At 72.1% G+C, this 54,586-nt stretch carries 60 protein-coding genes and 2 pseudogenes (1 of these 62 cut by a window edge); 38 read left to right on the top strand and 24 right to left on the bottom strand.

Annotation, left to right across the window (positions count from 1 at the left end):
• From otnI to H5397_RS09700, 4 genes are all read right to left on the bottom strand, one after another.
• Positions 1-234, bottom strand: the 5' end (the start) of a protein-coding gene (otnI, locus tag H5397_RS09715) for a 2-oxo-tetronate isomerase (protein ID WP_182817001.1). The gene continues 546 nt to the left of window position 1, outside the view; only the first 234 of its 780 coding nucleotides appear in the window; the start codon lies at positions 232-234; the stop codon falls past the left edge of the window.
• A 27-nt stretch (positions 235-261) separates the two neighbouring features.
• Positions 262-1,506 (bottom strand): 3-oxo-tetronate kinase, encoded by a 1,245-nt coding sequence (otnK, locus tag H5397_RS09710; protein WP_182816999.1) that lies wholly within the window; start codon positions 1,504-1,506, stop codon positions 262-264.
• Between the two features lie 113 nt (positions 1,507-1,619).
• On the bottom strand, positions 1,620-2,027 hold the full coding sequence (locus H5397_RS09705; protein ID WP_131167864.1) for a VOC family protein: 408 nt from the start codon (positions 2,025-2,027) through the stop codon (positions 1,620-1,622).
• A 1-nt stretch (position 2,028) separates the two neighbouring features.
• Positions 2,029-2,355 (bottom strand): DUF2218 domain-containing protein, encoded by a 327-nt coding sequence (locus tag H5397_RS09700; protein ID WP_182817046.1) that lies wholly within the window; start codon positions 2,353-2,355, stop codon positions 2,029-2,031.
• A 113-nt stretch (positions 2,356-2,468) separates the two neighbouring features.
• Here H5397_RS09700 and H5397_RS09695 point away from each other — a divergent pair, with 113 nt between their 5' ends.
• The 4 genes from H5397_RS09695 to H5397_RS09680 all read left to right on the top strand — a co-directional run bounded on the left by H5397_RS09695 (position 2,469) and on the right by H5397_RS09680 (position 7,413).
• Positions 2,469-2,879 (top strand): CBS domain-containing protein, encoded by a 411-nt coding sequence (locus tag H5397_RS09695; protein ID WP_182816997.1) that lies wholly within the window; start codon positions 2,469-2,471, stop codon positions 2,877-2,879.
• A gap of 45 nt (positions 2,880-2,924) precedes the next feature.
• Entirely contained in the window at positions 2,925-3,851 is a 927-nt protein-coding gene (locus tag H5397_RS09690) for a DMT family transporter (RefSeq protein WP_182816995.1), read from the top strand.
• 10 nt (positions 3,852-3,861) lie between these two features.
• Positions 3,862-5,625, top strand: coding sequence for a sugar-binding domain-containing protein (locus H5397_RS09685; RefSeq protein WP_182816993.1), 1,764 nt, complete (start codon positions 3,862-3,864; stop codon positions 5,623-5,625).
• 78 nt (positions 5,626-5,703) lie between these two features.
• The gene (locus tag H5397_RS09680; RefSeq protein WP_182816991.1) at positions 5,704-7,413 is read left to right on the top strand and encodes a glycoside hydrolase family 13 protein; all 1,710 of its coding nucleotides are present in this window, start codon (positions 5,704-5,706) and stop codon (positions 7,411-7,413) included.
• Here the strand turns inward: H5397_RS09680 and H5397_RS09675 are convergent.
• Positions 7,349-8,563: a hypothetical protein gene (locus H5397_RS09675; RefSeq protein ID WP_182816989.1), complete on the bottom strand. Its 1,215-nt coding sequence runs from the start codon at positions 8,561-8,563 to the stop codon at positions 7,349-7,351. The two genes, H5397_RS09680 and H5397_RS09675, sit on opposite strands and share 65 nt — an antisense overlap.
• Positions 8,560-9,981, bottom strand: coding sequence for an AAA family ATPase (locus H5397_RS09670; protein ID WP_182816987.1), 1,422 nt, complete (start codon positions 9,979-9,981; stop codon positions 8,560-8,562). Before H5397_RS09670 ends, H5397_RS09675 begins: the two co-directional genes overlap by 4 nt.
• Positions 9,982-10,148: 167 nt before the next feature.
• Between H5397_RS09670 and H5397_RS09665 the strand changes: the two genes are divergently transcribed.
• Both H5397_RS09665 and H5397_RS09660 read left to right on the top strand, forming a co-directional pair.
• On the top strand, positions 10,149-11,624 hold the full coding sequence (locus tag H5397_RS09665; RefSeq protein WP_182816985.1) for an MDR family MFS transporter: 1,476 nt from the start codon (positions 10,149-10,151) through the stop codon (positions 11,622-11,624).
• 128 nt (positions 11,625-11,752) lie between these two features.
• Positions 11,753-12,142 (top strand): VOC family protein, encoded by a 390-nt coding sequence (locus H5397_RS09660; RefSeq protein ID WP_182816984.1) that lies wholly within the window; start codon positions 11,753-11,755, stop codon positions 12,140-12,142.
• A gap of 40 nt (positions 12,143-12,182) precedes the next feature.
• On the opposite strand, the gene H5397_RS09655 is transcribed toward H5397_RS09660, so the two are convergent.
• The gene (locus H5397_RS09655; protein WP_182816982.1) at positions 12,183-13,526 is read right to left on the bottom strand and encodes an HNH endonuclease signature motif containing protein; all 1,344 of its coding nucleotides are present in this window, start codon (positions 13,524-13,526) and stop codon (positions 12,183-12,185) included.
• A 111-nt stretch (positions 13,527-13,637) separates the two neighbouring features.
• On the opposite strand from H5397_RS09655, the gene H5397_RS09650 reads away from it, so the two are divergent.
• The gene (locus H5397_RS09650) at positions 13,638-14,642 is read left to right on the top strand and encodes an acyl-CoA thioester hydrolase/BAAT C-terminal domain-containing protein (protein WP_182816980.1); all 1,005 of its coding nucleotides are present in this window, start codon (positions 13,638-13,640) and stop codon (positions 14,640-14,642) included.
• A 31-nt stretch (positions 14,643-14,673) separates the two neighbouring features.
• Here the strand turns inward: H5397_RS09650 and H5397_RS09645 are convergent, their stop codons facing one another.
• On the bottom strand, positions 14,674-15,303 hold the full coding sequence (locus H5397_RS09645; RefSeq protein WP_182816979.1) for a YigZ family protein: 630 nt from the start codon (positions 15,301-15,303) through the stop codon (positions 14,674-14,676).
• Positions 15,304-15,345: 42 nt separating this feature from the next.
• Between H5397_RS09645 and cobT the strand changes: the two genes are divergently transcribed.
• On the top strand, positions 15,346-16,362 hold the full coding sequence (gene cobT, locus H5397_RS09640; protein WP_182816977.1) for a nicotinate-nucleotide--dimethylbenzimidazole phosphoribosyltransferase: 1,017 nt from the start codon (positions 15,346-15,348) through the stop codon (positions 16,360-16,362).
• Positions 16,359-17,147 carry an adenosylcobinamide-GDP ribazoletransferase gene (locus H5397_RS09635; RefSeq protein WP_182816975.1) on the top strand — a complete coding sequence of 263 codons (789 nt, stop codon included), beginning with the start codon at positions 16,359-16,361 and terminating at the stop codon, positions 17,145-17,147. The genes cobT and H5397_RS09635 overlap by 4 nt, the downstream gene beginning before the upstream one ends.
• Positions 17,148-17,161: 14 nt before the next feature.
• Here H5397_RS09635 and H5397_RS09630 read toward each other — a convergent pair whose 3' ends face one another.
• Entirely contained in the window at positions 17,162-17,695 is a 534-nt protein-coding gene (locus H5397_RS09630; protein ID WP_309224328.1) for a bifunctional adenosylcobinamide kinase/adenosylcobinamide-phosphate guanylyltransferase, read from the bottom strand.
• A 44-nt stretch (positions 17,696-17,739) separates the two neighbouring features.
• Between H5397_RS09630 and H5397_RS09625 the strand changes: the two genes are divergently transcribed.
• Entirely contained in the window at positions 17,740-18,303 is a 564-nt protein-coding gene (locus tag H5397_RS09625; RefSeq protein WP_182816973.1) for a histidine phosphatase family protein, read from the top strand.
• A gap of 24 nt (positions 18,304-18,327) precedes the next feature.
• Here H5397_RS09625 and yaaA read toward each other — a convergent pair whose 3' ends face one another.
• On the bottom strand, positions 18,328-19,131 hold the full coding sequence (gene yaaA / locus H5397_RS09620) for a peroxide stress protein YaaA (protein WP_182816971.1): 804 nt from the start codon (positions 19,129-19,131) through the stop codon (positions 18,328-18,330).
• A gap of 38 nt (positions 19,132-19,169) precedes the next feature.
• Here yaaA and H5397_RS09615 point away from each other — a divergent pair, with 38 nt between their 5' ends.
• Positions 19,170-19,601, top strand: coding sequence for an NUDIX domain-containing protein (locus H5397_RS09615; RefSeq protein WP_208091077.1), 432 nt, complete (start codon positions 19,170-19,172; stop codon positions 19,599-19,601).
• A 15-nt stretch (positions 19,602-19,616) separates the two neighbouring features.
• Here the strand turns inward: H5397_RS09615 and H5397_RS09610 are convergent, their stop codons facing one another.
• The 3 genes and pseudogenes from H5397_RS09610 to H5397_RS09600 all read right to left on the bottom strand — a co-directional run bounded on the left by H5397_RS09610 (position 19,617) and on the right by H5397_RS09600 (position 22,332).
• The gene (locus tag H5397_RS09610) at positions 19,617-20,351 is read right to left on the bottom strand and encodes a DUF3152 domain-containing protein (protein WP_182816969.1); all 735 of its coding nucleotides are present in this window, start codon (positions 20,349-20,351) and stop codon (positions 19,617-19,619) included.
• Between the two features lie 32 nt (positions 20,352-20,383).
• Positions 20,384-21,013 (bottom strand): annotated as a pseudogene (locus H5397_RS09605) (carbohydrate ABC transporter permease); the annotation flags it as partial.
• A gap of 185 nt (positions 21,014-21,198) precedes the next feature.
• Positions 21,199-22,332, bottom strand: a complete 1,134-nt coding sequence (locus tag H5397_RS09600) for an ROK family transcriptional regulator (protein ID WP_182816966.1) — start codon at positions 22,330-22,332, stop codon at positions 21,199-21,201.
• Between the two features lie 119 nt (positions 22,333-22,451).
• On the opposite strand from H5397_RS09600, the pseudogene H5397_RS09595 reads away from it, so the two are divergent.
• The 4 genes and pseudogenes from H5397_RS09595 to H5397_RS09580 all read left to right on the top strand — a co-directional run bounded on the left by H5397_RS09595 (position 22,452) and on the right by H5397_RS09580 (position 26,847).
• A pseudogene (locus H5397_RS09595) lies at positions 22,452-23,747 on the top strand (phosphoglucomutase/phosphomannomutase family protein).
• Positions 23,748-23,750: 3 nt separating this feature from the next.
• Entirely contained in the window at positions 23,751-24,560 is an 810-nt protein-coding gene (locus tag H5397_RS09590; RefSeq protein WP_182816964.1) for a nucleotidyltransferase family protein, read from the top strand.
• Entirely contained in the window at positions 24,557-25,825 is a 1,269-nt protein-coding gene (locus tag H5397_RS09585) for a galactokinase family protein (protein WP_182816962.1), read from the top strand. The genes H5397_RS09590 and H5397_RS09585 overlap by 4 nt, the downstream gene beginning before the upstream one ends.
• Positions 25,822-26,847, top strand: a complete 1,026-nt coding sequence (locus H5397_RS09580; protein WP_182816960.1) for a ketopantoate reductase family protein — start codon at positions 25,822-25,824, stop codon at positions 26,845-26,847. Before H5397_RS09585 ends, H5397_RS09580 begins: the two co-directional genes overlap by 4 nt.
• On the opposite strand, the gene H5397_RS09575 is transcribed toward H5397_RS09580, so the two are convergent.
• Positions 26,848-27,873: a Gfo/Idh/MocA family protein gene (locus tag H5397_RS09575; RefSeq protein WP_182816958.1), complete on the bottom strand. Its 1,026-nt coding sequence runs from the start codon at positions 27,871-27,873 to the stop codon at positions 26,848-26,850.
• A gap of 110 nt (positions 27,874-27,983) precedes the next feature.
• Here H5397_RS09575 and H5397_RS09570 point away from each other — a divergent pair, with 110 nt between their 5' ends.
• Positions 27,984-28,433 (top strand): hypothetical protein, encoded by a 450-nt coding sequence (locus H5397_RS09570; RefSeq protein ID WP_182816955.1) that lies wholly within the window; start codon positions 27,984-27,986, stop codon positions 28,431-28,433.
• Between the two features lie 34 nt (positions 28,434-28,467).
• Complete coding sequence (locus H5397_RS09565; RefSeq protein ID WP_182816954.1) at positions 28,468-28,848, top strand: ankyrin repeat domain-containing protein; 381 nt, start codon at positions 28,468-28,470, stop codon at positions 28,846-28,848.
• A 129-nt stretch (positions 28,849-28,977) separates the two neighbouring features.
• Here the strand turns inward: H5397_RS09565 and H5397_RS09560 are convergent, their stop codons facing one another.
• The 3 genes from H5397_RS09560 to H5397_RS09550 all read right to left on the bottom strand — a co-directional run bounded on the left by H5397_RS09560 (position 28,978) and on the right by H5397_RS09550 (position 30,582).
• Positions 28,978-29,385 carry a hypothetical protein gene (locus H5397_RS09560; RefSeq protein ID WP_182816952.1) on the bottom strand — a complete coding sequence of 136 codons (408 nt, stop codon included), beginning with the start codon at positions 29,383-29,385 and terminating at the stop codon, positions 28,978-28,980.
• 130 nt (positions 29,386-29,515) lie between these two features.
• Positions 29,516-30,223, bottom strand: a complete 708-nt coding sequence (locus H5397_RS09555) for an LrgB family protein (protein ID WP_182816950.1) — start codon at positions 30,221-30,223, stop codon at positions 29,516-29,518.
• On the bottom strand, positions 30,223-30,582 hold the full coding sequence (locus H5397_RS09550) for a CidA/LrgA family protein (RefSeq protein ID WP_182816948.1): 360 nt from the start codon (positions 30,580-30,582) through the stop codon (positions 30,223-30,225). Before H5397_RS09550 ends, H5397_RS09555 begins: the two co-directional genes overlap by 1 nt.
• Before the next feature lie 119 nt (positions 30,583-30,701).
• Between H5397_RS09550 and H5397_RS09545 the strand changes: the two genes are divergently transcribed.
• The 4 genes from H5397_RS09545 to H5397_RS09530 are packed head-to-tail and all read left to right on the top strand — an operon-like array spanning position 30,702 to position 35,209.
• Entirely contained in the window at positions 30,702-31,505 is an 804-nt protein-coding gene (locus H5397_RS09545; RefSeq protein ID WP_182816946.1) for a DUF4097 family beta strand repeat-containing protein, read from the top strand.
• A gap of 22 nt (positions 31,506-31,527) precedes the next feature.
• Positions 31,528-32,265: a cytochrome b5 domain-containing protein gene (locus H5397_RS09540; RefSeq protein ID WP_182816944.1), complete on the top strand. Its 738-nt coding sequence runs from the start codon at positions 31,528-31,530 to the stop codon at positions 32,263-32,265.
• Between the two features lie 18 nt (positions 32,266-32,283).
• On the top strand, positions 32,284-33,963 hold the full coding sequence (locus tag H5397_RS09535) for a glutamine--tRNA ligase/YqeY domain fusion protein (protein WP_182816943.1): 1,680 nt from the start codon (positions 32,284-32,286) through the stop codon (positions 33,961-33,963).
• Positions 33,964-34,009: 46 nt separating this feature from the next.
• Complete coding sequence (locus H5397_RS09530) at positions 34,010-35,209, top strand: MFS transporter (RefSeq protein ID WP_182816941.1); 1,200 nt, start codon at positions 34,010-34,012, stop codon at positions 35,207-35,209.
• Between the two features lie 43 nt (positions 35,210-35,252).
• On the opposite strand, the gene H5397_RS09525 is transcribed toward H5397_RS09530, so the two are convergent.
• Positions 35,253-35,723 carry an aminoacyl-tRNA deacylase gene (locus H5397_RS09525; protein WP_182816939.1) on the bottom strand — a complete coding sequence of 157 codons (471 nt, stop codon included), beginning with the start codon at positions 35,721-35,723 and terminating at the stop codon, positions 35,253-35,255.
• Between the two features lie 18 nt (positions 35,724-35,741).
• Between H5397_RS09525 and H5397_RS09520 the strand changes: the two genes are divergently transcribed.
• The 3 genes from H5397_RS09520 to H5397_RS09510 all read left to right on the top strand — a co-directional run bounded on the left by H5397_RS09520 (position 35,742) and on the right by H5397_RS09510 (position 39,365).
• Entirely contained in the window at positions 35,742-36,092 is a 351-nt protein-coding gene (locus H5397_RS09520; protein WP_182816937.1) for an iron chaperone, read from the top strand.
• Between the two features lie 281 nt (positions 36,093-36,373).
• Complete coding sequence (locus tag H5397_RS09515) at positions 36,374-38,239, top strand: MBL fold metallo-hydrolase RNA specificity domain-containing protein (RefSeq protein ID WP_182816935.1); 1,866 nt, start codon at positions 36,374-36,376, stop codon at positions 38,237-38,239.
• Between the two features lie 97 nt (positions 38,240-38,336).
• Positions 38,337-39,365, top strand: a complete 1,029-nt coding sequence (locus H5397_RS09510; protein WP_182816933.1) for a glycerophosphoryl diester phosphodiesterase membrane domain-containing protein — start codon at positions 38,337-38,339, stop codon at positions 39,363-39,365.
• Here H5397_RS09510 and H5397_RS09505 read toward each other — a convergent pair.
• Positions 39,348-39,782 carry a MarR family winged helix-turn-helix transcriptional regulator gene (locus H5397_RS09505; RefSeq protein ID WP_182816931.1) on the bottom strand — a complete coding sequence of 145 codons (435 nt, stop codon included), beginning with the start codon at positions 39,780-39,782 and terminating at the stop codon, positions 39,348-39,350. The genes H5397_RS09510 and H5397_RS09505 overlap by 18 nt on opposite strands.
• Before the next feature lie 84 nt (positions 39,783-39,866).
• Between H5397_RS09505 and H5397_RS09500 the strand changes: the two genes are divergently transcribed.
• The 7 genes from H5397_RS09500 to H5397_RS09470 all read left to right on the top strand — a co-directional run bounded on the left by H5397_RS09500 (position 39,867) and on the right by H5397_RS09470 (position 44,372).
• Positions 39,867-40,082, top strand: a complete 216-nt coding sequence (locus H5397_RS09500) for a hypothetical protein (RefSeq protein ID WP_182816929.1) — start codon at positions 39,867-39,869, stop codon at positions 40,080-40,082.
• Positions 40,083-40,139: 57 nt separating this feature from the next.
• Positions 40,140-40,934 carry a sugar phosphate isomerase/epimerase gene (locus H5397_RS09495; protein WP_182816928.1) on the top strand — a complete coding sequence of 265 codons (795 nt, stop codon included), beginning with the start codon at positions 40,140-40,142 and terminating at the stop codon, positions 40,932-40,934.
• Positions 40,935-41,042: 108 nt separating this feature from the next.
• Positions 41,043-42,227, top strand: coding sequence for a PLP-dependent aminotransferase family protein (locus H5397_RS09490; protein ID WP_182816926.1), 1,185 nt, complete (start codon positions 41,043-41,045; stop codon positions 42,225-42,227).
• Positions 42,227-42,790: a sulfite exporter TauE/SafE family protein gene (locus H5397_RS09485; protein ID WP_182816924.1), complete on the top strand. Its 564-nt coding sequence runs from the start codon at positions 42,227-42,229 to the stop codon at positions 42,788-42,790. Before H5397_RS09490 ends, H5397_RS09485 begins: the two co-directional genes overlap by 1 nt.
• Positions 42,791-42,917: 127 nt before the next feature.
• Positions 42,918-43,181, top strand: coding sequence for a DUF6458 family protein (locus H5397_RS09480; RefSeq protein ID WP_182816922.1), 264 nt, complete (start codon positions 42,918-42,920; stop codon positions 43,179-43,181).
• A 111-nt stretch (positions 43,182-43,292) separates the two neighbouring features.
• Entirely contained in the window at positions 43,293-43,802 is a 510-nt protein-coding gene (locus tag H5397_RS09475) for a GNAT family N-acetyltransferase (protein WP_182816920.1), read from the top strand.
• 54 nt (positions 43,803-43,856) lie between these two features.
• Positions 43,857-44,372, top strand: a complete 516-nt coding sequence (locus H5397_RS09470) for a GNAT family N-acetyltransferase (protein WP_182816918.1) — start codon at positions 43,857-43,859, stop codon at positions 44,370-44,372.
• Here the strand turns inward: H5397_RS09470 and H5397_RS09465 are convergent.
• Complete coding sequence (locus H5397_RS09465; protein ID WP_182816917.1) at positions 44,357-44,797, bottom strand: low molecular weight phosphatase family protein; 441 nt, start codon at positions 44,795-44,797, stop codon at positions 44,357-44,359. The genes H5397_RS09470 and H5397_RS09465 overlap by 16 nt on opposite strands.
• 8 nt (positions 44,798-44,805) lie before the next feature.
• Positions 44,806-45,819, bottom strand: coding sequence for an ACR3 family arsenite efflux transporter (gene arsB / locus H5397_RS09460; protein ID WP_182816915.1), 1,014 nt, complete (start codon positions 45,817-45,819; stop codon positions 44,806-44,808).
• Positions 45,820-46,065: 246 nt separating this feature from the next.
• On the opposite strand from arsB, the gene H5397_RS09455 reads away from it, so the two are divergent.
• The 7 genes from H5397_RS09455 to H5397_RS09425 all read left to right on the top strand — a co-directional run bounded on the left by H5397_RS09455 (position 46,066) and on the right by H5397_RS09425 (position 52,668).
• Positions 46,066-46,782, top strand: coding sequence for a TetR/AcrR family transcriptional regulator (locus tag H5397_RS09455; protein WP_182816912.1), 717 nt, complete (start codon positions 46,066-46,068; stop codon positions 46,780-46,782).
• Entirely contained in the window at positions 46,779-47,813 is a 1,035-nt protein-coding gene (locus H5397_RS09450) for an efflux RND transporter periplasmic adaptor subunit (RefSeq protein WP_182816910.1), read from the top strand. Before H5397_RS09455 ends, H5397_RS09450 begins: the two co-directional genes overlap by 4 nt.
• The gene (locus H5397_RS09445) at positions 47,806-48,540 is read left to right on the top strand and encodes an ABC transporter ATP-binding protein (protein WP_182816909.1); all 735 of its coding nucleotides are present in this window, start codon (positions 47,806-47,808) and stop codon (positions 48,538-48,540) included. Before H5397_RS09450 ends, H5397_RS09445 begins: the two co-directional genes overlap by 8 nt.
• 5 nt (positions 48,541-48,545) lie before the next feature.
• Positions 48,546-51,101, top strand: coding sequence for an ABC transporter permease (locus tag H5397_RS09440; RefSeq protein WP_182816907.1), 2,556 nt, complete (start codon positions 48,546-48,548; stop codon positions 51,099-51,101).
• A gap of 57 nt (positions 51,102-51,158) precedes the next feature.
• Positions 51,159-51,437 carry a muconolactone Delta-isomerase gene (gene catC, locus H5397_RS09435; protein ID WP_182816905.1) on the top strand — a complete coding sequence of 93 codons (279 nt, stop codon included), beginning with the start codon at positions 51,159-51,161 and terminating at the stop codon, positions 51,435-51,437.
• Positions 51,438-51,586: 149 nt separating this feature from the next.
• Positions 51,587-52,069, top strand: coding sequence for an SDR family NAD(P)-dependent oxidoreductase (locus H5397_RS19135; protein WP_182816903.1), 483 nt, complete (start codon positions 51,587-51,589; stop codon positions 52,067-52,069).
• On the top strand, positions 52,051-52,668 hold the full coding sequence (locus H5397_RS09425) for a hypothetical protein (protein WP_182816901.1): 618 nt from the start codon (positions 52,051-52,053) through the stop codon (positions 52,666-52,668). Before H5397_RS19135 ends, H5397_RS09425 begins: the two co-directional genes overlap by 19 nt.
• Positions 52,669-52,736: 68 nt before the next feature.
• On the opposite strand, the gene H5397_RS09420 is transcribed toward H5397_RS09425, so the two are convergent.
• The 3 genes from H5397_RS09420 to H5397_RS19130 all read right to left on the bottom strand — a co-directional run bounded on the left by H5397_RS09420 (position 52,737) and on the right by H5397_RS19130 (position 54,584).
• Entirely contained in the window at positions 52,737-53,219 is a 483-nt protein-coding gene (locus H5397_RS09420) for a nucleotidyltransferase domain-containing protein (protein ID WP_182816899.1), read from the bottom strand.
• A gap of 71 nt (positions 53,220-53,290) precedes the next feature.
• On the bottom strand, positions 53,291-54,238 hold the full coding sequence (locus tag H5397_RS09415) for a hypothetical protein (RefSeq protein WP_182816897.1): 948 nt from the start codon (positions 54,236-54,238) through the stop codon (positions 53,291-53,293).
• A gap of 229 nt (positions 54,239-54,467) precedes the next feature.
• Positions 54,468-54,584, bottom strand: a complete 117-nt coding sequence (locus tag H5397_RS19130) for a helix-turn-helix domain-containing protein (protein WP_375539430.1) — start codon at positions 54,582-54,584, stop codon at positions 54,468-54,470.
• Positions 54,585-54,586: the final 2 nt, after the last annotated feature.

Genomic DNA, 54,586 nt, shown 5'->3' with positions numbered 1-54,586 from the left:
GCCCGGCATGGCGGCCAGGCCCTTCTCGCCGGCGTCCCAGTCGCCGGGGTAGAAGTTGAACAGGGCGATCTCCAGGCCGTGCTCGTCGAGCCGCGCCTTGATCTCGCCGGCGGGGTGGGCGTACGGGAACAGGAACTCGACGGCCTTGAAGCCGGCACGGGCGGCGGCGCCGAAGCGGTCGAGGAAGTCGACCTCGGTGAACATCATGGACAGGTTGGCGGCGAAGCGGGGCATGGTGGCTCTCCTGGTTTCTCGGGCGGGTCAGGCCTGGGCGCGGGTGAAGAAGTCGACGTCGCCGAAGTTGCCGGACTTCAGCGCGAGCTCGGTGCGGTCGTCGAGCGAGCGCACCCACGGCACGCCCGGCGCGATCTGCGGGCCGACGTGGAAGCCGTCGACACCCAGGGCGGTGGTCACCGACCCGGACGTCTCGCCCCCGGCCACGACGAAGCGGCGGACGCCGGCGGCCGACAGCTCGCGGGCGAGCCAGCCGAACAGCGCCTCGACGGCCTCGGACACCTCGGCGGCCCCGTGGGCCTCCTGCAGGCGGCGGACCTCGTCGGGCCCGGCGGTGGCGTACACCAGCGGCGCGGGCTCGGCGGGCTGGGCGAGCACCCAGGCGAGCACCTCGGCGCGGTACGCGTCGGGGTCGGCGACGAGGCGGTCGACGTCGACCGACAGGGCCGGGGCATCGGCGCGGTAGGCGGCGACCTGCGCGTTGGTCATCACCGAGCAGGAGCCCGACAGCACGACCGTCCGGCCCTCGACCGGCTGCCACGGCGCCGACTGGACGCCGTCGGTCCCGGTCGCCAGCGCGCGCGCGACGCCGGCGCCCAGGCCGGACCCGCCCGTGGTCAGCGGCAGGTCAACGGTCGCGGCTCCGATGGTGGTCAGGTCGACGTCGGTGAGCGTGTCGAGCACGGCGTACCGGACGCCGTCCTCCGCCAGGCGCGCGAGGGCCGCGCGCGTGGCGTCCGGCCCCTGCTGGATGACGGCGAACGGGACGACGCCCGCCCGGCCGGAGCTCTGGGCCTCCATGACGCGCACGAGGCTGGGGTCGGTCATCGGGGTGACCGGGTGGTTGCGCATGCCGGATTCGCTGAGCAGCACGTCGCCGACGAACAGGTGGCCCTGGTAGACGGTGCGGCCGTTGACCGGCAGCGAGGGGCAGATGACGGTGAGGTCGGCGCCGAGGGCCGCCATGAGGGCGTCGGTGACCGGGCCGATGTTGCCGGCCGGCGTGCTGTCGAAGGTCGAGCAGTACTTGAACAGGATGCGCTCGGCGCCGGCAGCGCGCAGCGCGTCGAGGGCGGCCAGGCTCATGCTGACGGCCTCGTCGGCGGGGATCGAGCGGCTCTTGAGGCTGACCACGATGGCGTCGGCCTGCGGCAGCGGGCCCTCGGGCACACCGTTGACCTGCACGGCCGACAGCCCGTTGGACACCAGGAAGCCGGCGATGTCGGTGGCGCCGGTGAAGTCGTCGGCGATGACGCCGAGCCGAATCGTCATGTGAACTCCTCGTTGAGAACGCGCCCAAGCTCCCGCCAGGCTAAACTTTTCCTAACGATAGATCACAAAACTTCACACAACAAGGGGTTGCCAAACCTCTGCGGGGCAGTTCGTCAGCGGTTGCGGGTGCTCAGCACGCAGAATTCGTTGCCCTCGGGGTCGGCCAGCACGGTCCACGTCACGGCGGCGTCGTCCTGGCCCACGTCGACCCGGGACGCCCCGAGGTCCAGCAGGCGGGCGATCTCGGCGTCCCGGTCCTGCGACGTGTGGGGCGCGAGGTCGATGTGCAGCCGGTTCTTCACCGTCTTGCCCTCGGGCACCGGCACGAAGACGAGGCCCTGGCCGCGCGCCATCCACTCCTCGACGTCGTCGACCGGGTCCTCGCTCATCCCCTTCGGGATCGCGACGGCCTCGTCGGGGGTGTCGTAGACGACGTCCCAGTCGAGGGCCTGCGCCCACCAGTGCACCTGGGCCTGCGGGTCGTGGCAGTCGACCACGACGGTGTACCACTTCAGGGCCATGTCACTCCCCCTCGTGCCGGTGCTCGGAGCCCGGCGTGCCGTCGGTGCGCGCCCACGCGCAGACCAGTTCGTCCTTGGCGCCGAACTTGACCAGGTGGCGCCCCACCACGCCCTCGAGCCGGTCGCGCGCCTCGGCGTCGTCGGCCTCCAGGCCCATCAGCAGGACGCCGTCGCCCGCGGCCAGCGTCACCCGGCCCGAGCCGAAGTCGACCCAACCCTCCTGGGCCTGCTCGTCCCACTCGGCGGCGACCTTGCGGCTCAGGTGCGAGGCGAGCTGCTTGGCGTAGCGGCCCGGCCGGTCGGTGGCGACCGAAGCGGTGCTGGTCATCTGCGTCACGGGGCAAAGCTACCCCGCCGATTGGCCCACCAGAAGGGGTTCCCTCCGCGGCCGAGGTGTGCAAGTGTGGCTTGGCAAGCACAAATGCAACGGAAGGGATGACCATGAAGACCGCGAAGGACCTGATGACCTCGCCGGCCGAGTGCCTGGCCCCCGACGAGACGCTCGTCACCGCAGCACGCATGCTCAGCAAGTACGACGTGGGTTCGATGCCCATCCTGGACGGCGACACGCTCGTCGGCGTCGTCACCGACCGCGACATCGTGGTCGAGGCCATCGCCAAGGGGCTCGACCCCAAGGACACCCCGGTCAGTGCCATCGCGAGCACGAACGTGGTCACGATCGAGGCGTCCGCCCCCGCCGAGGAGGTGGCCGCCCTGATGGCCGAGCACCAGGTGCGCCGCCTCCCGGTTGTCGACGGCGGCAAGGTCGTCGGTGTGGTGGCCCAAGCCGACGTCGCCCGCGAGCTCGACGAGGGCACCACGGGCGAGGTCGTGGAGGAGATCTCGCAGTAGCGTCACACGGGGGGCGCCCACGCGCGCCGTGCGAGGATGCCCCGCGTGACGCACCACCGGACGGGCCTCGGCTGGCTCGTGCTCGCCGGCGTGACCTGGGGCACCTCGGGCACGCTCGGCGTCCTGCTGCGCGGTGAGTCGGGGCTGGCCCTGTTGCCGGCGGGCGGGTACCGCATCCTCGTCGGCGGCCTGCTGATCCTGGGCTTCGTGCTGCTCACCGGGCGGCTGCGGCTGCCGAGCACGGCGTCCGCGTGGGGCCGGGTGGCCGCGCTGGGCTTCGCCTCGGGGCTGTACCAGGTGACGTTCTTCTCGGCGATCGGCTTCGTGGGCATCGCCGTCGCGACGCTCATCACGATCGGGTCGACCCCGCTGATGGTGCTCACGATCGAGGCGCTCACCGGTCGGGTCCGCCTCACGGGACGCCTCGCGCTAGCCCTGGGCGCGGCCCTGGTCGGGCTGCTCCTGCTGGCAGGCTCGCCGCCGGAGGGGATCGCGTTCGGCGACGCCCTGATCGGGGCGGGACTGTCGCTGGTGGCCGGGGCGTCCTTCGCGGGCATCTCGCTGCTGGGCGCCAACCCCGACCCGGACTTCGACGACGCCACGGGCACGGGTCTGGCGTTTCTCGGCGGCGGGGCCGCGGTGCTGGCGGTCGCCACCCTCTTCGGACCCATCGGCTTCACCATCACCCCGCTGTCGCTGGTGCTGGTCGTCGCCCTGGGGCTGGTCCCGACGGCCGTGTCCTACCTGTCCTACCTGCGCGGGCTGCGCACGCAGTCGGGCACGATCGGCTCGCTGGTCGCCCTGCTCGAACCGGTGACCGCGACCACGCTCGCCGCCCTGGTGTTCCGCGAGTGGCTCACGCCGCCGGCGGCCCTCGGCGCCGCACTGCTGCTGTCCGCCGTCGTGCTCACCACGCTCGGCCCCCGCTCCGCGGTGCCGCGTGACACGATGGAGCCCGAGCTGCATCCCTAGGGAGGTTCCCATGGTCGACGTTCCCACCCGGCCCGCCCCCGACCACCCCTGCCCCACCTTCGCTCGGCCCCGCTGGGCCCTGCTCGACGGCGCGTGGGACTTCTGCGAGGGCCACCCGAACGACACACCTGCCGACTGGGCGTGGGACCGCACGATCGAGGTGCCCTTCCCGCCCGAGTCGCCCGCCTCGGGACTGGGGCTCGAGCGCTGCGACCACCCCCGTTACCGGCGCACGTTCAAGCTCGACGACACCCTCGCGTTGGCGGAGGGCGAGCGGCTGCTGCTGCACTGCGAGGGCGTCGACCACGTCGCCCGTGTGTGGGTCGACGGACACTTCGTCGGCGGCCATGAGGGCGGCTACACCCCGTTCGTGCTGGACGTCACCGACGCCCTCGGGGAGGGGCCCGAGCACGAGCTCGTCGTCGCCGCGACCGATCTGGCCCGCGACCTGGAGGTGCCCCGCGGCAAGCAGGACTGGCACGACCGCCCGCACGCCATCTGGTACGGCCGCTCGTCGGGGATCTGGCGCTCGGTCTGGCTCGAGGTCGTGCCCGCCGTGCGCCTGGACTCCGTGGCCTGGACCACGGCCGACACCTTCGGGCAGCTGCACGGCCTGGTCTGGATCGTCGGGTGGGACGAGGCCGACGACCTGGCCGTCGAGGCGTCCTACGCCTGCATGGGGCAGCCGCTGGCCACGGTGACAACCACCGCCACCGCTGCCGCCGTCGAGGTGCACGCACGGCTGGGCAAGGCGGCGCACGCCGACACCCCCTTCCTCTACTGGAGCCCCGACCTGCCCCTGCTGATCGACATCCGGGTGCGGCTGCTGCGCGGCGACGAGGTGCTGGACGAGGTCGCCTCCTACACCGGTCTGCGCCACGTGCGGGTGAGGGACGGGGTGGTCGAGCTCAACGGGGTCGCCGTCTTCTCGCGGCTGGTGCTGGAGCAGGCCTACTGGCCCGAGACCCACTTCACCGCGCCCTCCCTCGAGGCGTTGCGCGCCGAGGCCGAGCTGATCAAGGGGCTCGGGTTCGACGGGCTGCGGATGCACCAGGCCAGCGCCGACCCCCGGTTCCTGCGGGCGTGCGACGAGGTCGGGCTCATGGTCTGGGCCGACGTTCCCGCCGCGTACGTGTACACGCAACGCTCCACCGAACTGGTGGCCCGCACGCTCACCGAGCTGGTCGCCCGCGACCGGAACCACCCGTGCGTGGTCGCGTGGGTGCCCTACAACGAGAGCTGGGGCGTCCCCGGCGTGGCCGACTCGCCGTGGCAGCAGGCGGCCGTGCGCGCGGGGTACTGGCTGGCCAAGGCCCTCGACCCGTCGCGCCTCGCGATCGGCAACGACGGCTGGGAGAACGTCGCCGGCGACCTCGTCGGCGTGCACGACTACAGCCACGACCCCGAGGTGTTGGGACGCCGCTACGGCTCGGCGGAGGCGGTCGCGGCCACCCTGACCGGCGACCGGCCGGGCGGCAAGGTCCTGCTGGTCGACGCCCCTGTCGCGGGGACGCCGGTCGTGCTGAGCGAGTTCGGCGGGGTGACCCTGCGCGACGGCGACGACTCGTGGGGCTACGGCGAGGTTGCGGACGCCGAGGCCCTGGTCGAGCGGGTCCGGGCCCTGGTCGCCCGGGTCGGGACGGCGTCCGGGCTGGTGGGCTTCTGCTGGACCCAGCTCACCGACTGCCTGCAGGAACAGAACGGCCTGGCCTGGCCCGACCGGACGCCCAAGGCCCCGATCGCAGAGCTGCGGGCGGCGATCCGCGAGGAGTGACCGGCGTTTTTCTTTGAGTCGGAGAAAAGATCGCGGAATCGCTTGACCCGGCTCACTCGGCGGCGGTTGGCTTGACCCATGAGCAACCCGCACTTCCTCGACCCCGACTGGTGGCGCCACGCCGTGGTGTACCAGGTGTACCCGCGCTCGTTCGCGGACGCGGACAACGATGGGACCGGTGACGTCCGCGGGATCACCGAGAAGCTGCCCTATCTGGCCGAGCTCGGCGTCGACGCCGTGTGGGTGAGCCCCTGGTACCCCTCGCCGCTGCTCGACGGCGGCTACGACGTGGCCGACTACTACGACATCTCCCCCGACTTCGGCACGCTCGCCGACGCCGACGCGTTCATCGCCAAGGCGCACGAGCTGGGCATCCGGGTGCTCATCGACCTGGTGCCGAACCACTCCTCCTGGGAGCACCCGTGGTTCAAGGAGGCCCTGGCCGCGGCCCCGGGCTCGCCCGAGCGCGACCGGTACGTCTTCCGCGACGGCCGCGGCGCCGACGGCGAGCTGCCGCCCAACAACTGGGCCTCGATCTTCGGCGGCCCGGCGTGGACGCGCACCACCGACCCCGACGGCACGCCCGGCCAGTGGTACCTGCACCTGTTCGACATCAGCCAGCCGGACTGGAACTGGGACAACCCCGAGATCCCGGCGATGTTCGACGACGTGCTGCGGTTCTGGTTCGACCGGGGCATCGACGGGTTCCGGGTCGACGTCGCCGACGCGATGGCCAAGGACCCCGCCCTGCCCGACGTCGCGGTCGACCCGCACACCGGCCTGGGCACCAACGACAAGCGGGTCGGCTCGCCGCAGTGGGACCACGCGGGCGTCGCCACGATCCAGCGCCGCTGGCGCGCGGTGGCCGACGAGTACGCCGACACCGAGCTGGGCGGGCGCGTGTTCGTCGCCGAGGCCTACCTCGACCCGATCGAGCGCCTCGTCGAGTACGTGCGCCCCGACCGGCTGCACACGACCTTCAACTTCGACGCCCTGATCTCGGCCTGGACGGCCGACTCGCAGCGTGCGGTGATCGCCAAGACCGTGCCCGCGCACGAGTCGGTGGGCGCGCCGACGACCTGGGTGCTCGGCAACCACGACAACACCCGCGTCGCGACGCGGTACGGCAAGCCGACCACCGGCAAGGACTACACCGCCGTCGAGCACGAGGACGCCGCCCTCGACCCGATCGAGCTGGGTGCCGCGCTGCACGCCATGCCCACCGACATCGACCTCGGACGCCGCCGCGCCCGCGCCGCAGCCCTCCTGGAGTTCGCGCTGCCGGGCGGTGCCTACATCTACCAGGGCGAGGAACTCGGGCTGGACGAGGTCGAGGACATCCCCGAGGAGCTGCTGCAGGACCCGGCGTGGGAGCGGTCGGGCCACCGGGTCCGGGGCCGGGACGGCTGCCGGGTGCCGCTGCCGTGGTCGGGCGAGGCCCCACCGTTTGGCTTCGGCCTGGACGCCTCCCCGTGGCTGCCGCAGCCGGCCCGCTGGGCCGACCTGACCGCCGAGAAGCAGGACGCCGACCCGGCCTCGACGCTCAACCTCTACCGGGCGGCCCTCAAGCTGCGCCGGGAGCGGGCGGACTTCCGGACCGACGCGCTGGCCTTCCACGCTGTGGACGGGGGCGACGTGCTCGCGTTCACGCGCGGTTCGGGCACCCTGGCCGTGGTCAACTTCGGCGCCGAGCCGGTCGAGTTGCCCGCCGGTGAGGTGCTGCTCAGCTCGGTCGACCTCGTCGACGGGCGCCTGCCCTCGGACGCCGCCGTCTGGCTGGCCGTCTGAGGCCAACCTCTCGTCGGTGCCTCGAGGGCCGCTCCGGGCCCGCGGTCAGGGCGTGACGCGGCGCTGCCACACGCCGTCGTGGACGATCGGGTTGAAGCCGGTGGCCTCGTTGACGGCGAGCATGGGCCGGTTCTCCTCGGCGTTCCAGGTGACCACCCGGGTGTGTCGCGGGTGGTGCTCCCGGAGTTCGACGAGGTTCACCAGCTTCATGAGCAGGCCCAGCCCGCCGGCACGGCTGCGCACGCGAACGATGACCGTGGCCGCGGTGGCCGGCGAGCACGACGGTGTCGTGCTGGTTCACCACGACGGCGCTGCCGACGAAGAGGCTGCTGAAGCCCACCAGTTCACCGGTGGCGCGCTCGACCGCGACCACCGTGCGGATGGTCTTGCCGCCCCCGGAGACCTGCGTCTCGAAGTCGGTGAGGCGGGCGTCGTCCCACACCTCGGGCTCGAACAGGACGCCGCCGCCGGGGGCGTCCGCCGCCATGCCCTCCTTCAGCCGGCACACGCCGGCCCGGTAGGGCTCGGGGGTGAAGCCGGACCACGCGACGACCTCGTAGCCGGGCGCCCCCGCGCGGGCGGCGGCAAGGCGCTCGTCGAGGTCGGGCAGGGCGCGCAGGTCGAGGACGCTGATCCGGTACACCTGCTCGAGGGAGTAGCCGCGCTCGAGGAGCGCGGCGACCTCGGGGTCGGCCGGATCCGCGCCGCCGTACCCGGTCGCCGCGACCACCGGGCCGGACGCCGCGGCGTCGGAGTCGCCCCGCAGGTCGGTGCGACCCTGGGCCACGGCGACGGACTCGGCGTGGTCGAGCAGGGCCTCGATCGCGGCCTTGGCCTCGCCGGCGTCGAGGCCGGGTTCGGTCGAGATGACGATTTCGGCGACGTCGGTCGCCTCCAGCTGGGGGGTGAACAGCTGCACCGTGCCCACGAGCCGGCCGTCGCGGTGCCCCACGAAGGCCTGGCGCCGCTCGTTGGCCGGGGGCAGCAGGGACGACAGCCGCTCCTCGGGGCTGCGGACGGCGACGCCGGGCCCGAACCTGGCGGCGTTGGCGCGCTCGATGTGCTCGTGGAACTCCCGGAACCGGTCGCCCCGCGGCCCCGGTTCGCCCGGGGCGTCGGGCAGGGCGAGTTCGGTGACGACCGTGCTCACCGGTGCACCCCCGGCTGGGCGCCCCCGAACCCCAGCGGCGCGGCCCCCGCGTGGCCGAGCAGCGCCCGCGTGGTGGTCTCGCGCTCGCCCATGAGGGTGTCCAGCGCGCGGGTGAGGTGGGCGTCGCCCGGCTCCTCCCCCGCCACGGCAGCCTCGAGCACGGCGCGACGCATCAGCTCCTTGGCGAAGGACGCCGTCACGCCCTCGGTGCGGCGCGCGGCGTCGGCCAGCGCGACGTCGGAGTAGGCGATGTCGCCGGCGTAGAGCTCGAGCAGGCGCCGGCGTCCGGATGGGTCGGGGAGCGGGATCTCGACGGCCAGGTCGATCCGGCCCGGCCGCTCGACCAGCGCGCGCTCGAGGGTCTCCACCCGGTTCGTCGTGAGCAGGAAGGTGACGTCGGCGTCGGCGTCCAGCCCGTCCATGGCGTCGAGCACCTCGAAGAGCAGGGGCTTGGGGCCGGCCCCGAACGACCGGTCCTCGGCGACGAGGTCGCAGTCCTCCAGCACGACGATCGCCGGCTGCAGGTGGCGGGCGACGGCCGCAGCCAGCGACACGAACCGCAGGGCGGTGCCGGCCAGCACGATCACCGTGTGCCCCGGGCTGCGGTGGATGACGTGGCGCACGGTGTGGGTCTTGCCCGTGCCGGGCGGCCCGTACAGCAGCAGGCCGCGCTTGAGGTGCTGGCCGTGGCGGCGCAGCAGGGCGGCGTGCTCGGCGATGCCGGTCACGTGCTGGACGATCCGGGCCAGGGAGTCCGCGGGCAGGATCACCTGGTCGGCCGTCACCTCGGGCCGGGCGAGGAAGCTCATGCCGCCGGACTCGTCGCCGTACCCCGTCTCGTCGAAGGTGACCACCTGGCCGCGCAGCACCGAGTGCTCGGTGGCGAGGCCCCGCGCCTCCTCCACGAGCGCGGTCGCGAGGTCGCGGTCGGCGCAGATCACCTCGACGCTGCCGTACTCCTGGCCGAAGCGCCGGTTCGCCTGCCGCTGGAGGACGCCGACCGGCTCCCCCTTGTAGCGGAACAGCCGGACGCCGAACCCGATCGCGCGGCGGCGCTCGTCGTGGCCGACCGGCAGGCTCACGTAGTCGACCTGGCCCACGCCGAACCGGACGAACGCGGCCCCCACGAAGTCGCTCAGCGAGTGGTGGAAGCGCATCTCCCCGCCCGAGACGCCGACCTCGCGGCCGTCGGGATCGGCGGCGGCGAGCAGGCCGAGGGCGGTGTCCCAGTCCGCGTAGCGGTGGTTGGGGACCTCCTCCCCCACGATCGCCATGTCGCCGATCGGCCCGCCCAGGTGCTCGGCCACGACGGTGGCGAACCGGACGCCGTCGGTCTCGCCCACCGCGTGCTCGGCCGCCTCGGCGACGGCACGGAAGTTGCGCAGGAATCCGGACAGGTCGGGGGTGGTCTCCTCCATGACCGCAGGCTAGCGGCCCGCCCCGACAAGCGGCCGAGCCGTGGGCCGGCGTCCGGAGTGCATTTGGGCCGCGGGCCCGCCGCGCCTTACGCTGGATCGCCCCCCAGTTCCATTTCGCCGGTCAACGTCGACCCACGATGCCCCGCACGAGCGCCGAGGAGACACCCGTGACCGCACCCGCCAGGCCCGAGCCCGCGGCGTCCGGCAACGCCCCGACGGGGCACCGCTCGATCATCATCATCCTGCTCGTGGCCGCCTTCGTGGTGATCCTCAACGAGACCACGATGAACGTCGCGCTCGCCAGCATCATGGGCGACTTCGGGGTCACCGAGCGCGCCGCGCAGTGGCTGACCACGGCGTTCATGCTGACGATGGCGATCGTCATCCCCGTGACCGGCTGGCTGCTGGAGCGGCTGCACACCCGCACCGTGTTCACGCTCGCCATGGTCCTGTTCAGCCTCGGCACGGCGATCGCAGCCGTCGGGCCCACCTTCGCGCTGCTGCTGGCCGGACGCGTCGTGCAGGCCTCCGGCACCGCCGTCATGATGCCGCTGCTGATGACGACGATCATGCAGCTCGTGCCGCCTCACGGCCGCGGCCAGATGATGGGCAACATCTCGATGGTCATCGCGGTCGCCCCGGCGACCGGACCCACCCTGTCGGGCCTGCTGCTCCAACTGGGCTCGTGGCGCTACATCTTCGCGTTCGTCCTGCCGATCGCGCTGGCGATCCTGGCGCTGGGGCGCGCCAAGCTGCGCAACGCCAACGAGCCGCGCCCCATCCCGCTGGACATCGTGTCGGTGCCCCTCACCGTGCTCGCCTTCGGCCCCCTCATCTACGGGTTGTCACTCATCGGCGACTCCACCGTCCCGTTCTGGGAGCCCATGCTCGCCATCGGCGTCGGCATCGCCGGCCTCATCGGCTTCGCCGCCCGCCAGTTCGTACTGCAGTCACGCGACCGGGCGTTCCTCGACCTGCGCACCTTCACCTTCGGCACGTTCACCGTGGCCCTGATGATGATGGCCATCGGCATGATGGCCCTGTTCGGGACGATCATCATGCTGCCCCTGCTGCTGCAGCGGGTGTACGGGCTCGAGCCCATCCAGGTCGGCCTGATGATGCTGCCCGGCGGCGTGGCCATGGGCGTCATGGGCCCGCTCGTCGGCCGCCTCTACGACCGCCTCGGCCCGCGCGCGCTCGTCGTCCCCGCCAGCTTCGTGGTGCTCGGCGTGTTCGTCGCCTTCTCGTTCCTCACCCCCTCGACACCGTGGTGGCTGGTCACCGTCGGGCACATGCTGATGAGCACCTCGTTCGCGTTCATCTTCACGCCGCTGTTCACCGTGGCCCTCGGCTCGCTGCCCAAGCGGTTGTACTCGCACGGGTCGGCGCTGATCGGCACCATCCAGCAGGTCGCCGGCGCCGCGGGGACCGCCCTGTTCGTCACGGTGTTCGCGATGCAGTCGGAGGCAGCCGCGGCCGCGGGGGCGTCCGAGGCGCGCGCGATGCTCGAAGGCGCGCACTGGGCGTTCCTCGGCGCGGGCGCGGTCTGGACCGCCGCCGTCGTCGCCGGGTTCTTCCTCCGTCGCCCACCCGAGGACGAGGACGCCGACGCCGACGACTCCCCCGCCGCGTTCGCCCACTGAGCTGTCGCACCAGTCGCCTCGGGGCGTCCGAACGGCTCGGCAGGCCCCGGGTGCGAGCCCGCGTCGTTCACCCAACGTTCAGGCGGCACCCCCTTCCCAACCATGCGAGGCGCGGGTTAGCGTCGGGCATGGCACACGGTGACATCACGCACATCGACATTCCCGTGAGTGACCTCGGGAAGGCGCAGGAGTTCTACTCCGACCTCTTCGGCTGGAACATCCGCGCACTGCCCGGCTTCGAGGACTACCCCATGTGGATGGCCCCCAACGGCATTAGCGGCGGCGGTCTCGCCCCGCGGGACGAGGGGTTCGCCCAGCCCCGGTCCTACGTCGAGGTCGACTCGATCGACGACGTCCTGGCCAAGGCCCGGTCGCGGGGCGCCACGGTCACCCTGCCGAAGACGCCGATCAGCGACACCAGCTGGTTCGCCGCCTTCACCGACCCCGACGGCAACGACATCGGCCTCTACGAGGGCACAACCGATACGTCCGGAGCAGGCACCGACGGCGAGGCCTGATCACTCGCCGCCCCGGCCACACCTGCCCTGCGGCAGGCCCTCACTGCCGCAGCCTCGGGTTGCGGAACCGCTGGTGACGCCGCGGGGTCGGCGTGGGGTCGACGTGCCTCGGGGGCACCACCTCGGGGACGCCGTCGGCGCCCATCTGGTGCCGCCACCGCCAGGGAGGGTCGCCGCGGCGTGGCTCGACAATCGGGTGGTGGTGGCGGCAGTACAACGCGAGCTCGCCGAGGTTCGTTCCACCGCCGTCGCGCCAGCCCCTCGTGTGGTGGGCGTGGCACCAGCCGGGCGGCATGTCGCAGCCCGGGAACACGCACCCGCCGTCGCGCAGCGCCAGCGCCACCCTCTGGAGCGCGTCGGCGTAGCGGTTGCCGCGGCCCAGGTCGAGCACCTCGGACGGCCCGCCCAGCACCACCGGCAGGACGTCCGCCTCGACCAGGAGGCGCCGCAGGTCGCCCGGCGCGATGCCCTCACCACTGGCGAGCAGGCCGTGCTGCTCGGCCAGGGCCCGCAGGTGGTCGTAGTACAGGAGCACAAGCACGCGCGGACGGTCCCCGTCTGCCCCGGGCGCCCAGCCCTGTGACGCGGCGAACCAGCCCAGCTCGAGCAGGGCGTCGGCCCGCAACTGGGCCGCGGTGCGCACGGCCACGAGGGAATCACCCCGGTCCAAGGCGGCCCGCTGGGCGTGCAGGACGGCGTTGACCCGGGCGTCGAGTTGGGAGATCAGGATCTCCGCCTCGCCCACCGGCAGGTAGGCGTTCACTCGGACGCCCCCGACCCCGTCGCGGGTGAAGGTGACCCGCCGCTCCCGCCGACACCGCTTCTCCTGCGCCGCCAGCCGGGCCTCCTCGAGCGCCTCGGCCTTCTCGGGTGCGACCACCCCCAGCAGGTGCTTCGACAACTGCGACAGCCCGCTGGGGTCGAACTCGCCCGCGAACGCGACCATCTCGGCCTCGGCCTGCTCGCGCTCGGCACCCGCGAGCTCCTCCGGCAACTCCTTCAGCACGCTCGCGATCGCCTGCGCCTGGGCCGGCGCGACCTCCCCCGCCAGCGCCGCCGCCCGCACCGTCGAGAGCGACCGCAACGCCTCGGCCCGCTTGATCAGCGCCCCCGCGTGCCGCGGGTTGAGCCGGTGCCGGTCGGCCAGCCACGCGCGCAACCCGCAGCCCACCGCGATCCGCGCGGCATCCGCGCGCTCCGCCTCGCCGACCACCTCCACCAGCAGGCTCTCGACCACCGCGGCGAGCCGCACGCAGGCGTCCACCACCGCCAGCCGGTCGGCCGGCCTGGCAAGCCGTCGCTCGTCGTGGTCGAGCCCGAGCACGAGTTCCTCGGCGGCCGCGAGGGTCGCCAAGGTGGCTCCGACCTGGGGGTGGTCTTCCATGCACCCAAGCTATTCGCACCCACCGACAATTTCCACGCGCCCCCGAGACGGACAACAACCGGACAACACCTCCCCCGGTGGCCTACCGTGGAGCCAACCCCGGGAGGCCCCATGAAGAAGCTCGGCAAGGTCCTGCTCGCCATCCTCGGAGTCCTCCTCGCCCTGGCCCTGCTCCTGCTGGCCGTGCGGCTCGTGAACGGGTTCCGGTACCCAGAACCGCCCGCGCTCGCGGTCAACCTCGACCCGGCGTCCTATCCCACGACCGTGCCCGGCGCGACCGTCGAGCGCGTCGACCTGGACCGTCTGCAGGGCTTCCACCTCAGCCCCGACACCCCCAGCCATGACGGGCTCGTCGTGATCTGGGGAGGGTCCGACGGCGGGCCCGACTTCGCCCGCGCCGCCCGCATCGCGGGGCAGGGCTACCACGTGCTCAGCCTGTTCTTCTTCGGGCAGCCGGGGCAGCAACCAATCCTCGCCGAGGTGCCCCTCGAGGCGTTCGAGGACGCGCTCCGCTGGCGCGCCGAGCACGCCCCCGGCCCCCTCACCGTGATCGGCACGTCCAAGGGCGCCGAGCTCGCCCTCGCCCTGCAGGCCCGCTACCCCGACATCGACAACCTCGTCGTCTACGCGCCCACGACCCACACGTGGCAGGGACTGGACTTCGCCACCGAGAAGTCGTCCTGGACGTGGGCCGGCGAGCCGGCCCCCTACGTCTCGTTCCGCCACGCAGACCCGCAGTCGGTCACGGCCATGTTCGCGGCGATGCTGCTGAACACCCCCGTCCGCCTGTACGAGCAGTACGCCAGCGCGCTGGCCAACGACCCGGACGCCGAGCGCGCGGCCATCCCGTTCAAGCTCTCGGGCCACCTGCTGGCCTTCGCCGGCGAGGACGACGCCATGTGGCCCTCCGCCGACGCCGCGCGGCACTGGGGCGCGCAGGCCCCCGGCCGCACCGAGGCGCACACCTACCCCGGGGCCGGCCACCTGTTCGGCGCGCACGACGGCTGGGCCGGCGGGTTCGCGATGGGCGGGAACCGCGCGGGCAACGAGGCCGCGCTCGCGGCGTCCGACACAGTGCTGGACGCCTCGCTCGCGGCCTGGCACCCGGCCCGGTGACACGCCCTGCCCACCCTGATGCACGGCTGCATCAGGTCGGGAGCTCCACCACCTGCTCCCCCAGCGGCACGAGCTCGACGTCGGCCTGCGCCACCTCGCGCACCAGCGGCAGCGCGGCCTCCGGGTCGTCGACGGCCAGGGTGAGCAGCACGGACGCGCCCCACTCGGCGTCCACCACGTCGACCCCGCGGTTCATCAGCGCGCCCTGCACCCGGCCGGCCTCGGACGCCCCGACCTCCAGCCCGACGAGCTGCCGGACGACCGGCCGCACCCGCGGCGTCCCGTCGAGGGCTTGGGCGACCGCGTCGGAGTAGGCCCGGACGAGCCCGCCCGTGCCGAGCAGCACGCCCCCGAAGTAGCGGGTGACGACGGCGACAACGTTCGACACTCCCGAGCCGCGGAGCACCTCGAGCATGGGCATGCCGGCGGTCCCGGCGGGCTCGCCGTCGTCGGAGGAGCGCTCGACGGGTTGGGCGTCCGGCACGTCGACGATGAACGCCAGGCAGTGGTGGCGCGCGTCGGGGTAGGCGGCGAGAACGGCGGCGATGACGGCGCGGGCGGCCTCTTCGTCGTCGACGCGGGCCAGGCGCGTGATGAATCGCGAACGGCGGACCTCGATCTCCGTTTCGGCGTCGAAGCCGCGCGGGAGCCACAGGGTCATGCGGGCCATCATCGCACCGAGCGGACGTGCGAGGATGGCCGGGTGACTCCGATCGCCCCTCCCGACCCGTCCGTCCTCGCCGCAGCACGCTCGCTCAGCGACGCGCAGGCCAAGCCGACCGGGGCGCTGGGTCGCCTCGAGGAGCTGGCCGCGTGGGTGGCTGCGTGCCAAGGGGTGTGCCCGCCGCGGCCGCTGGCCGACGTGCGCGTGGTCGTGTTCGCGGGCGACCACGAGGTGGCGGCGTCGGGCGTCTCGGCGTACCCGGCCGAGGTGACCCTGGCGATGGTGCACGGCATCCTGGCCGGCGGCGCGGGGGTGAACGCGCTCGCCCGCGCGGTCGGCGCCAGCGTGGCGGTCTACGACCTGGGCGTCCGGTCGCTGGAGGGCGTGCCCGCCGAGGTGCGCCGCTTCCACGTCGGCCCCGCCCGGGCCATCCACGAGCAGGACGCCCTCACCCCCGAACAGCTCGACGCCGCCATGGACGCCGGGGACACCATCGCCGCCGAGGCCATCGCCGAGGGCGCCCAGCTGCTCATCGCCGGCGACCTGGGCATCGGCAACACCACCCCGTCGGCCGCCCTGCTCGCCGCGAGCCTCGACCTGCGCGGCGCCGACGTCGCCGGCCGCGGCACCGGCATCGACGACAAGAAGCTCGCCGGCAAGGTCGCCGTGATCGACCAGGCCCTCGACCGCATCGGCGACCGCGCGCGCGACCCGCGCCAGCGCTTGGCCGCCCTCGGCTCTGCCGACATCGCCGCCGCGGTCGGCTTCATCAGCGGGGCCGTCCGCCGGGGAGTCCCGGTCGTCGTCGACGGCCTGATCGCCAGCGTCGAGGCACTGCTGGCCGACGAGCTCTACCCCGGCTCCCGGGCGTGGATGGTCGCGGGCCACCGCTCCACCGAACCCGGCTGCGAGCTCGCCCAGACCCACCTCTGCCTGACCCCCATCCTCGACCTGCAGATGCGCCTGGGCGAGGGGTCGGGCGCCGTGCTGTCCGTGGGCGTGCTGAAGGCCGCCGTGGCCGCGCTCCGCGAGGTCACGCTGCTCGCCGACCTGTGAGCGCCTTCGCCGACGGGCTCCGCCTCGCCTGGGGGACCCTCACCGCCCTCCCCGGTCCGGCCCCCCGCCGTGTCGACCGGTCGGTCGCCCGCGTGGCGATGAGCCTGGGTTGGCTGGTCGTCCTGCCGGTCATGGCCGCGGCCGCCGCCGTGGGCTGGGGACTGACGCTGGTCGGCGTCCCGCCCCTGGCCGCCGGCCTCGTCACCGTCGGGATCATCCAGCTCGCCACCCGCGCCATCCACGCCGACGGGCTGGCCGACACCGCCGACGGGTTGGGCTCGGGGCGTCCGGCCGACCGGGCCCTGGAGATCATGCGGCGCGGCGACGTCGGGCCCATGGGCACCACCGCGCTCGTCCTCGTGCTGGGCCTCCAGGCCGCGCTCCTCGGCGACCTGCTGGCCCGCCCGTGGGGCTGGGTCCTGGCGGCCCTCGCCCTCGCCACCGGACGCCTCGCGCTCGCCTCGGCCTGTTCCACGGTCATCCCCTCGGCGCGCCCGGAGGGCCTCGGCGCGGCGGTCGCCGGTTCGGTGCCGTCGTGGCTGGTCACGGCGCTGCACATCGGGCTGGTGCTGGTCGGCATGGTGCTCACCGACGCGCTCGCGAGCCAGCTGGGCGCCGACGTGCCCCGGCACGCCTGGGTGTGGGGCATGGTGATCGGGCTCGCCCTGACCACGGCCACCCTGTACGCCGCGGTCCGCAAGCTGGGCGGCATCACCGGCGACGTCCTCGGCGCGATGGTCGAGCTGATGACGCTGGGCCTGCTGCTGGGCCTCGCGATCCGCTGAGCGCGAGCGCGCCCCTACAGGTGCAGCGCCCGCCCCGCCACCAGCAGCACGACGTCGTCGCAGACCGCCCCGAGCGCCTGGTTGGCCCGGCCGAGCAGGTCGGCGAACAGCCGCCCCGACGCGTGCTCGGACACCACGCCCCAGCCCACCTCGTTGGTGACCAGCACGATCGGCCCGGGGTGTTCTGCCACGGCCAAGGCCAGGTCGGCGATCCGGCGCTCGAGCTCGGACGTCACGACCGGGCGGGGGGTGTCCCAGCCCACGGCGTCCAGCTGGCGGGTCAGCCACGTGCCGACGCAGTCGACGAGCACGGGCCCGGGCTCGGCTCGCACCGCGGCAGCCACGTCCACGGTCTCGACCGTCGCCCACGACGCCGGCCGCGCCAGCCGGTGCGCGGCCACGCGGGCCGCCCACTCGGGGTCGACGTCGGGCTCGGCGGGGTAGCCGGGCGTGACGTAGGTCACCGACGTGCCGAGCTCGAGCATCGTCTGCTCGGCCCAGCGCGACTTACCACAGCGCACACCGCCGGTGACCAGGATCCGTTCCACGATCCGCACCCTACCGAGCCTGCCCGCGGTCTATGTTGGGGGCCGTGAGCAGCAGCCCCCGCTTCACCTTCGTCCGCCACGGGCAGTGCGTGGCGAACGCCCAGGGGCGCGTCGTGGGCCAGCTCGACAGCCCCCTCACCACGCTGGGGTACACCCAGGCCGAGGGTGCTGCCGTCCGCCTGGCCGGACGCCGCGACCTCACCGCCGTCATCACCTCCGACCTGCAGCGCGCCCACGCCACCGCCCGGATCATCGCCGGCGTGCTCGACCTGCCCCTCTTCGTCGAGCCGGGCCTGCGCGAGCAGCACTTCGGATCGATGCAGGGCGAGCTGTTCGGCGACCTGACCGCGTCCAGCCCCGGCCGCGAGCACATCAACGAGGTGCGCTGGGGCGGCGGCGAGTCGGTCGCCGACGTCTACGCCCGCGTGCTCGACACCTTCGTGCGCATCGAGGCCGCCCACCCCGGGCCGGTGGTGCTGGTCACCCACGGCCACGTGATCCAGATCGGCATGTCGCTGCTGCGCGGCCACGGCGCGCGCGACATCGAGTGGTTCGACCTGCCGAACGGCGGCATCGTCAACGCGCCGCCGCCGGTCCCGGCCACCTGACCCCGCACCACCCGCGACCAGCCATCAGGCCCCCGCCGGCACCGGCCTGTCCTCGAACGACCGCACGAACACCGGCACGTCGGGCGTGGAGGCCGCCTTGTCGTAGCGGTACCCGTCCGCGTCGAACCCGGTCAGCGCCGACGCCGTCCGCACGCGGTTGCGCACCAGCCAGCCCGCCATCGTGCCGCGGGCCCGCTTGGCGTAGAAAGAGACGATCTTGCGGGTGCCCCGCGCGTCGGTGTCCTCGAACCGGGGGGCGACGATGCGAGCCCCGAGCACCTCGGGCCGCACCGCCTTGAAGTACTCGTCCGAGGCCAGGTTGACCACCACGTCGGCGCCGGGCGACTCGGCCAGGTCGTCCCGCAGCACCTCCGAGATCCGGTCACCCCACCACGCGTACAGCGACGCCCCGCGCCCCGTCCTCAGCCGCGTCCCCATCTCCAGCCGGTAGGGCTGCATCAGGTCGAGCGGGCGCAGCACGCCGTAGAGCCCCGACAGGATCCGGACGGTCTTCTGCGCCTCGGTGAAGTCCCGCTCACCGAAGGCCGGGGCGTCCAGGCCCTGGTAGACGTCGCCGTCGAACGCGAGCACCGCCTGCTTGGCGTTCTTCGTCGTGAACGGCGGCGCGAAGTCGGCGTAGCGCTGGGCGTTGAGCGCGGCGAGGTCGTCGGAGATGTGCATGAGCGACGCGATCTCGGACGCCGGCAGCTCGCGCAGCACGTCGATGAGTTCCGAGCTCTGCGCGAGCAGGCGCGGCTCGGTGTGCTTGCGAGTGGCGGGCTTGGTCTCGTAGTCCAGCGACTTCGCCGGGGACAGCAGCGTGATCACGCCCCGAGGCTAGCCGAGCGGGCGCTACTGTCGCCTGCGTGCACTTCACCGAGTACCACGTCCGGATCGCCGGCTACGGCGTGATCACCGACGGCGACCGCATCCTGCTGGCCTGGTACAACGGCGAGCAGGGCAAGGCCGACCCGGGCTGGAGCCTGCCCGGCGGTGGCATCGAGTTCGACGAGCCCCTGTCGGCGGGCGTCGTCCGCGAGGTGCTGGAGGAGACCGGCTACACCGTCGAGCTCGGCCCGCTCCTGGCCGAGGACCACCTCACCTGGCCCGCCCGGCCGGACCGCGCGCCCATCCGCGCCCAGCGGTTCCTGTTCGCGGCGACCATCACCGGCGGCGAGCTCGGCACCCTCGAGGAGGAGGGCACGACCGACTTCGCGCGCTGGGTGCCCATGGCCGCCCTGGCCGACCAGCCGCTGGCCGACATCGTCATGCTGGCCCTGCGGGCCCTCGGCCGCTGACCGGACGCCGCGGGCTCAGTCGGCGTCGCGCGGCCAGGCGTTGGGCACGCACCCGCCGAGGTCGATGCTCTGCTGCATCATGACCGGCGCCGTTGCCCCCGCCTTCGGGCAGGCGACGTGCCCCTGGCCCAGGAAGTGCCCGACCTCGTGGTTGACGAGGTAAGCCCGGTACGTGCCGAGGTCGTCGTAGGTGGGCGTCATGTACTTCCACCGGTCGGAGTTCAGCACGACGTTCTTGCCGTTGCGGCAGTTCCACTTGCCGCCGGTCTCCAGCGGGGCGCACAGCTCGTCGGTGGTGTCGGGCGAGGTCACGTAGATCACCAGCTCGGCGGCGTCGACGTCGGCGACCAACTGGAACGTGCGCTTGCCGTAGCCGGCCCAGCCGCGCTCGTCGTCGAAGGTGGCCTGCACCTCGCGGGCGACCTCGTCGGGGTCGAGCTCGGTGGTGTCCTCCACGTTCACCACGTACGGCACGACGGTGGGCGCGGTGATGCCCGGCTCGAGCGTGATCGTGTTGGTCAGGTAGGCGCCCGACGCCACCGTGTTGGACGTCCAGACCTCCTGCCGCGCGATCTCGGGGATCTCGGGCGTCGGGCTGGGCGACGGGGACTTCGCGGCCGGGGCCGGCGCGTACTCCTCGGGCGCGCGCTGCGCCATCCACCCCCACAGCATGGCCAGCACGGCAAGGATCACCGCGAAGACGAGCCACCAGACCCGGTACGGCTGGGGTCGGGACGGGCTCGCTGGCATGTCCCTCACCCTAGGCGATGGGCCCGACACTCCTACTTGACCGCGCCGGAGGTCAGGCCGGCCTGCCAGTAGCGCTGCAGCGTGATGAACAGCACGATCAGCGGCAGCACGCCGAGCAGCGCGCCCTGCAGCACGGCGCCGTACTCGGGGTTGAAGTAGCTCATCATCCCGTACAGGCCGACCGTGACCGGCTTGAGCTCGGTCGAGGTGACCATCATCAGCGGCAGCAGGAAGTTGTTCCAGGGCGCGACGAAGATGAACAGGAAGATCGTCACCATCGCCGGCGCCAGCAGGCGCAGCACGATCAGGAAGAACACCCGCAGCTCGGACGCCCCGTCGAGCCGGGCGGCCTCGAGCAGTTCGTCGGGCACCGAGGCCTCGACGTAGATGCGGCCGAGGAACACGCCGAACGGCGACACGCACGACGGGATGATGACCGCCCACGGGGTGTTGACCAGCCCCATCGAGTGGAACATCTGGTACAGCGGCACCGTCATCAGCGCCACCGGGAACAGCAGCCCCGCCAGGACCATGCCCTGCACGACGACGCCACCCGGCGTCCGGAACTTGCTCAGGCCGTACCCCGCCGCGACCGACACCAGGGTGCCGACCACCCCGGCGACCAGCGAGTAGAACACCGAGTTGCCGACCCAGCGCCACCGTCGTCCCCGTGATCGTGCTGTTCGGCTTCATCGAGAAGCGCCTCATCGGTGGCCTCACCGCCGGCGCGGTGAAGTAACCGCCGCGGCGAAGCGGGAGGCTGAACACGGGCTCTCGGTACACGAAACTCAAGCCCTCGGCGCAGAAAACCCAAGCCCTGGTCGTGCCTCCCGCTTCGCCGCGGCGCTCAGGCCAGCAGGGCCGCCCGCTCCAGGGGTGGGAGGGGGCCCTCGGAGTCGAGCAGCGTCTTCCAGAGGCGCTCCCGGGCCAGGTGGACCGCGCCCCGCGCGGTGACGTACTCGTCGAGCTCGCCCACAGCCACGTCGGGCGGGGTCTGCAGGCGGCGGTCCAGCTCGTCGCGGACCTCGTCCAGCACGGGCCGGATCACGGGACCCAGCGCCCCACCGAGCACCAGCAGTTCGGGGTCTACCAGACCGGCCGCGAACGCGACCTGCGGCACGATGTCGAGCACGAACCGCTGCGCCCCGGCCACGGCGACCGGGTCCCCCGCGACCGCGGCGACCAGCGCGCGGCCCTGGGCGTCGGCGTCGCCGCCGGCCTCGACCCAGTCGTACCCACCGGATGCCGGCAACAGCTCGTTCAGGGACAGCTCCCCCGCCGAGCCGTGGGCCCCGCGGTACAGCTGGCCGGCGAGCAGCAGCGCCAGCGAGGGGCGGCGTCCGAGGTGCACGTAGAGCACGTCGCGGCGGCCGAGGGCAGCGCCCTCGACCCGCTCGGCCCACAGCGCGGCCTTGGTGTCGTGCAACGTCATCACCGCACCCGGCAAGACCGAGCCGAGCACCTCGGCCGGGCGCCGGCCCACGAAGTCGGCCATCGCGATCGACCGGTCGAGCCGGTCGGAGTGGTCGAGCGCGCCCGAGACGGCGAGCCCGGTCATCCAGACCCCGCTCACGTCGACCGGCGCCAGCAACTCCACCAGCGCGGCCCGCGTGGCCTCCACACCAGGAACGCCCTGCTCGATCGACACCTCGCCGAGCACCACGACGGAGCCCGAACCGGCGTCCAGCACCCCGCGGACGCGGTGGCCGCCGACGTCGAGCCCGAGCAGCCCCACGGGCGGCGTCGCCAGCCGGAACATGCTGGCCGGGCGCCCCACGCTGCCGCTGCTCTGCGCCTCGGGCACCACCCAGTGCTTGGTGACGAGCCCGCGCAGCACCTCGCGCGTGGATGCCGTGCTCAGCCCGACCTGCTCGGCCACCTGGGCGACCCGCACGGTCCCCGCGTCGCGGAGGGCGGTGATGACGGCGCGCTCGTTCCACTGGCGGACCGACGACGGGTCGGCGCTCGACGGCTGGCGCACGCGGTCACCTCCTCGGACGCACGCGGTGGGCAACATGCGCAGCCTACCGATCAGCACCCTCCCGGCGAGAGTTTGGTGGGACTCTTTCCAAATAGCGCGGGAGCGGCTAGCCTGAACCCATGATCCAGTTCGGAACGGGCGGCTGGCGCGCCATCATCGGTGACGGCTTCACCAAGGCCAACGTCCGCCTCCTCATCCAGGGCCTCTGCGACCGCATGGCCGCCGAGGGCGTCACCGAGCGCGGCGTGGTGGTCGGCTTCGACCGCCGCTTCCTGTCGCTGGAGGCCGCCCAGTGGGCGTGCGAGGTCTTCGCGGGCAACGGCGTCCCGGTCACGTTCATCGGACGCCCCGCGCCCACGCCCATGTTCATGTGGACCGTGCGCAACAAGAACACCCCCTACGGCATCGCCGTGACCGCCTCGCACAACCCGGCCCTCTACAACGGGATCAAGGTCTTCACCGAGGGCGGCCGCGACGCCGAGGCCGAGGTGACCAACGAACTCATGGCCCACACCGGCACCTCCACATCGTGCTCGACCCGATGTTCGGCGTCGCCCAGACCAGCCTGCAGACGATCCTGCACACCGCCCGCTACCAGGTCGACGTCATCAACGACCGCCACGACACCCTGTTCGGCGGGCGGATGCCCTCCCCGAGCCAGGGAACGCTCGAGCACCTGCGCCAGACCGGCCTCGAGCGCAAGGCCGACCTCGGCATCGCCACCGACGGCGACGCCGACCGGCTGGGCATCATCGACGACACCGGCCAGTTCCTGCACCCCAACCAGATCCTCGTGCTGCTCTACGAGTACCTGCTCACCGGCAAGGGTTGGACGGGCCCGGCCGTCCGTAACATGTCCACCACCCACCTGCTCGACCGCGTCGCAGCCGCGCACGGCGAGGAGTGCCACGAGGTCCCGGTCGGGTTCAAGTGGATCTCTGCCAAGATGGCCGAGACGGACGCCGTGATCGGCGGTGAGTCCTCCGGCGGCCTCACGGTGCGGGGCCACATCGCCGGCAAGGACGGCATCTACGCCCGGCTCGCTCCTGGTCGAGATGGTGGCCGCCTCCGGCAAGAAGCTCTCCGAGCTGTGGGCCGACATCGAGTCCCGCTACGGCAAGCTCGAGATGGTCGAGAACGCCTACTCCTTCACCCCCGAGCGCCGCGCAGAGCTGCAGGCCTGCGTGTTCGTCCACCAGGACCTGCCCGACTTCGCCGAGGTCCACGGCAGCTGGGCGGTCGACCGCGTCACATGGGACGACGGCGCCAAGATCTACTTCACCAACGGCGGCTGGGCCACGATCCGCTTCTCGGGCACCGAGCCCGTGCTGCGCGTCTTCGCCGAGATGGAGCACCTCGAGGACGCCGAGGCCGTCGCCGCCACCATCGCCGACCACCTGGGCCTGGAGGGCTGAACCATGGCAACGAACAAGGCCGTCGTGATGGCGCGCGGGCTGGGCTCGCGCATGAAGAAGGACGCGGACGCGTCGCTCACCCCCGACCAGGCCGCGGCCGCGGCGTCCGGGGCGAAGGCGATGATGCCGCTGGGCGGGCGCCCGTTCCTGGACCACTCGCTGAGCCGCCTCGCCGACGCGGGCCTCACCGAGGTGTGCCTGGTGATCGGCCCCGAGCACACGGGCGTGCGTGACTACTACGACTCCCTCGACCTCGAGCGCCTCGAGATCTTCTACGCGGTGCAGGACGAGCCGAACGGCACCGCCGACGCCGTCGCGTCGGCCGAGTGGTTCGCCGGCGCCGACCAGGTGGTCGTGATCAACGGCGACAACCTGTACCCGACCGAGGCGCTGGCCGCGCTCGCGGCGTCCGACGGCTCGGCGACGATCGGCTTCACCCCGGCCGGGCTGGTGGCGAACTCGAACATCCCCGCCGACCGGATGACCGCCTTCGCCAGCCTGACCGCCGACGAGTCCGGCGCGCTCGTCGAGATCGTCGAGAAGCCGACCCCCGAGCAGCTCGCCGCGCTCGGCGAGGACCGCCTCGTCTCCATGAACTGCTGGCTGTTCACCCCGGCCGTGTTCGACGCGTGCCGCGAGATCATGCCGTCCGCGCGCGGCGAGCTCGAGATCGTGGACGCCGTGCGCCTCCTCGTCTCCGACGGCGAGCGGTTCGCGGTACTCCCGTCCAGCGAGGGCGTGCTCGACCTGTCCTCGCGCGGCGACGTCGCTTCGGTGGCCTCGCTGCTGGCCGACTCCGAGGTCCGCCTATGAGTGCCCCGACCGCCGACCCGCTCCGCACCGCCGTGACGCGCGCCAGCTGGCGCGTGCCGGGCCGCATCGAGGTCTTCGGCAAGCACACCGACTACGCCGGCGGGAACGTGCTCGTCTGCGCCGCCAGCCAGGCCGTCACCGCGGTCGCCCGCCCGCTCACGAACCGGGACGCCGCGGGCGTGGGCCTGCTCGCCCGCTCGGCCGCGTTCGACGGGCACCTCGCGCTGGTGCCGGACACCGACCCCGGCCTGCCCCCCGGGCACTGGGGCCGCTACGTCACCACCGCCTGGAACCGCCTGCGCGCCAACTTCGGCGAGCTCCCCGCCGCCGAGCTGACCTTCTCCTCCGACCTGCCGCTGGCCTCGGGTATGAGCTCCTCCTCGGCACTCGTCGCCGCCTCGGCGCTGGCCCTGGCCGACCTGGCCGGGCTCCGCGACGGCGAGCTGTGGGCGTCCGAGCTCGGGGATGACCGGCTGGCCTGGGCGTCCTACCTCGCGTCGGTCGAGAACGGCTCGACGTTCCGCTCGCTGGAGGGGCAGGCCGGCGTCGGCACGCGCGGCGGCTCCGAGGACCACACCGGCATGCTGTGCTCCCTGCCCGGCCGGCTGGGCCAGTTCGGGTTCGACCCGGTCGCGCACCACCGGCACGTGCCCCTGCCCGACGACTACGTCTTCGTCATCGCCGTCAGCGGCGTGAGCGCCGAGAAGACCGGCGCCGCGCTGGCCGACTACAACCGCGCCTCCTACGCGATCGCCGCCTCGCTCGCCCGCTGGAACGAGGCCACCGGCCGCGCCGACCGCTCGCTGGCCGCCGCCGTGCGCTCGGCCCCCGACGCCGTGGCGCGGCTGATGGCCGCCGTCGGTGACGAGGCGCTGCGCACGCGCGTGGACCACTTCGTGCAGGAGTCCGAGCTCTTCGTGCCCGCCGCCGCCGACGCCCTCGAGCGCGGCGACCTGGCCGGCTTCGGCGCGGTCTCGGCCGACTCGCAGCTCCTCGCCGAGGCGCTGCTGGGCAACCAGGTTCCCGAGACGGTCGCCCTCGCGGCGTCGGCCCGCCAGCTGGGGGCTGCTGCGGCCTCGGCCTTCGGCGCGGGCTTCGGCGGCTCGGTGTGGGCGCTGGTCCCACGAGCCGACGCCGAGGGCTTCGCCGCGGCCTGGCTCGAGCGCTACACCCGCGACTTCCCGGCGCGGGCGGCCACGGCGTCAGCGATCGTCACCGAGGCTGACCGGGCGGCGGAGCCCGTGGTGAGTAGGGTGTCCGTGTGAGGTTCCTCTTCCTGGGCGCGGGCGCGATCGGCACGTACATCGGTGGGTCGCTGGCAGCCTCGGGAACCGAGGTCGCGTTCGTCGAGCAGCCCGGCCCCGCCGAGCAGATCGCGCGCGACGGGCTGACGGTGGAGGCGGTGTCCGGCACGAAGGTGGTGCGCGACGTGACCGTGTACACCGACGCGGCCGCCGCCCTGGACGCCGGCCCCTGGGACGTCGCCGTCTTCGCCCTGAAGTCCTTCGACACCGCCGAGGCGGTCGAGCAGCTGCTCGCCACCGGGCGCCCCGTGCCGACGATCCTCTCCCTGCAGAACGGCGTCGACAACGAGCCCACGATCGCGGCCCGCCTCGGCGCCGACCGCGTGATCGCCGGCACCGTCACCACCGCCATCGCCAAGCCCGGCGTCGGCCACGTCGTCGAGGAGACCCACCGCGGCGTCGGCATCGCGCTCGGCCACCCGCTCGCGGGCCGCCTCGTCGAGGCCCTGGACGCTGCGGGCCTCTCCGCGCAGGCCTTCGACGCCGCGGGCCCGATGAAGTGGTCGAAGCTGCTCACCAACCTGCAGGGGTCGGCGGTCTCGGCGATCCTCGACCTGCCCGTCGGCGAGGTGTTCGCCGACAAGCGCCTGCACGCGGTCGAGACCGCCTCGCTGCGCGAGTGCCTGGCCGTCATGCGCGCGCAGGGCTTCGCGCCGGTCGACCTGCCCGGGACGCCGGTGCGGCTCCTCGCCTTCGCCGTCGAGCGCCTGCCCAAGCCGGTCACCCGCCCGATCTTCACCCGCCTGCTGGGCGGGTCACGCGGCCACAAGATGCCGTCGCTGCACATCGACCTCCACGCCGGACGCCGCCGCTCCGAGGTGGGCTACCTCCACGGGGCCGTCGTGCGCCACGGCGCGGCCGTGGGCGTCCCGACCCCGGTCAACGCGGTGCTGACCTCGGTGCTCGAGGGACTGACCGCCGGCACCGAGGACATCGAGGCCTTCCGCAAGCGCCCCGAGGCCCTGCTCGCACGCTTGCGCTGACTACTCCCCCGGGTACCGGACGCCGACCAGCGCCCGGATCTCATCGAGGGTCTCCATGATCGCGACCGTCTCGTCCAGCGGGAGCAGCGGCGACTCAGTCGCGCCCTCGGCTACCAACTGCGCGAGGTGGGCTGCCTCGTGGCACAGCCCGAGGTGCCCCTGGATCGCCGGCGGCTCGGACTCATGCACCTCCCCCGATCGCGTCACGAGGCGCACCACGCCCGGGACGTAGAACGGCCCACCCAGCTCGATCCGCGCCTCGGAACCACTGACCAAGGCGACGGTGGGCGTCCGGGCGGCAAGGGTGGTCGAGACCAGCGCGTGGGCCCCCGAGTCGTACGTGAACACCGCCGAGACCTGCCGGTCGACCCCGGTCTCGGTGAGGGTGCCCCGCGCCCCGACCGACCCCGGCGCACCGAGGACGAACGAGGCGAACGAGATCGGGTAGATGCCGAGGTCGAGCAAGGCCCCACCCGCCAGACCGGGTGCGAACAGCCGTGACGCCGGGTCCACCGCGAACCACTGCCCGTGGTCGGCGGTCACCGTCTCGACCTGGCCCAACGCCCCCGACGCCAGCAGCTGGCGCACCACATCCATCGACGGCAGAAACCGCGTCCACATCGCCTCGACGCAGGCGACGCCGGCGGTGCGGGCGGCGTCCACGACCTCGCGGGCCTCGGCGGCGTTGCGGGTGAAGGCCTTCTCGACCAACACGTGCTTGCCCGCCTCGATCGCCAGCAGCGCATGGTCGCGGTGGTGCGAGTGGGGGGAGGCGACGTAGATCGCGTCGACGTCGGGATCATCGACGAGCGCCTCGTACGAGCAATAGGCCCGGTCGATGCCGAACCGGTCGGCGAACGCCTGGGCCCGCTCGGGTGAGCGCGACCCCACGGCCACGACGCGCTGGCGGGTGAACCGGTGCAGGGCCTCGACCATCGCCGCGGCGATGCCGCCGGGCGCGAGCACGCCCCACCGCAGCGGCGGGGCGTCGGCCGGGTCGGGCGTGCGGGGTGTGGGCAGGCGCATGACGTCAGCATGGCATGCCGGTGGGGAGTGCTCCCCATTGCGCGGGTCGGGGGCCTTCCGTAGGATTTTGGTTGGCACCCCCGCCACCCCCTCACCCCCAAGGAGAAGACATGTCCCTTCGCATGCGCATCACCCGGTTCGCCCTGATCGCGGCCGGCGGCCTCGCCCTGCTCGCCCCGACCGTCACCGACGCCCACGCCGCCTTCGACCGTTCTCCGGTGGGCACCAGCGTCGGTACGTCGTGCTCGGGCGCCAAGACCACGTACAACTACCCCAGCGGTGCTCCCTTCAAGCTCGAGGTCTACTACAGCACGTCCTCGGGCGGCACCAACTGCGTCAAGCTCATCAACAACAGCGGGAAGACCACCTCCATGCGCGTGAAGCTCGAGGTGCCCGCCAACAACTACGCGTACGCCCAGGACACCGGCTCCTACCGCTACTACGCCGGTGCCGTCCGGGTGCACAACACGTCGGGCAAGTGCATCAACGTGTGGAGCGATGTGACCCACAACGGTCGCTACTACAAGCTCAACCTCGTGCAGGCGCACTGCGGGCGCTGATCACCCCGGGGTCGGGGCCGTCTAGGCTGCCTGCATGACTGAGGTTCCCGACGGCTCCGACCCCGTTGCGCTCGCCAACTGGCTGTTCGACCTGGCCCGCGCCGGCGACGCCGACCGCTTGGCCGCCTACGTGGACGCCGGCGCCCCCGTCGACCTGACCGACGCCGACGGGAACACGCTGCTCATGCTGGGCGCCTACCACGACCAGGTCGCGGTCGTCCGGGCGCTCGTCGAACGTGGAGCCGACCCGAACGCCCTCAACGGGCGCGGTCAGTCACCCCTGGCGGGCGCGGTGTTCAAGCAGGCCGACGAGGTCATCGGCGCGCTCGTCGAGGCGGGCGCCGACCCTGACGCCGGGACGCCCTCGGCTCGCCAGACCGCCCTCATGTTCGGGCGCGCGGACCTCTTCGGCTGAGGGTTCGCCCATGGATGTCGTGCGCAGTCCTGCCGCGGCAGCTGGCGTCGCCGAATGTGTCCTGCCAGACGCACGCCATGGCGGGCATCCGACAGGCCTCATCTGACGGACACCCCCCAACAGCCACCCCTAGCGCGACCCCGGGCCCAGCCGCGGCATCACGAACCGCTCGATCGCGCCGAACAACGCCGCGAACGGCGCCAGCGACCCTGCCGCCGCCCCCGCCCGCGCCGGCAGCACCCCGCGCGCCACGAGACGGGCCCCGATGCGCGCGAACAACCCGATCGCCGCCGGCGCCGGGCGGATGAACAGCGTCACCTCCGCGATCAACCCGTCGTCGCCCAGGCGCAGCCACTGGATCTCCTCCAGGCTGCGACCCCGCAAGGTGTTGGCCCCATGCACCACCCAGTCGGGCCCCGACCCGGTCACGGCCACGATCTCGATGTCGCGCAGCAGGTCGAAGGCCGCGGCGAAGACCTGGGCGACCTCGCGGCGTCCGATGAAGACGAAGGCGTCGGTCAGCGGCGACCGGAGCACTCAGGTGGGCGACAGCTGGGCCTCCAACGCGTCCAGCTGCAACGAACGGTCGGCCTCGACCCACGCAGCGATCGCGGGCGGCAGCTCGGGGGGTGTGCGCATGCGCCCATCCTGCCGGACCGACCCCTTCCTACGGCACCAACCAGGTGATGATCACCGACACGGCGAGACCGGTCAGCCCCATCGCCAGCCCCGAGAACGCGCCTTGGGTCTGGCCCTCCTGGAACGCCCGCGACGTGCCGACCCCGTGCGAGGCCACGCCCATCGCCAGGCCCCGCGCCCGCGGGTCGCGCACGCCGACCAGGTCCAGGACCTTCGGCCCGATCTCCGCCCCCGACAGCCCCGCCACCATCACGAACAGCACCGCCAGCGGCGCCAACCCGCCCACCTGCTCGGCCAGCGCCATCGCGATGGGTGTGGTCGACGACTTCGGGGCCATGGACGCCGCCAGCTCGGCCGATCCGCCCAACAGCACCGTCACCCAGTAGCCCGACAGCACCGAGAAGAACGCGCCGACCAGCACGGCCCCGAGCACCATGGGCGCGGCCTCCTTCACGTGCGAGGCCTGCCGGTGCAGTGGCAATGCCAACGCCACGGTCGCCGGCCCGAGCAGGAACGTCAGGATCCCCGCCCCCGACGCGTACGCCGCGTAGTCGAGGCGCAACACCACCAGCACCACGCAGATGAGCGCCGACGCGACCAGCAGCGGCGTGAGCAGCGGGTTGCGCCCCGACTTCTCCCACAGCTTGTCGGAGGCCCAGTACAGCCCCACCGTCAGGGTCAGGGCGAGCAGCGGCGAGGTCGACAGCCACTCCCACGTCGCGGTCAGGTTCTCCATCACGCGGCCTCCCTCTTCGGACGCCGCGGGCGCAGCCAGACCGCCACCCAGGCCACGAGCACAAAGGTCAACAGCCACGTGCCGAAGGACGCGACCAGCGCGGGCACCCACTGGGAGGCGATCTGCGGCCCGTACACGACGACGCCGACGGTGGTGGGCACGAACATGATCGGCAGGTAGCGCACCAGGACGTCGGCGGCGTGCACCGTCGAGCTGCCTTCCCGCGGCTTGCGCCACCGCAACCAGACGAAGAACAGCACCATGCCGATGACGGGCCCGGGGATCGGCAGGCCCGTCGCCCGCACGAACACCTCACCCACCAGCTGCAACGCCAGGATAAGCGCGAGTCCACCAAGCATGACCGCCAGTCTCGCACCGGTTGTGTCCCTGACCCGACCCCGATCATCGCCGCGGACGTCACCACCCCGGCGTCCGGTGTGGTTGGGTGGTCGGACAGCCCCCACCGAAGGACCCCGCCATGAGCGATCTCGTGCCCAGGACCGCAACCCACCGCGCCATCGTCACCACGGCCTGGGCCGCCGCCGGGGTGGTCGCCGTCAGTAGCGTCGCGATGGGTTGGGGCGCCCTGGGCGGCGCCGGTGGCGTCCTCAACACCGCAACCCGGGGCGAGCGCACCACCGAGGTGCTGGACGCCGTGACCTCGGTCGCCGTGACCACCGACGCCGTGGACGTCCACGTCCGCTACGACGGCGTCGACCGCCCCCGCCTCGTGGAGCGTGACCTCCCCGAGGGTGGGCTGAGCTACCGCGTCACGGACGGGCAGCTCGTCGTCGAGCTCACCGACCAACCCGGCTGGCGGTGGTTCTCGAGCGAACAGCTCACGATCGTGCTCCCCCGGTCGATGGAGGGCAGCACCCCCGACGTCACCCTGCGTACAACGACGGCGTCCCTCGAGGTGGACGGCAGGTTCGGCATCGTCGACCTGCAGGCCGAGACGGGTTCGATCGAAGTCGACGGCACATTCGAGAAGGTCACCGGACGCACGTCGACCGGCAGCATCGACGTCCGCGGCGGCGCCACCGAGGTGAACGCCGCGACGTCCACCGGGTCCGTGGACGTCCACATCGAGGGCGCCCAACCCCGCGCCGTCACCGCCCAGACGGGCACAGGCTCGGTCGACATCGCCGTGCCCCGGGGTGCGTATGCGGTCGACGCCCGCCCCGGCACAGGGTCGGCCGACGTCGAGGTGGCCCAGGACTCGTCCTCACCCCACCGGATCACGGCCGTGACCGGCACGGGTTCGATCGACATCACGGACTGACCGCGCGCCTAGAGTTGGCGGCATGATCCCGCTGGACACCTCGATCCTCGGCCTGCCCCTGCACCCGTTGGTCGTCCACCTCGTGGTCGTGGCGCTGCCGGTCGGCGCCCTCGCGACGATCGCCGCCGTGGTGTCGCCCCCTGTCAGAGCCCGGTTCGGCACGCTGGCGGTGGCGACGCTCACGATCGGCGCGCTCGCCGCCGGCGTGGCGAAGCTCTCGGGGGAGGACCTCGCCCAAACCGTCATCCGTCCCGAGGCGCACGAACGGTTCGGCAACGCCACGCTGGTCGTGGCCCTCGTCACCGCGGCGCTGGCCTGGGTGTGGTGGTGGCTCGAGCGCCGCCGGGAGCAGGCCCCACCGGGCACGAGCGGCTTCGGCGCGATGGCCACCGGCGGGCTGGTCGCCACGGCGTCGATCGCGGTCGCCGTCCTGGTCGCGCTGACCGGCCACTCCGGCGCGCAGGCGACGTGGACGTCCCGTCTCGCCACCCCGAACGCAACCCCCGGCCAGGCCGCACCCACGGCGTCCACGATCACGATGGAGGAGGTGGCCCGGCACAACTCGGCCGACTCGTGCTGGGCTGTGGTCGAGGGGGGCGTCTACGACCTGACCCAGTGGATCGACCTGCACCCCGGCGGACGCCAGCGCATCCTGGACCTGTGCGGGACCGACGCGACGGGCAAGTTCGAGCTGCAGCACAGCCGCAACCCGCGCTCGAACGCGCAGCTGGAGCGGCTGAAGATCGGGGAGCTCGGCTGAGTCGATAGGCTCTCCCGCATGACCGAAGCACCTGTGGGATCCGACTTCATCCGCGACCAGATTCGTCGCGACAACGAGGCAGGGACCTACGGCGGGCGCGTCCAGACCCGGTTCCCCCCCGAGCCGAACGGCTACCTGCACATCGGCCACGCGAAGGCGATCGTCACCGACTTCGGCATCGCCGAGGACTTCGACGGCGTGTGCAACCTGCGCCTGGACGACACCAACCCCGAGTCCGAGGACGTGGAGTACGTCGAGGAGATCAAGTCCGACATCGCGTGGCTCGGCTACACCCCGGGCATCACCGTGCACGCCTCCGACTACTTCGAGCAGCTGTACGCGTGGGCCGAGTATCTCGTCGAGCAGGGCAAGGCGTACGTCGACGACCAGGACGCCGAGACAATCTCGGCGCAGAAGGGCGGCTTCGGCACCCCCGGGGTCGAGTCGCCCTACCGCGACCGCACGCCGGAGGAGAACCTCGACCTGCTGCGCCGCATGCGCGCGGGCGAGTTCGCGGACGGCGAGCGCGTGCTGCGCGCGAAGATCGACATGGCGTCCGACGACATGTGGCTGCGCGACCCGGTGATGTACCGCATCCGGCACGCCCACCACCACAACACCGGCGACGCGTGGGTCATCTACCCGACCTACGACTGGGCGCACGGGCAGTCCGACGCGATCGAGGGCGTCACGCACTCGCTGTGCTCGCTCGAGTTCGAGAGCCACCGCCCCCTGTACGACTGGTTCCTGGCCCAGCTGCCGCTGGAGGGTGCCGCGCCGAAGCAGCGCGAGTTCGCCCGCCTGGAACTGACCCACACCGTCACCTCGAAGCGCCGCCTGCGCACGCTGGTCGAGGAGGGGGTCGTCGACGGCTGGGATGACCCGCGCATGCCCACCCTGTCCGGCCTGCGCCGCCGCGGCTACCCGGCCTCGGCGATCGTGGCCTTCTGCGAGGCCACCGGCGTCACCAAGACCAACTCGCGCAAGGCGATCGAGGAGCTCGAGGCGTTCGTGCGCCGCGACCTCAACCTGTCCGCCCAGCGCCGTATGGCCGTGCTGCGCCCCCTCAAGCTGGTGCTCACCAACTGGCCGACGGACGCCGCGGGCGCACCCGTCGTCGAGCACTTCGAGGTGGCCAACAACCCCGAGAACCCCGAGGACGGCACGCGTCAGGTGGCCTTCTCCGGCGAGCTGTGGATCGAGTCCGACGACTTCGCCGAGGTGCCCCCGCCGAAGTTCTTCCGGCTCTCCCCCGGGCGCGAGGTGCGCCTGCGTGGCGCGTTCTTCGTCACCGCGACCGACGTCGTCAAGGACGACGCGGGCGAGGTCGTCCAGGTCAACGCCACCTACGACCCCGCGTCGCGGGGCGGCAACTCCCCCGACGGCCGCAAGGTGAAGTCGACGATGCACTGGGTCTCGGCCGCGCACGCCACCCCGCTGCAGGTTGCGCTGTACGAGCGGCTGTTCACGACCGAGGTGCCCGGGGCGGCGACCGGTGAGGCCCTCGACGACCTCAACCCCGCCAGCCGCGAGGTGCTGTCGGGCTGGGGCGAGGCGGCCCTCGCCGACGTCGAGTCGGGCCAGGTCGTGCAGTTCGAGCGCCTGGGCTACTTCGCCGCGGACCCCGACACCGCCGGCCTGTTCCACCGCACGGTGGGGCTGCGCGACGAGTGGGCCTCGATCCAGAAGCGGGGCTGATCGTTGATGTTTTCGTCACGGAGAGAAGTGTCCTAGCCTGAACCCCGTGCCCACGACCTTCCACCCGGTGCGCGCCCGGGCCGGGATCTCGTTGATGTTCTTCACCAACGGCTTCCTCGTCGCGAACCTGCTGCCCCGCTACCCGGAGGTGAAGCAGGCCTTCGACCTGTCCAACACCGAGTTCGGTGTCGTCGTCGCGATGATGGCCCTGGGCTCGATGGTCGCGTCCTGGCTGCCGGCGCCCCTGATCCGCCGCTTCGGCGCCGGCCCGGTCGCCTTCTTCGGCACGGTGGGCATCGCCGCGGCGGTCACCACGATCGGCTTCGCGCCGCACGTGTTCCTCGTGGCGGCGGCGATGGCCGTCTCGGGCTTCTCCGACGCCGTCACCGACACCGCCCAGAACGTGCACGGCCTCCTGGTCGAGGACTCCTACGGCAAGTCGATCATCAACTCCCTCCACGCCCTGTGGAGCCTGGGTGCCCTCGCCGGTGGGGCGTCCGGCTCGCTGGCGGCCACCCAGCGCGTGCCCCTGGGCTGGCACCTGCTGGCCGCCTGCGTGGTCGGGGTGGTGCTGGCCGGTATCGCCATGCTGATGGCCCGCCTGCCCGATCACGTCGTGCGCCGTGCGGCCGAGTCCACCGAGCGCCCCGAGTCGACGCGCCTCACGCGCGCCATGTGGCTGCTCCTGCTGCCGCTCGGCCTGCTCACCATCGTGGGCATCCTGCCCGAGGAGGCCGCCATGAACTGGGGCGCCCTCTACCTCGTCCAGGTCATCGACACCCCCTTCGGGGTCGCGGGCCTCGCGTTCGTCGCGATGATCGCTGCGCAGACCGTCGGGCGCCTCCTCGGCGACCCGGCCACCGACCGCTGGGGCTCGGTGGCGGTCATGCGGACCGGCGGCGTCCTCATCGCGCTGGGTGGCGTGCTCATCGTGGGCTTCCCGGTGCTGCCGGTCGTGCTGACGGGGTTCGCGCTGATCGGCTTCGGCTGCGCGACCGTCGTGCCCGCCGCCTACGCCGCGGCCGGACGCCTCCCCGGCCTGCCCGAGGGCGCCGGTGTCGCGATCGCCAGCTGGTTGCTGCGGATGGGCTTCCTCGCCGCCCCGCCGCTGGTGGGCTTCATCGCCGACCAGACCAGCCTGCGCGTGGGCCTCGGGATCCTCGTCGTCTCGGGCGTCGCGGTGTTCGCCCTGGCCCACCGGGTGCGCCCGGTGGCGGCCACCCCCGCCCCCGCCACGGCCTCCTGAGCACCCGCGCACGACGCCGAGCAGGCTGACGTCGATCGCGCGGTCACTCCGTGACGTCGGCGACCTGGGCACCGAGCGCGGCCAGCGCCGCGTCGGCGTCGACGGTGATGCCGACCCCGTGGGCCCCACCGCCCATCGAGATCCGGCGGCCGACGACGGCGGCGTCGGCGATCACCGGCCATGCGTGGGTCGACCCGAACGGGGTGATGGTGCCGCGCTCGTAGCCGGTGACCTGGCGGGCGGTGGCGGCGTCGGGCATCGACAGCCGGCTCACCCCGAGCAGGGCGCGCAGCTTGGGCCAGCTGAACTCGCGGTCGCCGGGCACCAGCACGAACACGTAGTCCTCCTCGGCCCGACGGACCACGATCGTCTTGACCAGGTCGCGCGGCTCGATCCCGCGGGCGGCGGCGGCCTCCTCGAGCGAGTTCACGCGCCCATGACGGGTGACCTCGTGGTCGAGGCCGAGGGCGGTGACGGCCTCGATGGCCGGCGTGGTGGCGTCGGTGGCACTCATGCGGGCAACCTACAACCCATGACCGTCATCGACGACTACCTCGCGGAGTACTCCGGCCCCCACCGCGAGCACATGGACGCCCTCCGCGCGATCATCACGCGGCTGGCCCCCGACGCGACCGAGGCGCTGTCGTGGGGGATGCCGACGTGGAAGCTGAACGGCAACCTCATCCACGTGGCGGCGGCCAAGCACCACGTCGGGCTCCACCCGGGCGCGGACGGCGTCGCGTTAGTGCGAGAAGAACTGGCCGAGCGCGGGTTCTCGTTCAGCAAGGGGACGATCCAGCTGCCCGTGGACCGGCCGATCCCCGTCGACCTCGTCGAGCGCCTGGTCACGTTCCGGGTCGCGCAGCAGGAGGCGAAGGCATGAGCCACCCGCAGATGTTCGCCGACGACGACCCGATCCTGGCCCGCCTACGTCGGCCCGTTCGGCTGGCTGGCGATCGCCCTCGACACCTGGGAACCGAGCTGGGACGAGGTGCTCGACCTGATCGACGAGTCGTTCCGCATGACCGCCCCGCCCAAGCTGGTGAAGGAGCTGGATTCCCGTGCGGGCTGACCGCGCCGAGGGCTCTACTTAGACCGTCATCAAAGTAGAGCCCTCGACGTGATCCCTCGATAAGTGTCGTCGGGGCGTGCCAGAGTGAGGTCATGGCGAAGGCACCCCGTACGACCTTGACGTTCCTCGGTGCGGCGAGCACGGTCACCGGCTCGAAGTACCTCCTCCAGGTGGGCGACCGGCGGGTGCTGGTCGACTCGGGCATGTTCCAGGGGGAGAAGAAGTGGCGCGAGATGAACTGGGAGCCGTTCCCGGTCGACCCGGCGTCGATCTCCGACATCGTGCTCACCCACGCGCACCTGGATCACGTGGGCTACCTCCCCGCCCTGACCAAGGGCGGGTTCGACGGGCCCATCTGGTGCACCGAGGGCACCCGCCAGCTCGCCGAGATCGTGCTGCGCGACTCGGCCCACCTGCAGGAGCAGGAGGCGGAGGACGCCAACGAGCAGGGCTACTCCAAGCACGACCCGGCGCTGCCGCTCTACACGACCGAGGACGTGGAGGCCATGCTCGGCCAGTTCGTCACCCTCGAGTACGACACCGACTTCGAGCTCACCGGCAACGAGCGCCCGGGCTTCACCGCCAAGCCCGAGGAGCTGGTGACCATCCACCTCACGCGCGCGGGCCACATCCTCGGCTCCGCCTCGGTCAACCTCTGGACGCCGTCGGCGTCGGTCCTCTTCTCCGGCGACCTGGGCCGCAAGGACCACCCGGTGCTCAAGCCCCGCGAGGTGCCCGGCGGGGCGCCGTTCGTGCTCATCGAGTCGACCTACGGCGACCGCGAGCACCCCGAGCCCGCGAACCTGCCCCACGAGGGCTTCGCCGACGTGATCCGCCGCACGATGGCGCGCGGCGGCTCGGTGGTGATCCCGGCGTTCGCGATCGACCGCACCGAGATCATCCTCAAGACGATCTCCGACATGGAGCGCGAGGGCCGCATCCCCGACGTGCCGGTGTTCGTGAACTCGCCGATGGGCGTCCGGGCCCTGCGGGTCTACCAGACGCTGACCGACGAGCTGCGCGACGACCTCCACCCCGAGGACTTCGTGAAGATCCCCGACCTGACCGCGGTCGAGACCGCCGACGACTCCAAGAAGCTCACCGCGGATGGCGGCCACGGCCCGGCCGTCATCATCTCGAGCTCGGGCATGGCGACCGGCGGCCGCGTGCTGCACCACCTCGAGAAGATGCTGCCCGACCCGAAGAACGCCGTGATCCTGACCGGCTACCAGGGCGTCGGCACGCGCGGGCGCCAGCTGTCCGAGGGCGCGACGCAGATCAAGATCCGCGGCAAGTACATCCCGGTGAAGGCCGAGGTCTACCACGACCGAGAGTTCTCGGTGCACGCCGACTGCTCCGACCTGCTCGACTGGCTCCGCGAGCTCGACCCGCAGCCGCAGGAGGTCTTCTGCGTCCACGGCGAGGAGGACGCCTCGAAGGCGTTCGCCGCGCGCATCCAGTCCGACCTCGGCCTCAACGCGGTCGTGCCGCGCCACGGCGAGGTCGTGCTGCTCGACACCGACGGGGTGGAGCCGCACGTCGGCACCGGCCAGAAGAAGGCGGCCCCCGCGCCACGGCCCAAGCGGACGCCCGCCGGGCCGGCCACGCGGCGTCCGGTCTCTGCTGCCCCGACGGCCGCCGTCGGCGACCTGCCCGCGGGCAAGCTCGCCTACCGGCTGGTCACGGGCGAGCCCGCGGCCGCGTTCGACCAGGAGGTGAGCGCCGCGCTCGGCGAGGGCTACACGCTGGCCGGGTCGCCGACGCTGGCGTTCTCGGGCGAGAAGGTCATCGCCGGCCAGGCCCTGGTGTGGTCGGGGCGGGTCCCGGCCGTGGCGCCGGCAGCGCCCGCATCCCAAGCCGTCGCCGTGACCGCCGAGACCGGCGAGCCGGCCGACGGGGCCGATCCCGACGGCACGACGCGCGTGGACCGGCCCGAGCCGGTGGGCCAGGAGGACTGACCAGTCGGGTTGGGCGTCTGGGCCGTGCCCGGGCGCCCGCGTCCCGAGGGGAGTGCTCCCCACCCGAACCGTCGGTGGGGAGCGTTAGGGTCGTGCCATGACTTGGACCACCCCCTCAGTCCCGGCCGCTGGCGGCCACGCCCTGCTCCCCCACGGCCCACTCACCCTCGGCGACATCGTCGGCGGCGCGTGGCGCGTCTACAAAGCCCGGTTCGGGCTCTTCCTGAAGCTCCTGCTGATGCCGTTCCTGATCATGTTCGGCGCCACCTTGGTCTTCGGCCTCGTCATCGCGGCGATGGTGCTCGCCGACCCGCGCGGTGGGCAGCAGGCCACCCCGGCCGTCATCGGCCTGGGCATCCTCTTCTACATCGCCATGCTGGCGATCTCGCTGCTGGTGTACGTCTACCAGGGTCGCACGGTGATCGGGGGCATCGACCTGGCCACCGGGCGGGCCAACCCGACCAGCGCCAACCTCGCCGAGCGCACGCGCGGCATGCTCGGCCGCGTCTTCATCCTGATGCTGATCGCCTTCGCCGCGAGCATCGTCCTGGTCGTGGCGCTCATCGCGGTGATGGTGCCGATCGGCATGGCCGCCGATTCCGACAGCAGCAGCGCCAACGGCGCCAGCATCCTGCTCGGGTTCGTGTTCCTGACCGCGGTGTACGTGGGCGCGATCTGGTTCATGATCAAGATCGTCTACACGATCCCGGCCATGGCCGAGGAGGGGCTCGACGCGATCCCCTCGATCAAGCGGTCGTTCCAGCTCACCAAGGGTGCGTTCTGGAAGACGTTCGGCTACCAGCTCGTGCTCGGCCTCATCGGCATGGCGCTGTTCCTGGTGCCCTACTTCGTGATGATGGGGGCGGCCTTCGCCCTGGCCCAGTCGCAGGGGCAGAACTCCGCGGCCGCGCTGACCGGCATGGGCTTCGCGCTGCTCGTCCTGTACGCCGTGCTGCTGCTGTACGTGCCCTACCAGTACCTGTTCACCGGCCTGATGTACCTCAGCCGCAGCCGCGAGCAGGCCGGCGTCACCGCGCCGAGCCAGTACGGCGGCTCCTACGGCGTCAACCCGTGGGACGCGCCCCCCGCACCGCCCGCGCCCGGCGACTCAGCGCCGCGGGGCTGACGGCTTCTTCACGTCGAGCAGCTTGGCCGCCCGCGAGAGGAGCTTGACCAGCTTCTCGGCGTCGGCGCGACCGAGCTGCTCCGACAGCGCATCCTCGACAAGCGTGGCCGCGGCCGCCTCGAGCACGGCCCGCTCACCCTTGGTCAGGTCGGCCCAGCGCGAGCGGGCGTCCTTGGGGTTCTTCTCCCACGTCACCTGGCCGCGCTCGACGAGCTTCGCGAGGGACGCCGACACGTGCGACTGCGCGAACCCGGTCCGCCCGGTGATGTCGCGCACGGCGCTGCGACCGTGCAACAGCAGGTCGTCGAGGATCGCCAGTTCCCCCGGCGTCGTCGCCTTGTCGGAGTGCGCGTGCGTCAGGTCGCCCGCGAGGCCGGACAGGCGGCGTCCGAGTTGATGCAGGGTGGCGGCTCTCATGGGCGCATCGTATCCATCGTTGCCGATTCATCGCCAACGATGTAAAGTTCCGAGACGCCCCAACCAGTGTCAGGAGCCTTCTTCATGGGTCGCTACGACTTCGCCACCACCAAGGTGGGCCAACTGCTCGACGACCCCGAGGCCGTCGCCGTCATCGAGCGGCGCTACCCCGGCCTGACCCGCCAGCCGATGGTCGCCCTGATGAAGGGCATGCCCGCCGAGAAGGCCTTCGGCATGGCCGCGGGCTACATCGGCCAGGACGAGCTGGACGCCGTCCGCGCCGAGCTCGAGAGCCTCTGACCCAGCGCCGACAGCTTGCGTTCCCAGCGCCGACAGCCTGCGCATAGGCTCGAGCGCATGATCACCCTCACCGGATTCACCGACGAGGCGCTGACCAGCTTCCCCGGCCAGGTGCGCATGGCGTCGCAGGCCGGGCTGACCCACATCGAGCTCCGCCGCATCGGCACGCGCCCCATCCTCGAGGCGTCCACCCGCACGCTCGCCGCAGCGCAGGACGCGCTGGCCGACCACAGCGTCCGGGTCTCGTGCATCGCCACCGGTCTGGGCAAGCAGCCGGTCAACGCGCCGCTCGGCCCCCAGCTCGACGGGCTGCGGCGGGCCGCGGCGTTCGCCCACCGGTTCGGCACGCCGTTCGTGCGCACGTTCTCGTGGTTCACCACCACGCCCGACACCGACCGGGCCCGGGTCCTCGACCAGATGTCGCTGTTCGCCGCGGTCGCCCAGGACGAGGACGTCACCCTCCTCCACGAGAACGAGAAGGGCATCTTCGGCGACACCCCCGAACGCTGCCTGGAACTCGTCGCGGCCAGCGGCAACACGCTGCGCCTCCTCTTCGACCCCGCCAACTTCGTGCAGTGCGGCGTCCGGCCGTTCGACCACGCGTGGCCGCAGCTGGTCGACGACGTCTCCTACCTCCACGCCAAGGACGCCCGCGCCGCCACCGGCCGCGTCACCCCGGTCGGCGAGGGCGACGGCCAGTGGGCCGAACTCGCGGACTGGCTCCGCGCCTCCGACTGGGACGGGTTCTGCTCACTCGAGCCGCACCTCGGCCTCGGCGGACGAGGTGGGCCCGTCACCACCCGACGCTGGGTGGACGCCCTGGCCACCCTGCGCAGCGTCCTGACCGCCTGAGCACAGGCTCTGGTCGTGCCTCCCGCTTCGCCAGGGCGCTCGGAGGGCAGGCTGTCGGCGGCCTGAACACGGGCTCTCGGCGGTCCAGCGCGGTGGGAGGATGAAGGGATGACCTTCCAGTTCCCGATCAGCTCGCGGTTCGGCGCAGAGCCCGCCGACCCGGTGGGTGACCTGTTCAGCGTGCTCAGCCGGGGGGACATCATCAGCTTCGCCGGCGGGATCCCCGACGGCGCCCTGTTTGCCTACGACGACGTGCGGGCCAGCTTCGAGCACGTCCTGGCGCACAACGCGCGCCGCGCCCTGCAGTACGGATCCACCCCGGGCGAGCCCGAGCTGCGCGAGGCTGCCGCCGAGATCGTGTCCCGGCACCTGCCGACGACGGCCGACGAGATCCAGGTCACCTCCGGCTCCCAGGAGGGCATCTACCTCGCCGCCCAGGCGCTGCTCTCCCCCGGCGACGTCGTCCTGGTCGAGGAGCCCACCTACCTCGCCGCCGTCCAGGCGTTCATGCTGAACGGCGCCCGCATGATCGGCGTCGAGGCCGACGCCGAGGGCATGCTCCCCGACGCGCTCGAGGCCGCGATCGCCGAGCACGACCCCAAGTTCGTCTACCTGATCCCCAACTTCGCCAACCCCTCGGGCAAGACCATGGGACGCCGTCGGCGCGAGTCCATCGCCGACATCCTCCTCCGCACGAGGGTCGCCCTCGTCGAGGACGACCCCTACGGCCAGCTCCGCTTCTCGGGCGAGCCGCTGCCCCCGATCGCGGCGCTGCCGGGGATGGCGTCCCAGACGATCCTGCTGAACTCCATGTCGAAGGTGATGGCCCCGGGCGTCCGGATCGGGTGGATGCGCATCGAGGGACGCCTCAAGCAGATCCTCGGCATCGCCAAGTCGGCGGTCACGCTGCAGAGCCCCGCCCTGAACCAGCTCGCCGTCGCGCACTACCTGACCCACTACGACCTCGACGCCCACATCGCGAAGGTGGTCGTCCCCTACCGGGAGCGACGCGACGCGATGCACGCCGGGTTGCTGCGCATGCTGCCGCCCACGGCGTCCGTGACCCGGCCCGACGGCGGCATGTTCTGCTGGGTGCGCCTCGGCGACGACACCGACACCGCCGCGCTACTGCCGCGCGCGGTCGAGGAGGGCGTGGCGTTCGTGCCCGGCTGGAGTTTCTACGCCGCCGACCCCGACCGCTCGACGATGCGGCTGAGCTACGTGACCAACTCCCCCGACACGATCGCCGAGGGCCTACGCCGGCTCGCCGCGGCGCTCGAGCTCGAGGCCTGATGGCGGTCACCACGCTGGTGCGCGAGTGGCGCCACGTCGACGTCCGCGATCTGGTCATCGCCATCCTGGGCCGCCTCCCCGGGATCGCCGTCGGTACCTGGCTGCTGGTCATCGCCACCCAGCGCGTCCTCGGCATCCTCGTCGGCGCCATCGTCACGGTCGCCGCCCTCCTGCAGTGGCGCTCGATCCGCCTCGAGAACACCACAACGAACGTGGTGGTCGCCGGCTTCCTGTCCGGCACGTCGGCCACGGTCTCGGGGGTGGGCGGGCCGCCGCTGGCGATGGTCCTGTCCGGGCTCCCCGGCCCGCGCGTGCGGGCCACGCTGGCGTCCTTCTTCTGCGTCGGGGCCGCGCTCTCGCTGGCCGGCCTCGCCCTCGCCGGACGCGTGACGGCCACCCAGCTCGCGCACGCCGCCGCCCTCCTCCCGGCGATGCTGCTGGGCGTGCTCCTGGCCCGCCCGCTGGCCCGGTACGTCGACTCGGGGCGCACCCGCCACGCGATCCTGCTGCTCGCCGGGGCGTCCGGCCTGGTGCTGCTGGTGACCAGCCTCGCGGGCCTCTGAGCGCCCCTCACCCCTACGGGTGAAAGGCCGGCCGAACCCGCCGACACGCTGGATCGCGCGCGAGGCGTCCGCCTAGCATGAATCGACCCGGGGTCAATCGGACCCCCGCAGGAAAGCGACCACGCACATGCGCTACGTGAACATCGGCGGCCCCGTCGCCCTCGGCGTGATCGGCGCCATCCTCTACTTCGCCATGTCCGAGATGCTCGAGGGCGTCGACACCAAGATGATCGGCCTGATCCTCATGGCGGCCGCGGCCATCTGGCTCGTCTTCGGCCTCATCGCGAACCGCCCCCGCTCCTCGGTCACGACCGAGCGCACCGACGTGCACGGCACCGGTGCCCGCGGCAACCAGTCCGTCGAGCGTGAGGTCCGCCACGACGAGGTCTGATCCGACCCAGCACAGCACGCGCGGCGGCCGGGAGGGTTTTCCCTCCCGGCCGTCGCCCGTCTCCGCCCCGCTGATTGGACGCCGCCGCGGGAGGGGGTGTCCACTGGGGACATGGAGATCCTTGCCGATCTGGGGGACGTGAGCCTCGCCCGGGCGACACGCGACCACGTCGGGACCATCGAGCGCCTGCTCGCCGACGACCCCACCTCCCCGCGGCACGTCGCCACGAACACCCTGATCAGCGACGACCTGCTGGGGGTCGGGCCGGCCGACGCCGACCTCGAGGCCGTGTTCGAGCAGATCGACGCGGACCCCAACCAGGAGCTCATCGTCGTCCTCGACGAGGGCGACCGCGTGATCGGCACCCTGCAGCTCACCTTCGTACGCACGCTGGCCCGCGGCGGCGTGGCCCGCGCCGTGGTCTCCGGGGCCCGCATCCGGGCCGGGCACGACTCCCTCGGCATCGCCAAGCGCATGTTCGCGTGGGCGATCGACCACGCCCGCTCCCGGGGTGCGCGGGTGCTGATCGTGATGCCGGAGAAGAACCGCGCGCACATCCACGGCTTCTACACGACCATGGGCTTCCGCCCCAGCCACGACGGCCTCACCCTGCCCCTCTGAGCGCTCCCGCCGACAGCCTGCCTTCCGGCCGCCGACAGCTTGTGCTCAGCACCCGTGGACGACCTGCGCCTTGCCCTCGTCGTCGATCGACGTCGCCACGATGTACTCGATCACTCCGTCGTTCGCCAGGAACACCAGCGCCCGGTCCTCGGCCTCGACGCGTTCGCCCGGGCCATGCTGGCTGCCGGCGAGGGCGACGCGTTCAGCACCACCACCCCCGAGACCGCGTCCGACGACGTGACCGAGCTGGTCGCGTACGCCGGCGACGCCTTCGACCCCGCGCGCTGGCTCCTCGTCTCGGACGCCGCGGGCCCGGTCGGGGTCGTCCTGCCGCAGCCCTACCCCGACGAGCCGGGCACCGGGAGCCTGTTCTACATCGGCGTCATGCCCGACCGGCGCGGGGCCGGGCACGGCGCGCGGCTGCACCTGCTGGGCCTGCACGAGCTCGCCGCGCGTGGGTGCACGCGCTACGTAGGGTCGACCGACGAGCGCAACCCCGCGATGGTGCGCATCTTCGAGCGCAACGGCGCCCGGGCGACCGGGACGCAGTCGTTCTACGCGCCCGCCTGAGGGCGGGCCAGGCCGAGCTCGTCGGCCAGGACCTCGACGCGGTTCTGGATGTCGTCGCGGATGAGGTCCATGCGCTCGTCGCCCACGATGCCGCGGAGCGACGGCTCGTCGGTGTCCCAGCGCTCGATGGTGGCCGTCATGCCTCCGACGGGCTCGACCTGCGCGTCGCGGCCGAGCACGATCACGCGGTCGGCCGTGCGCAGCAGGTCGGGGTCGATCGGCTTGCTCGTGGCGGCGTCCATGCTCGCCCCAGCCCGCGCGACGGACGCCGCGGACTCGGCGTTGATCTTCCCCTTCGGGGCGGTGCCGGCGGAGTGGATAGAGGCGGAGTCCCCGACGTGGGCGCGCATGAGCGCCTCGGCCATCTGGGACTTGCCGCCGTTGGAGACGCAGACGAACAGGACGGTGGGTCGATCGGTGCTCACGGTGCTCCTCAGTGCGGGCGCGCGGCGGTGGCGCGGGTCGGGACGGTGGGGTCGTTCGGGAACAGCTTGGGCGCGAGCCAGAGGCTCACGTAGACGAGGCCGACGAGGATCGGGACCTCGATCAGGGGGCCGACCACGCCGGCGAGGGCCTGGCCGGAGGTGATGCCGTAGGTGCCGATCGCGACCGCGATGGCGAGCTCGAAGTTGTTGCCGGCCGCGGTGAACGCGACGGTGGCGGCGTGGGCGTAGTCGAGGCCCACCGCGCGGGACGCCAGCAGCGAGCCGAGCCACATCAGGGCGAAGTAGGCCAGCAGGGGCAGCGCGATGCGGGCGACGTCGAGCGGGCGCGAGGTGATCTCGTCGCCCTGGAACGCGAACAACAGCACGATCGTGAAGAGCAGGCCGTAGAGCGCCCACGGGCCCAGCTTCGGCAGGAAGGTGCCCTCGTACCAGACGCGGCCCTTGGCACGCTCGCCGAAGTGGCGGGTGAGGAAGCCGGCCAGCAGCGGGATGCCCAGGAACACCAGCACCGACACGAAGATCGACCAGAACGAGAACTCGGCCGACGTGGTCGGCAGGCCGAGCCAGCTCGGCAGGACCTGCAGGTAGAACCAGCCGAGCGCCGAGAAGGCGATGACCTGGAACACCGAGTTGATCGCCACGAGGACGGCGGCGGCCTCGCGGTCGCCGCAGGCGAGGTCGTTCCAGATCAGCACCATCGCGATGCAGCGGGCCAGGCCGACGATGATCAGGCCGGTGCGGTACTCGGGCAGGTCGGGGAGCAGCAGCCAGGCCAGCGCGAACATGAGCGCCGGCCCGATGATCCAGTTGAGCACGAGGCTGAGGGTCATGAGCCGCTTGTCGGCGGTGACGCGGTGGGTCTCGTCGTAGCGGACCTTCGCCAACACCGGGTACATCATCAGGAGCAGGCCGAGGGCGATCGGCAGGGAGACCGACCCGATCTTCACGGCGTCCAGCGCCTGGGCCAGGCCGGGGACGAACCGGCCCAGCAGCCTGGTCACCCGCGAGCAGCGCGGCCGCTGGGCGCACTACACCGCCGTCGCCGGCGTGCTCGACGTCGCCCGCGACTTCCTCGGCGAGGCCACCGCCGGCCCGCGCTGCTGCTGACGAGCGCGGAAACTCAAGCCCTCGGCACAGGAAACCCAAGCCCTGGTCGTGCCTCCCGCTCCGCCGCGACACCCCTTGACGCCGCGTGACGCGGGCGTACACTTCAAACTGACTGACAGTCAGTCAGAAGGAAGACCACCATGGCACGCGTCTCCAAACACCCGGCGGTCCGGCGTGACGAGCTCATGGACGCCGCCCTGCGGCTCTGCGTCGACATCGGCTACGAGGCCATGTCGATCGAGCAGGTCACGCAGGCGACCGGCGTCGCAAAGGGCACGTTCTACTACCACTTCGCGTCCAAGACCGACCTCCTGATCGCGATGGTCGGCCGGTGGGTGGACGAGCTGTTCGACGCCCTCGAACAGGCCGACCAGACCGACCAGGGCACGGGCGCCCAGCGCTTCCAGGCGATGATGCAGTTCGCCACGGCATGGAAGCTCGAGCGCGTCGACTCCGCGATGGCCTCCATCCCGCTCCTGTACAAGCCCGAGAACCTCGAGCTGCGCCACCGGCTGTTCGACGCGTGGGGCGTCCGGATGTACCGACTGTTCCTGCCGATGGTCGAGCAGGGGCACGACGACGGCACCTTCGCGGTCGACGACGCCCCCGCCACCACCCAGCTCGTGCTCGCCCTGTGGCTGCACGGCTCCACCACCCTGTTCGACCGCGCGCTCGCCGCCGACACCGACGACGAGTACGCCGAGATCCTGGTCCGCGGCATCCCCGCCCTGCTGACCGCGACCGAGCGCGTGCTCGGCGCCGCCGCGGGCACGTTCGCCGCACCCGAACTCCACCCCGAGACCCTGCGCCAGATGCGCGCACCGTTCCTCGCCGCTCTCGAAGGGACACCGCGATGACCCGTCGTCGCCTCATCACCGCCCTCGTCGTGGTCGCGCTGGCGATCGCCCTCGGCGCCGGCTGGTTCATCTCGACCCGCGCCGCCCGCACCCCGGTCGCCACGGCGACCGCCACCACCCAGACCCTCGACGTCGTCGTGACCGCACAGGGCACGATGGCCGCGGGGTCGGCGTCCACCGTCACCGCCCCGACCAGCGGCGTGCTGCAATCGGTCGCCGTCACCGACGGGCAGCAGGTCGAGCAGGGCCAGCTGCTCGGCACCATGGACGCCCAGCCCCTCGACCAGGCCCTCGCCCAGGCCGAGGCGCAGTACGCGGCCGCCCGCGCCATGGCCACCGGGACCGACCGGCTCAACCGCGCCCGCGACGCCGCCACCCACTCCGCCCAGCTCGCCGTCGACATCGCCCGCGCCAACCGCGACAAGGCCGAGCTCAAGGCCCCCGCCGCGGGCACCGTGCAGTTCGCCTCGCTGTCACTGGCGCCTGGCCTGCCCCCGCTCTTCACCACCGCGGCCGGCTCGTCGGTGACCGCGGGCATGGCCCTGTTCACCGTCGTCAGCCCCGACGCGCTGCGCTTCGACGCGGCGGTCGACGAGGCCGACATCGCGGGCGTCCAGGTCGGCCAGACGGCCACCGTCACGCTCGACGCGTTCCCCGGACGCCCCTTCACCGGCCTGGTCGAGGCGTTGCGTCCCGCAGCCGTGACCACCTCCACCGGAGGGGTCGCGTTCACCACGGTCATCAAGCTGGACGCCGGCGACGCCCGCCTGCTGACCGGCATGACCGGCGACGCCGACATCGCCACCGAGTCGATCGCCGACGCGCTCGTGGTGCCGGTGCAGGCCGTCGTCGCCGACGGGGCGTCCCGGCACGTCTGGAAGATCGACAACGGCGTGGCCCACAAGGTCGCCGTCGAGGTCGGGCCGTCCACCGACACCCTGACCCAGGTCACCTCGGGGCTGGCGGCCGGCGATGTCGTCGCGACCACCAACCTCACGGCGCTCGCGGAGGGGGGTGCGGTCGATGCCTGACGCCATCGTCGAGACGATCGACCTCGTGCGCACCTACGGGGTCGAGCCGAACGTGGTCCGCGCGCTGGACGGCGTCAGCCTCAGCGTCGCCCCCGGCGAGTTCGTCGCGGTCATGGGGCCCTCGGGCTGCGGCAAGTCGACCCTGCTCAACCTCGTGGGCGGGCTCGACACCCCCACCTCGGGGTCGGTCCGCATCGACGGGGTGGACATCGCCACGCTGCCCGACGAGCAGCTCACCACGCTGCGCCGCCGCCGGCTGGGGTTCGTGTTCCAGTTCTTCAACCTGATCCCGGTGCTCGACGCCACCGAGAACGCGGCGCTCCCCCTCACCCTCGACGGGGCCAAGGACGCCGACGCGCGCGCCACCGACTGGCTGCGCCGCGTCGGCCTCGGCGAGCGCCTGCGCAACCGCCCCGACCAGCTGTCGGGCGGCCAGCAGCAGCGCGTCGCGATCGCCCGCGCCCTCTCCACCGACCCGGCCCTCGTGCTCGCCGACGAGCCCACCGGCAACCTCGACTCGGCCTCGGCCTCCGAGATCGCCGAGCTGCTCGCCCAGGTCGCCTCGGACTGGGGGCGGTCGGTGCTCATGGTCACCCACGACCCGCGGATCGCTTCCTACGCCTCCCGCCTCGTGCTCATGCGCGACGGCGCGATCGTCGACGACCTCGTCCTCGACGGACGCCCCGAGGCCGCCCGCCAGGCCATGGACCGCGCCGGGATGCTCTGATCCCCATGCCCGGCCCCCGCCCCTCCCCCGCCACCACGCTCGCGTGGCGCTACCTGCGCGGCCGCGGCCTGCGCTCGGCGCTCACCACCCTCGCGGTGGCGCTCGGCGTCATGCTCGTGTTCGGGCTCAACGGCATCACGCCGACCCTCGTCGAGGCGTTCACCCGCTCGATGATGTCGGCCGCCGGGCGCATCGACCTCACCGTCAGCAGCGCCTTCCACCAGCCCATCCCGGCCGACGTGCTCGACACCGTCACCCGGACGCCCGGGGTCGCCGCGGCGTCTGGCGAGGTACAGCAGCCGGCCCCGCTGGTCCGGCGCGACCGCAGCGCCGACCCCGGACCCTCCGACGCGCCCTCCATGGTCAACGTCGTCGGCATCGTGCCCGCCGCCGCCGCGCGCGTGCGCGACTTCCCGCTGGCGGCCGGCCGGGCGCTGGAGCCGGGTGACGGCGAGGTCGTGCTGTTGGCGTCCGACCTCGCCGGACGCCTCGGGCTGCGGCTGGGCGACCACCTGGTCCTGCCGAGCTCCTCGGGGAGCACAAGGCTGAGCGTGGTCGGCCTGCTCGACACGGCGTCCGTGCCCGGGCAGGAGCAGGTGTACGTGCCGCTGGCGACCGCGCAGGCGATGTTCGGGCTGGGCGACCGGCTGACGGTGGTCGAGGCGTCCCTGACCCCCGACGCCGACCGCGCCGCCGTCGAGGACACTGTGCGCCGCACCCTGGGTGACCGCTACACGGTCGGGGGGCTGTCGAGCAACGCCTCGCTGCTGGCGAGCATCCAGGTCAGCGAGTTCGCGTTCACCCTGTTCGGGGTGTTCGCGCTGGCCACGGCGGGGTTCATCATCGCGAACTCCTTCCGTACCGTGATCGCCGAGCGCCGCCGCGACATCGGCATGCTGCGCGCGATCGGGACACCGCGGCGCACGATCATCCGCATGTTCCTGGCCGAGGCGCTGCTGCAGGGGGTGATCGGCACCGCGATCGGCCTCGTGCTGGGCTGGCTGATGGCGAACGGGCTGTTCGCGGCGATGCGGCCGCTGGTGCGCGACATGCTGCACATGGAGATCGGCGGGGCGACCTTCCGGCCGGGCACGTGGGTGCTCGCTATCGCGCTCGGGCTGGGCGTGACGGTGCTGGCGGCGCTGCTGCCGGCGCGGACGGCATCCCGGATCACGCCGCTGGAGGCCATGCGGCCGCCGGTCGCCGAGGTGCACGCCGTCGAGGCCGGGCGCCGCGCGTGGGTCGGCGTCGCGCTGGCGGTGGTGTCGGTGTTCCTGCTCGCGACGCGCGTGCCCACCTGGGTCGGCGTCGGGTCGGTGGTCTTCCTGATCGCGATCGCGCTGGTCGCGCCGGTCGTGGTGACCCCGCTGGCGCGGGCGTTCGGGTCGGTGATCGAGCTGCTGTTCGCCCGCGAGGGCGCGATCGCCCGGTCGAACCTGCAACGCAACCCCGGACGCTCGGCGACCACCGTGACCGCCGTGATGCTCGGTCTCGCCTCGATCGTGGCGATGCTGAGTGTCGTCTCGTCGATCTTCGCGGGGTTCCTGGGTTACATCGACCGCTCGATGGGGTCGGACTACGTGGTCATGCCCGGCTCGATCGTCCTGCAGCAGGGCAACGTGGGCGCCGGCCCGCGCCTCGGCGAGGAGCTGCGCCGCACCCCCGGCGTCGCCGCCGTCGCCTCCCTGCGCGTGGCCAACGGCAAGCTCAACGGGTCGGACGTCCAGGCCATCGGCATCGACCCTGTCGCCTACCCCGAGGTCGCCTCGCTGGAGTGGAACGGCACCTCCTCCGACGCCGCGTTCGGCCAGCTCGCCTCGGGCCGCTGGCTGATCGCGAACGGCATCTTCGCCTCGCAGGCGGGGCTCGTCGAGGGCCAGGCGGTCGAACTGCAGACCCCCACCGGACGCCGCACCTACTTCGTCGCCGGCGTCGGCAACGACTACCTCAACGCCAAGCTCTCGACCATCTACATCTCCCAGGAGATGCTCGCCCGCGACTTCTCGACCACCACGGACCTGATGTTCCTGGTGAACCGTGCCCCGGCGTCCGACCCCGCGGTGGTGGGCGCCGACCTCGAGCGCGTCGTCGCCGACTACCCCGCGTTCGGGCTGCACGCCACCGCCGACTGGAAGGCCGAGCAGCAGAGGACGTTCGACTCGACGATCGTCATCTTCTACACGCTGATCGCGGCGCTCGCCCTTCCCTCGTTGTTGGCACTGATGAACACGCTGGCCATCTCGGTGCTCGCGCGCACGCGCGAGATCGGCATGCTGCGCGCGGTCGGGGCGACCCGGCGCCAGGTCAAGCGGATGGTGCTGGCCGAGTCGCTGCTGCTCACCCTGATCGGCATCGCGTTCGGCGTCGTCGCGGGGCTGTGGCTCGGCTACGCGCTCGTGGTCGCGATGGGCGCGGTGGGCTGGGTCATGCCGTGGTCATTCCCGTTCACGGGGGTCGTGGTGACCATCGTGGTCGGCCTCGTCTTCGGCGTGCTGGCGTCGCTGGCGCCGGCCCGCTCCGCCGCCGGTCTCGTCGTCGTGGACGCCCTGCACCACGAGTGATCACGCCCGCCCGGCGCGCGGCCCCGTATTGTCCATCCCGACGAAAGGAGCCAGCACATGAAGTTCCTGTGCCGCATGCAGGTGAAGTTCCCCGAGTCGATGTCGGAGGAGGAGATCGCCGGGAAGCAGGCCGCCGAGAAGGAGTACTCGCAGGCGCTGCAGCGCTCGGGTGAGTTCGAGGCGATCTACCGCGTCGTCGGCCGCTACGCGAACGTGTCGATCTTCGAGGTGGAGTCGTCCGAGCGCCTGCACGAGATCCTCTCGGGCTTCCCGATGTTCCCCTACATGGACATCGAGACGACCGCCCTCTGCAAGCACCCGAACTCCATCCGCTGAGTTCGTCGCGGCGACGGGGAGATGCTTCAGTCGTCGAGTATCTCGACGCCAACAGACTGCAACCGATAGAGGTGCGAACGATGAATTCCTGATCGTGGATCCAAGACCCTCCGGAACACACCGGTCGGATCCTCGCAAAGGAGCAGGACATGAACCTTCGTTTCACCAACCGCGTCGCCCTCGTCACCGGTGGCGCCTCCGGCATCGGCAAGCTCACCTGCCAGCGCTTCGCCGAGGAGGGCGCCAACGTGGTGATCGCCGACATCCAGGACGAGCTCGGCGAGCAGGTCGCCCTCGGCATCCGTGACCGCGGTGGCGACGCCACCTACGTGCGCCTCGACGTCACGAGCGAGGAGGACTGGGCCGCCGCCGTCGCCAAGACTGGAAGCGCGAGTACCCGAGCCCCCCTCGGTCGAGAAGTACGGTCGCCTCGACATCCTGGTCAACAACGCCGGCATCGGCGACACCGAGCCCCTCGAAGAGGTTTCCTACGACACCCCGATCCTCGGCGACTCCGACAAGTCGGGCCTCATCGCCGCCACCCCGATGGGCCGCCTCGGGCGCCCCGACGACATCGCCACCGTCATCCGGTTCCTACTCATTCATCGATCAGATGCACCGCAAGTTCGTGAAGGGAAGGGGGCCCATGGAAGACCAAGACGTGCTGGGCTTCGTGGTCGCCATGTGCGAAACCGGTCAGGCGAAGCGGTACCAAGAGAGGCGCCAGGACGTGGCAGCCGAGCAATTCGCGAACGAACTCGCCGACCAGGCGAAGGAGCGGTTCGGGGAGGGGCGAGATCTCCTGCAGCGGGTCAAAGCACGGCTGAAGAGCTACTGCGCACACCACCTCCTACGGCAGTTGAACGCCACACTGGGAGACGGATTCGTCCGCGGCGTCAGCGCCGGCTACAAGGGTATTTACCAGTGGACCATCAACTTCGAGATCGATGACTCTTTGTCCGTGGACTTCGGAGAGGCCAGTTTCCAGCTGAAGTTCGGGCCCTCGGCGTGGTTCGCGAACGGACCCGACCCCAACTGGACACTAACGGTCGATCCCGACGTCGCCGACTACACGCGGGTCTTCCTGACGAGAGCGAGCCGGCACGAGGTGCGCCAGTCGACCGTTAGCCTCCAAGAGGTACTCGATGGCCTCAGTCCAGACGACAGGCGACTCCACGACGAAATCGTACAGATGCTCAGGGAACCTACTACCGGCCCCTCGGGTATTTAGCCGGTGCTGTTCACCATCGGCCACGCCTCACATCCTCTCGGGCGCGGACGGCGGCAGAACAGGATGCCTTACAGGTCGTCGAGCAGGGCGAGATCGTGTAGGTCGACCTCGCGCGGAGGGTAGCCACTGCGAAGCGCCCGCGCCCGCTGGGCGCTGGCTACGACGACCGCGTGCCCGTCGATGTGACCGTTGACTCGATGCTCAGCGGCGTGGACATACACCTCGCCGTCGAGGCCCTCTTGCACCCCATTGCCGGCCGCATCCATTCGCATCGGGTGAACATCCACTCGCCCTCCGGGGCTCGAGAGTTCGACGCGGACCGGGCGCCAATCCTGCGTGACCCGGTAACCGCGAGAGGTCAGCCAGGTCAAGAAGTTGGCCTCGTGATGTGCATCGATGAACACGTCTAGATCTTGGTGCGGGCGGGTCTGTCGGCCCACCAGTCCGTCGACGCCCCATCCACCGTTGATCTGATAGATCACACCGGCGGCCTCAAGCCACGCGATGATCTGGACCACCTCCGTGGCGGCCATCTGCGCGCAGTACCTCATGGGGTGAATTCTCGCTCCACCTCCCCACGAGGTAGTCGCGACCTGCGGCCTGACAGGACGCTGCTGGGACATCACCAGTCAGCGATGTATAACCGGTCGGAACTGGTAGCAACAGCTCGGGATTGGCCGTTTTGAGATGCCCAGGTGGACGACCCGGTATTGGGGAGTCGTGTATCCGTGACCGGCCTTAGCGTGTTGTCATCGAGGACGACGACACGACTGCCGGCCACGAGGGCGGGCCTTCCGGCAGCATCGGTGCTGAGGCAGCGGGGCAGCAGGCCGGTGCTCCACTCCTCATCATCGGCAAGGGTGGTGGCGAGCGCTTCCTCCAGCACCTGCGCGAGGGAGCCGAGGCGACGGGCGGCCTTGACTTCGAGGGTTCGAGGGTCCAGCTTGCAGAGCTCAACCTCGTCCAGCGGGCTGTCCAGATACTGCTGGAGACCGGTGGGAAGTAGGTCCCGGCCAATTGCAGGCCACCAGGCGGTGCCGCGACGCGGCCGCAGCTCGCCGACGAGTGCATACAGCGCGCGCGTCGAGCGAGCTGCGGCCAGCGCGGCAGGGGCAGTTGTCCGGTGCGTCACCTCGTGCGAGGCGTTCAGGGAGGCGACTTCTCCTCTTGGTAGCGACCAGATTCGCGTGGGGGTGTCGCCAAGCGCTACCCACGGCGAAGTGATTTCGACTTGTGAGTTCACGACGGCCCAGCGGTCCAGATCGATGACCTTGGCTCTCTGTTGTCCGAGCGCTGCAGCCAGGACGTGGCGATGGTCCAGGCGGAGGAACTCCGTCTCCGCACCGTCGCGGCCGTGGCCAACCCCCTGATGCAGTTCACGCACCGTGCTGGGGCCGCTCAGGTCGACCTCGATGACGCCGCCAGAGGTGCCGAGCAGTGCGGGTCCCTGACCGTCCAGAAGTGCCCCCCAGATCTGCCGCATCCGGCGCCCGACACCCGCCCGGCCGGAGTCGAGATCGATCATCGCCCACGGGCCGCGAGGAGCGTCTACGTCGAGCTCAGCGAGCACGTATGAACCATCATGACCGAACCATGGCGGCATGAGGGTGGACAGCGGCGGCGACCCTGGGGGCAACGAGACCCGGCGGGTGACAGTCGTGACCTCTGGTTTCTCAGCCACTCTTGAGAACGATCCGCAGGTCAGGGGCCAGCCGCATGCGGTACACCATAGGGCGCACCGCAACGGTCGGTCGCTGTGCGTCAACGTCAGCCCATCGGCACTTCCGGACGGCGGCATGTCAGGTAATGGGATCGGAGGTGGGCTCGTCGAGGTTGTGAGGATCTTCCAAGTCGAACAGGTCGGCCGGCTTGCAGTCCAGTGCTTGGCAGATCGCGGTCAGCGTGGTGAACCGGATCG

The organism is Propioniciclava sp. MC1683 (genome assembly GCF_014164675.1).
Taxonomy (GTDB): Bacteria; Actinomycetota; Actinomycetes; order Propionibacteriales; family Propionibacteriaceae; genus Propioniciclava.
The sequence above is the reverse complement of the archived record's forward strand: the minus strand, read 5'-3'. Positions and strand labels throughout refer to the sequence as shown.

Coding starts and splice junctions, on each gene's coding strand:
- H5397_RS09485 (WP_182816924.1), top strand. CDS start 42,227: ATGGCGGTCACCACGCTGGTGCGCGAGTGGCGCCACGTCGACGTCCGC.
- H5397_RS09445 (WP_182816909.1), top strand. CDS start 47,806: ATGCCTGACGCCATCGTCGAGACGATCGACCTCGTGCGCACCTACGGG.
- H5397_RS09550 (WP_182816948.1), bottom strand. CDS start 30,582: ATGCTTGGTGGACTCGCGCTTATCCTGGCGTTGCAGCTGGTGGGTGAG.
- H5397_RS09700 (WP_182817046.1), bottom strand. CDS start 2,355: ATGACCAGCACCGCTTCGGTCGCCACCGACCGGCCGGGCCGCTACGCC.
- H5397_RS09500 (WP_182816929.1), top strand. CDS start 39,867: ATGGGTCGCTACGACTTCGCCACCACCAAGGTGGGCCAACTGCTCGAC.
- H5397_RS09565 (WP_182816954.1), top strand. CDS start 28,468: ATGACTGAGGTTCCCGACGGCTCCGACCCCGTTGCGCTCGCCAACTGG.
- H5397_RS09570 (WP_182816955.1), top strand. CDS start 27,984: ATGTCCCTTCGCATGCGCATCACCCGGTTCGCCCTGATCGCGGCCGGC.
- H5397_RS09455 (WP_182816912.1), top strand. CDS start 46,066: ATGGCACGCGTCTCCAAACACCCGGCGGTCCGGCGTGACGAGCTCATG.
- catC (WP_182816905.1), top strand. CDS start 51,159: ATGAAGTTCCTGTGCCGCATGCAGGTGAAGTTCCCCGAGTCGATGTCG.
- H5397_RS09590 (WP_182816964.1), top strand. CDS start 23,751: ATGGCAACGAACAAGGCCGTCGTGATGGCGCGCGGGCTGGGCTCGCGC.
- H5397_RS09510 (WP_182816933.1), top strand. CDS start 38,337: ATGACTTGGACCACCCCCTCAGTCCCGGCCGCTGGCGGCCACGCCCTG.
- H5397_RS09535 (WP_182816943.1), top strand. CDS start 32,284: ATGACCGAAGCACCTGTGGGATCCGACTTCATCCGCGACCAGATTCGT.
- H5397_RS09450 (WP_182816910.1), top strand. CDS start 46,779: ATGACCCGTCGTCGCCTCATCACCGCCCTCGTCGTGGTCGCGCTGGCG.
- H5397_RS09555 (WP_182816950.1), bottom strand. CDS start 30,223: ATGGAGAACCTGACCGCGACGTGGGAGTGGCTGTCGACCTCGCCGCTG.
- H5397_RS09585 (WP_182816962.1), top strand. CDS start 24,557: ATGAGTGCCCCGACCGCCGACCCGCTCCGCACCGCCGTGACGCGCGCC.
- H5397_RS09545 (WP_182816946.1), top strand. CDS start 30,702: ATGAGCGATCTCGTGCCCAGGACCGCAACCCACCGCGCCATCGTCACC.
- H5397_RS19135 (WP_182816903.1), top strand. CDS start 51,587: ATGAACCTTCGTTTCACCAACCGCGTCGCCCTCGTCACCGGTGGCGCC.
- H5397_RS09695 (WP_182816997.1), top strand. CDS start 2,469: ATGAAGACCGCGAAGGACCTGATGACCTCGCCGGCCGAGTGCCTGGCC.
- H5397_RS09670 (WP_182816987.1), bottom strand. CDS start 9,981: ATGGAGGAGACCACCCCCGACCTGTCCGGATTCCTGCGCAACTTCCGT.
- H5397_RS09505 (WP_182816931.1), bottom strand. CDS start 39,782: ATGAGAGCCGCCACCCTGCATCAACTCGGACGCCGCCTGTCCGGCCTC.
- H5397_RS09685 (WP_182816993.1), top strand. CDS start 3,862: ATGGTCGACGTTCCCACCCGGCCCGCCCCCGACCACCCCTGCCCCACC.
- otnK (WP_182816999.1), bottom strand. CDS start 1,506: ATGACGATTCGGCTCGGCGTCATCGCCGACGACTTCACCGGCGCCACC.
- H5397_RS09475 (WP_182816920.1), top strand. CDS start 43,293: ATGGAGATCCTTGCCGATCTGGGGGACGTGAGCCTCGCCCGGGCGACA.
- H5397_RS09525 (WP_182816939.1), bottom strand. CDS start 35,723: ATGAGTGCCACCGACGCCACCACGCCGGCCATCGAGGCCGTCACCGCC.
- H5397_RS09705 (WP_131167864.1), bottom strand. CDS start 2,027: ATGGCCCTGAAGTGGTACACCGTCGTGGTCGACTGCCACGACCCGCAG.
- H5397_RS09540 (WP_182816944.1), top strand. CDS start 31,528: ATGATCCCGCTGGACACCTCGATCCTCGGCCTGCCCCTGCACCCGTTG.
- H5397_RS09420 (WP_182816899.1), bottom strand. CDS start 53,219: ATGAGGTACTGCGCGCAGATGGCCGCCACGGAGGTGGTCCAGATCATC.
- H5397_RS09440 (WP_182816907.1), top strand. CDS start 48,546: ATGCCCGGCCCCCGCCCCTCCCCCGCCACCACGCTCGCGTGGCGCTAC.
- H5397_RS09655 (WP_182816982.1), bottom strand. CDS start 13,526: ATGGAAGACCACCCCCAGGTCGGAGCCACCTTGGCGACCCTCGCGGCC.
- H5397_RS09650 (WP_182816980.1), top strand. CDS start 13,638: ATGAAGAAGCTCGGCAAGGTCCTGCTCGCCATCCTCGGAGTCCTCCTC.
- H5397_RS09575 (WP_182816958.1), bottom strand. CDS start 27,873: ATGCGCCTGCCCACACCCCGCACGCCCGACCCGGCCGACGCCCCGCCG.
- H5397_RS09515 (WP_182816935.1), top strand. CDS start 36,374: ATGGCGAAGGCACCCCGTACGACCTTGACGTTCCTCGGTGCGGCGAGC.
- H5397_RS09425 (WP_182816901.1), top strand. CDS start 52,051: ATGCACCGCAAGTTCGTGAAGGGAAGGGGGCCCATGGAAGACCAAGAC.
- H5397_RS09490 (WP_182816926.1), top strand. CDS start 41,043: ATGACCTTCCAGTTCCCGATCAGCTCGCGGTTCGGCGCAGAGCCCGCC.
- H5397_RS09495 (WP_182816928.1), top strand. CDS start 40,140: ATGATCACCCTCACCGGATTCACCGACGAGGCGCTGACCAGCTTCCCC.
- H5397_RS09610 (WP_182816969.1), bottom strand. CDS start 20,351: ATGCCAGCGAGCCCGTCCCGACCCCAGCCGTACCGGGTCTGGTGGCTC.
- H5397_RS09480 (WP_182816922.1), top strand. CDS start 42,918: ATGCGCTACGTGAACATCGGCGGCCCCGTCGCCCTCGGCGTGATCGGC.
- H5397_RS09645 (WP_182816979.1), bottom strand. CDS start 15,303: ATGACCCTGTGGCTCCCGCGCGGCTTCGACGCCGAAACGGAGATCGAG.
- H5397_RS09520 (WP_182816937.1), top strand. CDS start 35,742: ATGACCGTCATCGACGACTACCTCGCGGAGTACTCCGGCCCCCACCGC.
- H5397_RS09680 (WP_182816991.1), top strand. CDS start 5,704: ATGAGCAACCCGCACTTCCTCGACCCCGACTGGTGGCGCCACGCCGTG.
- H5397_RS09660 (WP_182816984.1), top strand. CDS start 11,753: ATGGCACACGGTGACATCACGCACATCGACATTCCCGTGAGTGACCTC.